This is a genomic window from Streptomyces sp. NPDC006435 (genome assembly GCF_040612315.1).
In the GTDB taxonomy this organism is placed as follows: domain Bacteria; phylum Actinomycetota; class Actinomycetes; order Streptomycetales; family Streptomycetaceae; genus Streptomyces.
In genome coordinates this window covers 1-55,053 of the sequence record NZ_JBEXPY010000050.1, presented here as the reverse complement: position 1 = coordinate 55,053, position 55,053 = coordinate 1, and the positions used below count along the sequence as shown (strand labels likewise).

The 55,053-nt window shown below is 71.9% G+C and carries 48 protein-coding genes; 9 read left to right on the top strand and 39 right to left on the bottom strand.

The features are described from left to right. The 4 genes from ABZZ04_RS33225 to ABZZ04_RS33210 form a co-directional block, all read left to right on the top strand. A partial coding sequence (locus ABZZ04_RS33225; protein ID WP_356935945.1) for an NAD-dependent epimerase/dehydratase family protein occupies positions 1 to 968 on the top strand: 968 nt, incomplete at its 5' end. 8 nt (positions 969 to 976) lie between these two features. Continuing rightward, positions 977 to 2,077 (top strand): dihydrodipicolinate synthase family protein, encoded by a 1,101-nt coding sequence (locus ABZZ04_RS33220; RefSeq protein WP_356935944.1) that lies wholly within the window; start codon positions 977 to 979, stop codon positions 2,075 to 2,077. Then, complete coding sequence (locus ABZZ04_RS33215; protein WP_356935943.1) at positions 2,061 to 3,083, top strand: hydroxyacid dehydrogenase; 1,023 nt, start codon at positions 2,061 to 2,063, stop codon at positions 3,081 to 3,083. The genes ABZZ04_RS33220 and ABZZ04_RS33215 overlap by 17 nt, the downstream gene beginning before the upstream one ends. 36 nt (positions 3,084 to 3,119) lie before the next feature. Next, on the top strand, positions 3,120 to 3,968 hold the full coding sequence (locus ABZZ04_RS33210; RefSeq protein WP_356935942.1) for a fumarylacetoacetate hydrolase family protein: 849 nt from the start codon (positions 3,120 to 3,122) through the stop codon (positions 3,966 to 3,968). 120 nt (positions 3,969 to 4,088) lie between these two features. On the opposite strand, the gene ABZZ04_RS33205 is transcribed toward ABZZ04_RS33210, so the two are convergent. The 5 genes from ABZZ04_RS33205 to ABZZ04_RS33185 form a co-directional block, all read right to left on the bottom strand. Then, positions 4,089 to 5,780 (bottom strand): NAD(P)/FAD-dependent oxidoreductase, encoded by a 1,692-nt coding sequence (locus ABZZ04_RS33205; protein ID WP_356935941.1) that lies wholly within the window; start codon positions 5,778 to 5,780, stop codon positions 4,089 to 4,091. Between the two features lie 59 nt (positions 5,781 to 5,839). Continuing rightward, positions 5,840 to 6,655 carry a carbon-nitrogen hydrolase family protein gene (locus ABZZ04_RS33200; RefSeq protein ID WP_356935940.1) on the bottom strand — a complete coding sequence of 272 codons (816 nt, stop codon included), beginning with the start codon at positions 6,653 to 6,655 and terminating at the stop codon, positions 5,840 to 5,842. A 221-nt stretch (positions 6,656 to 6,876) separates the two neighbouring features. Then, positions 6,877 to 7,332 (bottom strand): Lrp/AsnC family transcriptional regulator, encoded by a 456-nt coding sequence (locus ABZZ04_RS33195; RefSeq protein WP_283850625.1) that lies wholly within the window; start codon positions 7,330 to 7,332, stop codon positions 6,877 to 6,879. A 183-nt stretch (positions 7,333 to 7,515) separates the two neighbouring features. Next, positions 7,516 to 8,973, bottom strand: coding sequence for an aldehyde dehydrogenase family protein (locus ABZZ04_RS33190; RefSeq protein WP_356935939.1), 1,458 nt, complete (start codon positions 8,971 to 8,973; stop codon positions 7,516 to 7,518). Between the two features lie 253 nt (positions 8,974 to 9,226). Next, complete coding sequence (locus ABZZ04_RS33185) at positions 9,227 to 10,693, bottom strand: GuaB1 family IMP dehydrogenase-related protein (protein ID WP_356935938.1); 1,467 nt, start codon at positions 10,691 to 10,693, stop codon at positions 9,227 to 9,229. A gap of 307 nt (positions 10,694 to 11,000) precedes the next feature. Between ABZZ04_RS33185 and ABZZ04_RS33180 the strand changes: the two genes are divergently transcribed. Then, entirely contained in the window at positions 11,001 to 12,023 is a 1,023-nt protein-coding gene (locus ABZZ04_RS33180) for a terpene cyclase (RefSeq protein ID WP_356935937.1), read from the top strand. 82 nt (positions 12,024 to 12,105) lie between these two features. Here the strand turns inward: ABZZ04_RS33180 and ABZZ04_RS33175 are convergent, their stop codons facing one another. From ABZZ04_RS33175 to fmt, 4 genes are all read right to left on the bottom strand, one after another. Continuing rightward, positions 12,106 to 13,122: a sugar-binding domain-containing protein gene (locus ABZZ04_RS33175; protein ID WP_148835559.1), complete on the bottom strand. Its 1,017-nt coding sequence runs from the start codon at positions 13,120 to 13,122 to the stop codon at positions 12,106 to 12,108. 151 nt (positions 13,123 to 13,273) lie between these two features. After that, the gene (rpe, locus tag ABZZ04_RS33170; RefSeq protein ID WP_356935936.1) at positions 13,274 to 13,957 is read right to left on the bottom strand and encodes a ribulose-phosphate 3-epimerase; all 684 of its coding nucleotides are present in this window, start codon (positions 13,955 to 13,957) and stop codon (positions 13,274 to 13,276) included. Positions 13,958 to 14,142: 185 nt separating this feature from the next. Next, complete coding sequence (locus ABZZ04_RS33165; RefSeq protein ID WP_356935935.1) at positions 14,143 to 15,576, bottom strand: transcription antitermination factor NusB; 1,434 nt, start codon at positions 15,574 to 15,576, stop codon at positions 14,143 to 14,145. A gap of 118 nt (positions 15,577 to 15,694) precedes the next feature. Then, the gene (fmt, locus tag ABZZ04_RS33160; RefSeq protein WP_356935934.1) at positions 15,695 to 16,627 is read right to left on the bottom strand and encodes a methionyl-tRNA formyltransferase; all 933 of its coding nucleotides are present in this window, start codon (positions 16,625 to 16,627) and stop codon (positions 15,695 to 15,697) included. A gap of 281 nt (positions 16,628 to 16,908) precedes the next feature. Here fmt and ABZZ04_RS33155 point away from each other — a divergent pair, with 281 nt between their 5' ends. Next, positions 16,909 to 17,445 carry a hypothetical protein gene (locus ABZZ04_RS33155; RefSeq protein WP_356935933.1) on the top strand — a complete coding sequence of 179 codons (537 nt, stop codon included), beginning with the start codon at positions 16,909 to 16,911 and terminating at the stop codon, positions 17,443 to 17,445. A gap of 142 nt (positions 17,446 to 17,587) precedes the next feature. On the opposite strand, the gene ABZZ04_RS33150 is transcribed toward ABZZ04_RS33155, so the two are convergent. The 14 genes from ABZZ04_RS33150 to pyrR form a co-directional block, all read right to left on the bottom strand. Continuing rightward, the gene (locus tag ABZZ04_RS33150) at positions 17,588 to 19,732 is read right to left on the bottom strand and encodes a primosomal protein N' (RefSeq protein WP_356935932.1); all 2,145 of its coding nucleotides are present in this window, start codon (positions 19,730 to 19,732) and stop codon (positions 17,588 to 17,590) included. Positions 19,733 to 19,853: 121 nt separating this feature from the next. Then, positions 19,854 to 21,062, bottom strand: coding sequence for a methionine adenosyltransferase (gene metK / locus ABZZ04_RS33145; RefSeq protein WP_356935931.1), 1,209 nt, complete (start codon positions 21,060 to 21,062; stop codon positions 19,854 to 19,856). 242 nt (positions 21,063 to 21,304) lie between these two features. Further along, positions 21,305 to 22,507, bottom strand: a complete 1,203-nt coding sequence (gene coaBC, locus ABZZ04_RS33140; RefSeq protein ID WP_356935930.1) for a bifunctional phosphopantothenoylcysteine decarboxylase/phosphopantothenate--cysteine ligase CoaBC — start codon at positions 22,505 to 22,507, stop codon at positions 21,305 to 21,307. A 132-nt stretch (positions 22,508 to 22,639) separates the two neighbouring features. Further along, positions 22,640 to 22,912: a DNA-directed RNA polymerase subunit omega gene (gene rpoZ, locus ABZZ04_RS33135; protein WP_003970369.1), complete on the bottom strand. Its 273-nt coding sequence runs from the start codon at positions 22,910 to 22,912 to the stop codon at positions 22,640 to 22,642. Between the two features lie 136 nt (positions 22,913 to 23,048). Further along, positions 23,049 to 23,666 carry a guanylate kinase gene (gene gmk, locus ABZZ04_RS33130; protein ID WP_356935929.1) on the bottom strand — a complete coding sequence of 206 codons (618 nt, stop codon included), beginning with the start codon at positions 23,664 to 23,666 and terminating at the stop codon, positions 23,049 to 23,051. A gap of 38 nt (positions 23,667 to 23,704) precedes the next feature. Next, positions 23,705 to 24,028, bottom strand: coding sequence for an integration host factor (locus ABZZ04_RS33125; RefSeq protein WP_014157387.1), 324 nt, complete (start codon positions 24,026 to 24,028; stop codon positions 23,705 to 23,707). Between the two features lie 244 nt (positions 24,029 to 24,272). Further along, positions 24,273 to 25,112, bottom strand: coding sequence for an orotidine-5'-phosphate decarboxylase (pyrF, locus tag ABZZ04_RS33120; protein ID WP_356935928.1), 840 nt, complete (start codon positions 25,110 to 25,112; stop codon positions 24,273 to 24,275). Beyond that, positions 25,109 to 26,218, bottom strand: coding sequence for a quinone-dependent dihydroorotate dehydrogenase (locus ABZZ04_RS33115; RefSeq protein ID WP_356935927.1), 1,110 nt, complete (start codon positions 26,216 to 26,218; stop codon positions 25,109 to 25,111). The genes pyrF and ABZZ04_RS33115 overlap by 4 nt, the downstream gene beginning before the upstream one ends. A gap of 140 nt (positions 26,219 to 26,358) precedes the next feature. Beyond that, on the bottom strand, positions 26,359 to 29,667 hold the full coding sequence (carB, locus tag ABZZ04_RS33110) for a carbamoyl-phosphate synthase large subunit (RefSeq protein ID WP_356935926.1): 3,309 nt from the start codon (positions 29,665 to 29,667) through the stop codon (positions 26,359 to 26,361). Beyond that, positions 29,660 to 30,802 carry a glutamine-hydrolyzing carbamoyl-phosphate synthase small subunit gene (carA, locus tag ABZZ04_RS33105; RefSeq protein ID WP_356935925.1) on the bottom strand — a complete coding sequence of 381 codons (1,143 nt, stop codon included), beginning with the start codon at positions 30,800 to 30,802 and terminating at the stop codon, positions 29,660 to 29,662. Before carA ends, carB begins: the two co-directional genes overlap by 8 nt. Then, the gene (locus ABZZ04_RS33100; protein ID WP_356935924.1) at positions 30,799 to 31,380 is read right to left on the bottom strand and encodes a hypothetical protein; all 582 of its coding nucleotides are present in this window, start codon (positions 31,378 to 31,380) and stop codon (positions 30,799 to 30,801) included. The genes carA and ABZZ04_RS33100 overlap by 4 nt, the downstream gene beginning before the upstream one ends. Continuing rightward, positions 31,377 to 32,663: a dihydroorotase gene (locus ABZZ04_RS33095; protein ID WP_356935923.1), complete on the bottom strand. Its 1,287-nt coding sequence runs from the start codon at positions 32,661 to 32,663 to the stop codon at positions 31,377 to 31,379. The genes ABZZ04_RS33100 and ABZZ04_RS33095 overlap by 4 nt, the downstream gene beginning before the upstream one ends. Positions 32,664 to 32,665: 2 nt before the next feature. Continuing rightward, positions 32,666 to 33,652, bottom strand: a complete 987-nt coding sequence (locus ABZZ04_RS33090; protein WP_356935922.1) for an aspartate carbamoyltransferase catalytic subunit — start codon at positions 33,650 to 33,652, stop codon at positions 32,666 to 32,668. A 92-nt stretch (positions 33,653 to 33,744) separates the two neighbouring features. Then, positions 33,745 to 34,329, bottom strand: a complete 585-nt coding sequence (gene pyrR, locus ABZZ04_RS33085) for a bifunctional pyr operon transcriptional regulator/uracil phosphoribosyltransferase PyrR (RefSeq protein ID WP_283850644.1) — start codon at positions 34,327 to 34,329, stop codon at positions 33,745 to 33,747. 222 nt (positions 34,330 to 34,551) lie between these two features. Between pyrR and bldD the strand changes: the two genes are divergently transcribed. Continuing rightward, the gene (bldD, locus tag ABZZ04_RS33080; protein ID WP_014044812.1) at positions 34,552 to 35,052 is read left to right on the top strand and encodes a transcriptional regulator BldD; all 501 of its coding nucleotides are present in this window, start codon (positions 34,552 to 34,554) and stop codon (positions 35,050 to 35,052) included. A 204-nt stretch (positions 35,053 to 35,256) separates the two neighbouring features. Here bldD and nusB read toward each other — a convergent pair whose 3' ends face one another. The 13 genes from nusB to ABZZ04_RS33015 form a co-directional block, all read right to left on the bottom strand. Beyond that, a complete protein-coding gene (nusB, locus tag ABZZ04_RS33075) occupies positions 35,257 to 35,688 on the bottom strand; it encodes a transcription antitermination factor NusB (protein WP_148833333.1) in 432 nt (143 codons plus the stop codon). Between the two features lie 2 nt (positions 35,689 to 35,690). Beyond that, positions 35,691 to 36,257: an elongation factor P gene (gene efp / locus ABZZ04_RS33070; protein WP_148833335.1), complete on the bottom strand. Its 567-nt coding sequence runs from the start codon at positions 36,255 to 36,257 to the stop codon at positions 35,691 to 35,693. A gap of 50 nt (positions 36,258 to 36,307) precedes the next feature. After that, complete coding sequence (locus tag ABZZ04_RS33065) at positions 36,308 to 37,414, bottom strand: M24 family metallopeptidase (RefSeq protein WP_356935921.1); 1,107 nt, start codon at positions 37,412 to 37,414, stop codon at positions 36,308 to 36,310. Between the two features lie 72 nt (positions 37,415 to 37,486). After that, positions 37,487 to 38,308 carry a Pro-rich N-terminal domain-containing protein gene (locus ABZZ04_RS33060; protein WP_356935920.1) on the bottom strand — a complete coding sequence of 274 codons (822 nt, stop codon included), beginning with the start codon at positions 38,306 to 38,308 and terminating at the stop codon, positions 37,487 to 37,489. Positions 38,309 to 38,446: 138 nt separating this feature from the next. Beyond that, positions 38,447 to 38,887, bottom strand: a complete 441-nt coding sequence (gene aroQ / locus ABZZ04_RS33055; RefSeq protein WP_148833340.1) for a type II 3-dehydroquinate dehydratase — start codon at positions 38,885 to 38,887, stop codon at positions 38,447 to 38,449. Next, positions 38,884 to 40,530, bottom strand: coding sequence for a 3-dehydroquinate synthase (gene aroB / locus ABZZ04_RS33050; protein WP_356935919.1), 1,647 nt, complete (start codon positions 40,528 to 40,530; stop codon positions 38,884 to 38,886). Before aroB ends, aroQ begins: the two co-directional genes overlap by 4 nt. After that, on the bottom strand, positions 40,527 to 41,711 hold the full coding sequence (gene aroC / locus ABZZ04_RS33045; protein ID WP_356935918.1) for a chorismate synthase: 1,185 nt from the start codon (positions 41,709 to 41,711) through the stop codon (positions 40,527 to 40,529). Before aroC ends, aroB begins: the two co-directional genes overlap by 4 nt. A gap of 146 nt (positions 41,712 to 41,857) precedes the next feature. Then, positions 41,858 to 42,694: a shikimate dehydrogenase gene (locus tag ABZZ04_RS33040; protein WP_356935917.1), complete on the bottom strand. Its 837-nt coding sequence runs from the start codon at positions 42,692 to 42,694 to the stop codon at positions 41,858 to 41,860. Further along, a complete protein-coding gene (gene mltG, locus ABZZ04_RS33035) occupies positions 42,681 to 44,432 on the bottom strand; it encodes an endolytic transglycosylase MltG (RefSeq protein ID WP_356935916.1) in 1,752 nt (583 codons plus the stop codon). The genes ABZZ04_RS33040 and mltG overlap by 14 nt, the downstream gene beginning before the upstream one ends. 96 nt (positions 44,433 to 44,528) lie before the next feature. After that, on the bottom strand, positions 44,529 to 44,993 hold the full coding sequence (gene ruvX / locus ABZZ04_RS33030; protein ID WP_187438458.1) for a Holliday junction resolvase RuvX: 465 nt from the start codon (positions 44,991 to 44,993) through the stop codon (positions 44,529 to 44,531). Positions 44,994 to 45,010: 17 nt separating this feature from the next. Then, positions 45,011 to 47,680 (bottom strand): alanine--tRNA ligase, encoded by a 2,670-nt coding sequence (alaS, locus tag ABZZ04_RS33025; RefSeq protein ID WP_356935915.1) that lies wholly within the window; start codon positions 47,678 to 47,680, stop codon positions 45,011 to 45,013. Further along, positions 47,680 to 48,042: a DUF6167 family protein gene (locus ABZZ04_RS33020; protein ID WP_356935914.1), complete on the bottom strand. Its 363-nt coding sequence runs from the start codon at positions 48,040 to 48,042 to the stop codon at positions 47,680 to 47,682. Before ABZZ04_RS33020 ends, alaS begins: the two co-directional genes overlap by 1 nt. 7 nt (positions 48,043 to 48,049) lie before the next feature. After that, positions 48,050 to 48,487 carry a DUF948 domain-containing protein gene (locus tag ABZZ04_RS33015; protein WP_356935946.1) on the bottom strand — a complete coding sequence of 146 codons (438 nt, stop codon included), beginning with the start codon at positions 48,485 to 48,487 and terminating at the stop codon, positions 48,050 to 48,052. 224 nt (positions 48,488 to 48,711) lie between these two features. Here ABZZ04_RS33015 and ABZZ04_RS33010 point away from each other — a divergent pair, with 224 nt between their 5' ends. After that, on the top strand, positions 48,712 to 50,901 hold the full coding sequence (locus ABZZ04_RS33010) for a tetratricopeptide repeat protein (protein WP_356935913.1): 2,190 nt from the start codon (positions 48,712 to 48,714) through the stop codon (positions 50,899 to 50,901). 15 nt (positions 50,902 to 50,916) lie between these two features. Here ABZZ04_RS33010 and rpsD read toward each other — a convergent pair whose 3' ends face one another. Beyond that, a complete protein-coding gene (gene rpsD / locus ABZZ04_RS33005) occupies positions 50,917 to 51,531 on the bottom strand; it encodes a 30S ribosomal protein S4 (RefSeq protein ID WP_356935912.1) in 615 nt (204 codons plus the stop codon). Positions 51,532 to 51,719: 188 nt separating this feature from the next. Between rpsD and ABZZ04_RS33000 the strand changes: the two genes are divergently transcribed. Next, positions 51,720 to 52,421, top strand: coding sequence for a DUF2470 domain-containing protein (locus ABZZ04_RS33000; RefSeq protein WP_356935911.1), 702 nt, complete (start codon positions 51,720 to 51,722; stop codon positions 52,419 to 52,421). 28 nt (positions 52,422 to 52,449) lie between these two features. Here the strand turns inward: ABZZ04_RS33000 and ABZZ04_RS32995 are convergent, their stop codons facing one another. Then, on the bottom strand, positions 52,450 to 53,832 hold the full coding sequence (locus tag ABZZ04_RS32995; RefSeq protein WP_356935910.1) for a replication-associated recombination protein A: 1,383 nt from the start codon (positions 53,830 to 53,832) through the stop codon (positions 52,450 to 52,452). A gap of 69 nt (positions 53,833 to 53,901) precedes the next feature. Next, positions 53,902 to 54,537, bottom strand: coding sequence for a vitamin K epoxide reductase family protein (locus ABZZ04_RS32990; protein ID WP_356935909.1), 636 nt, complete (start codon positions 54,535 to 54,537; stop codon positions 53,902 to 53,904). Between the last annotated feature and the right edge of the window lie 516 nt (positions 54,538 to 55,053).

Below are 55,053 nucleotides of genomic sequence, written 5' to 3'. Positions count from 1 at the left end.
CCGACCTCGGGCGCCTGGAGGGCGACCTGCTGGTGCTCGGCGCCGGCGGCAAGATGGGCCCCAGCCTGTGCAAGCTGGCCCGCCGGGCGCTGGACGCCGCCGGCCGCACCGACGTGACCGTGTACGCGGTCTCCCGCTGGTCCGACAAGGCCGCGGCCGACGAACTGGAGGCCGCCGGCATCTCCACCGTCGCCTTCGACCTGATGGACCCGGCCGCCGACCTGGCCGCACTGCCGGACGCCGGGAACGTCGTCTTCATGGTCGGCGCCAAATTCGGCTCCGCCGGGGCGCCCTCGCACGCCTGGGCGGTGAACGCCGCCATGCCCGACCGGGTCACACGCCGCTGGCCACGGGCGCGGATCGCCGCGTTCTCCACCGGCAACGTGTACCCACTGGTTCCGGCCGCCTCGGGCGGCTGCACCGAGAGCGACCCCATCGGTCCGGTCGGCGAATACGCCATGTCCTGCCTGGGCCGCGAACGGATCTTCGACCACGCCGCCCTGACCCGCGGCACCAGGGTCGCCAACATCCGCCTCAACTACGCCGTCGACCTCCGCTACGGCGTCCTCGCCGACATCGCCCACCGGGTACACACCGGCGAACCCGTCGACGTGACAACCGGCCACGCCAACGTGGTGTGGCAGGGATACGCCAACGAAGTCGCCCTGCGCTCCCTCCTCCACGCCACCGACAACTCGGCATTCACCCTCAACCTCACCGGCCCCGAAACCGCCTCGGTACGCCGGCTCGCCCAATGGTTCGGCGAGGAGTTCAACCGGGAACCGGTCATCACCGGCGAAGAGGCACCCACCGCACTGCTCTCCGACGCAAGCCTCTGCCACGCACTGTTCGGCTACCCGGACATCCCCCTGCGCACCCTCGTCGAATGGCAGGCCGACTGGCTGCGCCGCGGGCTGCCGCTGTCCGGCAAGCCCACCAAGTTCCAGGTCCGTGACGGAAGGTTCTGATCCACCCCATGTCCACTCCCTCCCTCCTGTCCGGCCCCCCTTCCGGCACTCCCTCCGGCGCCCCTTCCGGTGCTCCCTCCGATGCCCTGGACGTGCTCGCCCGCGGTGCCGTGATCCCCGCGCACCCGCTGGCGCTGCACGACGACGGCTCCTTCGACGAGCGCCGGCAGCGCGCGCTGACCCGCTACTACCTCGCGTCGGGGGCGGGCGGGGTCGCCGTCGCCGTGCACACCACCCAGTTCGAGATCCGCGAGCCGGAGGTCGGACTGTTCCGACCGGTCCTGGAGCTGGCGGCCGAGACGATCGACGCCGAGGCCGGCCGCCCGTTCGTCAAGGTCGCCGGGGCCTGCGGATACACCGCGCAGGCCGTCGCGGAGGCCGAGACCGCGGCCTCGCTCGGCTACGACGCGGTGCTGCTGAGCCCCGCCGTGCCCGGCGCGGACGAGAAGGGGCTGCTGGACCGGGCGCGGGCGGTCGGGGAGGTGCTGCCGGTGATCGGCTTCTACCTCCAGGAGGCCGTCGGCGGGCGCTATCTGTCGCCCGGCTTCTGGTCGGCGTTCACCGACCTGCCGAACACTGCCGCCGTCAAGATCGCCCCGTTCGACCGCTACCGGACCGCCGACGTCGTCCGGGCCGTGGCCGCCGCCGACCGCGCCGCCGAGGTGGCGCTGTACACCGGCAACGACGACGACATCATCGGCGACCTGCTCACCCCGTACGGCACGACGGACGACGGGCCCCGCTGGTTCGCGGGCGGTCTGCTCGGCCAGTGGGCCGTGTGGACGAGCTCCGCGGTGACGCTCCTCGACGACATCCGAAAGGCCCGCGGCGGGGACCACGACGCCATGGTGCGCTGCCTGGGCCGCCGCCCGGAGCTGACCGACGCCAACAGCGCGGTGTTCGACGTGCGCGGCGCGTTCCGCGGCTGCATCGCCGGGGTCCACGAGGTGCTGCGCCGGCAGGGCCTGCTGGCGAACATCCGGTGCCTGGACCCGGCCGAGACGCTCTCCCCGGGACAGGCCGAGGAGATCGGCCGGGTGGCCGCGGCCTACCCCTGGCTGACCGACGACGCCTTCGTCGCGGAGCACCTCGATGCCTGGCTCTCCTGACCCGGCCGACCGGCCCCGGGTGGTCGTCGCCGTGCCGCCCGCGCTGCGCGCCCAGCTGTTCACCGCCGAGGTGTGGCGGGAGCTGGAGCGGGCGGCGGACCTGACGGTCCTGGACGAGCACCGCGACCGGGCGGCGGTGGCGGCGGCGCTGCCCGGCGCCCGTGCGCTGATCACCTCGTGGGGGGCGCCGCGGGTGGACGCCGGGCTCCTCGCGTCGGCCGACCGGCTGGAACTGGTGGCGCACACCGGTTCGGCGGTCGCGCCGTACGTCACCGAGGAGGTGTTCCGGCGGGGCGTCCTGGTCACCCAGGCCGGTGACGAGATGGCCCGCCCGGTCGCCGAGGTCGCGCTCGCGTTCACCCTCGCCCTGCTGCACCGCATCCATCGCTTCGACCACGCCCTGCGCGGCGGGGCGACGTGGGAGGCGGCGGGCCAGGCCCCGCCGCGCCACGAGATCCACGGCAGCGACATCGGGGTGATCGGCGCCTCCCGCACCGGGCGCGCGTACATCGCCCTGGTGCGGGCGATGGGGGCGCGGGTGGGCGTGAGCGACCCGTACCTCTCCGAGGCGGACGCGCGGGAGCTCGGCGTGGAGCGCGTACCGCTCGACGTGCTGCTGTCGCGCAGCCGGATCGTGGCCGTGCACGCCCCGGTCACCGAGGAGACCCACCGGATGATCGGTGCCGCGCAGCTGGCGCTGATGCCGGACGGGGCCGGTCTGGTGAACACCGCGAGGTCGTGGCTGGTCGACGAGGAGGCGCTGCTCACCGAGTTGTCGTCGGGCCGGCTGGACGCGGCGATCGACGTCTTCGACGCGGAGCCGCTGCCGGTGGACCACCCGTTCCGTTCCCTGCCGAACGTGCTGCTCACCCCGCACCAGGCGGCGGGCAGCGTCGAGTGCCGGCAGCGGCTCGGGGCGAGCGCCGTCGACGAGGTGCTGCGCCTGCTCTCCGGGCGGCCGCCGCTGCACGCCGTCACGGCCGACGCCCTCGCCCGTCTGCACTGACCCCCCGACACCCACCACTTTGAGAAGGTTCCTCCCATGCGACTGATGCGCATCGGCGAGCCGGGCCACGAGCGCCCGGTCCTCGTCTGCCCCGAAGGCCGTCACCACGACCTGTCCGGCGTCACCGACGACATCGACGGCGCGTTCCTCGCCGCGCTCGCGGACAACCCGCGGCTGGTCCCCGCCGAGCCCGTACTCCCCGAGATCGACATCACGGGCCTGCGGATCGGCGCCCCGGTGGCCCGGCCCTCCGCGCTGCTGTGCATCGGCCAGAACTACGCGGCCCACGCCGCGGAGTCGGGTGCCGAGCCGCCCGAGCAGCCGATCCTCTTCTACAAGTCGCCGAACACGGTCGTCGGCCCGTACGACGACGTGCTCATCCCGCGCGGTTCGAAGAAGACGGACTGGGAGGTGGAGCTGGCCGTCGTCATCGGCCGCCGCGCCTCCTACCTGGACTCCCCCGCCGACGCCGCCGCGCACATCGCGGGCTACGCCGTCAGCAACGACGTCTCCGAACGTGCCTTCCAGCTGGAGGAGTCGGGCGGTCAGTGGTCCAAGGGCAAGAGCTGTGCCACGTTCAACCCGCTGGGCCCGGTGCTGGTGACGGCCGACGAGGTCGGCGACCCGCAGGACCTGCGGCTGCGCAGCTACGTCAACGGCGAGCCGCGGCAGGACTCCGGCACCGCGGACATGATCTTCAGCGTGGCGCATCTGGTGCACCACCTGTCGCAGTACCTGGTGCTGGAGCCCGGTGACGTCATCAACACCGGTACCCCGCAGGGCGTGGCGCTGTCCGGCCGCTTCCCCTACCTGGGGCCGGGCGACGTCATGGAGGTCGAGATCTCGGGCCTCGGCCGGCAGCGCAGCGTCTGCCGGCCCGCGTAGCACCGGACCGGTCGTGCGAAGGACGGGCGCACGGGGGTTGGGGGCCTCCCGTGCGCCCGCCGGTCTCGGGGTCGCCCGGCGGGCTCCCGCAGCCTGCCGGGCTCTCGGTGCTCCGGGAGCTCAGTCCTCCGGGAGCTCGACCGGGGCGATGTCGTCGAAGACGTCGCCGGGGCCGGGGTTCGTCGGGTCCGTCGCGCCGCCGAACTGGTGCATCACGCCCCACACCGCGTTGAGCGCGGTCTGCACGGCGCCCTCGGCCCATCCGGCCGTCCAGGAGATGTCGTCGCCCGCGAGGAACAGCCCGCGCCGGTCGGCGGGCAGCCGGTCCTGCATGAAGTGGGTGAACAGCCGCCGCTGGTAGCGGTAGTGGCCGGGCAGGTTGGCCTTGAACGCCCCCATGAAGTAGGGCTCGTTCTCCCAGGAGACCGTCACCGGGTTGCCGATGACGTGCTTCCTGATGTCCACGTCCGGGTAGATCTCGCCGAGCGACTTGAGCATGACGTCCATGCGCTCGGCCGGGGAGAGCGGCAGCCACTTCAGGCTGTCGTCGCACCAGGTGTACGAGAGGCAGATGACGGCGGGCCGGTCGGGGCCGTCGTCCAGGAGGTACGTCCCCCGGGTCATCCGGTCGGTGAGCGTCATCGACATGGTGTCCCGGCCGGTCGACTCGTCCTCGTCCAGCCAGAACGGCCGGTCGACCGGGACGAACAGCTTGGACGACTCCATGTAGTGGGTGCGCTCCATCGCCGTCCAGTGGTCGATCGGGAAGAGCGCGTCGTCGCAGTCGACCTTCGAGAGCAGCAGCCAGGACTGCCCGGTGAAGATCGCGGCCGGGTAGGTGCGGATGTCGCCGGTGGCGTCGGTGATGGTGATCCGGTTGCCCGCGGTGCGGTTCATCCGGGTCACGGCCGGGCGCGGCTCGCCGCCGTGCAGTGAGGACAGCGACGTGCCGAGCGGCCAGTGGACGATCTTCTGCGGTTCGCGGTCCCACAGCCGCAGCGGGAGCTGCTGGCTGCCGCCGACGATGCCCCGGTGGTGGTCGTCCGCCTCGGTGTAGACGACGCGCAGGATCTCCAGGATGGAGTTGGGGAAGTCGGTGTCCCAGCCGCCGGTGCCGAAGCCGACCTGGCCGAAGATCTCCCGGTGCCGGAAGGACTTGAAGGCGTCGGAGTCGCAGAGGAAGCCGTAGAAGGTCTGGTTGTCGAGCTTCTCGACGAGCCTCGCCCAGATCTCCCGGATGCGCGGCACGTCGCGCTCGCGCATCGCGCGGTTCATGTCGGAGAAGTCGGCGCCCTCCTCCAGGCAGCGGTTCCAGGCGTCCATCACGTCGCGGTAGACCTGCGGGAGGTCGTCGATGGTCCGCGCGTAGTGGGACTCGCCCTTGAGGTCGACGACGGTCGACGGGGTGGCCGGGGAGAGCGGGTTGGGGAACGGCTTCGTCTCCAGGCCGACCAGGTCGATGTAGTGCTGGAGGGCGGTGGAGGACGGCGGGAAGCGCATCGCGCCCATCTCGGCGGTGAGGTCCGGGTCGCAGCCGTCGAACCCGACGGTGCGCAGCCGGCCGCCGATTTGGTCCGCCTCGTAGACGACGGGCTTGAGCCCCATCTTCATCAGTTCGTACGCGGCGACGATGCCGGAAAGACCGCCGCCGATGACGGCCACCTCGGTCCCGTGCCCAGTCGCCGGTATCTGCCCGAGGCCGGCCGGGTGCGCCAGGAAGTCGTCGTACGCGTAGGGGAAGTCCGGCCCGAACATCGTGATCGGCTCGGCGGCGTCGGTGTGCTGGACGGCGTTGGGCACCGTGGACGTCATGGGGTACGGACTCCTTGCGCGGTGGTGAAAAAGGGTGGAACGGGGGTGCGGGCTCGGGGTCAGGGAGCCGTACGGGCCGGGGTGAGGGAGCCGTACAGACCGGGGCGGCGGTCGCGCAGATACGGGTTGGCGGCGCGCGAGTCGCTCAGGAGGCCGGGGTCCACCTCGCCGACGACCAGTTCCTCGCCGCGTCCGGCGCGGGTGCGGGCGGTGCCGTCGGGCCCGGCCAGGCAGCTCAGTCCGACGAACTCGAACTCGCCCTCCTGCCCCGTCCGGTTGGCGTACGCCACGTACATCTGGTTCTCGAAGGCGCGGACCGGCACGAGGGACTCGGCGACGAACGGGAAGGGGTGCATCAGTGCGGTGGGCACCAGGAGCAGGTCGGTGCCCGCGAGGGCGTGCGCGCGGACGTTCTCCGGGAACTCGACGTCGTAGCAGATCATGATCCCGACGCGTACGCCGTCCAGTTCGGCCTGGACCACGGTCTGCTCGCCCGGGGTGAACCACTTCTGCTCGAAGTCGCCGAACAGGTGCGTCTTGCGGTAGCCGGCCAGTACCGCCCCGTCCGGTCCGACGAGCTGCGCGGCGTTGAAGATCCGCTCGCCCTCGCGTTCCGGGTAGCCGTGGAGGACGGCGAGTCCGTGGCGGGCGGCGATCTCGCCGACGGTCCGGAGGGACGGCCCGTCGGCCGGCTCGGCCAGCCGGTCGACGTCGGCCCCGATCGCGTAGCCGGTCAGGAAGAGCTCGGGGCAGACCAGCAGCCGGGCACCGGCGTCGGCCGCCCGCCGCGCGGCGTCGTCGAGCGCCTCGATGTTCTCGTCCACGTACCCGGGGCGTCCGGAGCTCTGGAGCAGGGCGGTGCGCAACGGCGGCATGGCTGACCTCGGTCGGTACGGGCGGGGCGGGGACGTATCGACGGTACGGTCCGCCGCTCGCGCCGGACAAGACGCGACCGTTGCGCGTGCACCGTCGATCCGTTGCGTGGGCACCGTCTGTTCCGGCGATTCGTTGCGCAGGACGTCTTTGCAGGTCAAGCACGTGATCCAGGTCTCACTGAGACCCCTGGGGCCGTGCCGGCAGGCGGGGCTCCGGGCCGCTACTCGGGCACGCCCGACGAGTACCGCCGCAGCAGCGGCGACAGCACCAGGACGGACTTGGTGCGCTCCACGTAGGGTTCGCCCGCGATCCGCTCCAGCACCTGCTCGAAGTGGCGCATGTCCGCGGCGAAGACCTGCACGATCGCGTCGGCGTCGCCGGTCACCGTGGAGGCCGACGCGATCTCCGGGTACCGGGCGAGGCCCTGCTTGATCGCCTCCGGCGAGGTGTTGCGGCTGCAGTAGATCTCGATGAACCCCTCGGTCTCCCAGCCCAGCGCCGCCGGGTCCACCCGGACCGTGAAGCCGGTGATGGCGCCCTCGGCGCGCAGCCGGTCCACCCGGCGTTTCACGGCGGGCGCGGACAGGCCGATCATGGCTCCGATGTCCGCGTAGGAGCGCCGGGCGTCTTCGGCGAGGGCGTGGACGATGCGTTCGTCGAGGTCGTTCAGGCGCACGGCGGGCGGTTCACTTCTCTGCGATGGCCGGTGTCGGGGCGGCACGGGCCGCCACCGAAGTAGACCACGGCCCCGCGCCGTCCGGCGCGCCCACCACGGCGACGGCCGTGCCGCCCCGTCCCGGACGGCCGGGACGGGGCGGCACGGCCGCGGAGAGGTCGAAACGGTGGAACGGCGGAACGCTCAGAACGGGAACCGCGAGCGGCCGTGCTGCACCGAGATCCACTTCTGGGTGGTGAATGCCTCGACCATCGAGTCGCCGTTGAGCCGGCCGAGACCCGAGTTCTTCTCGCCGCCGAACGGGACGATGGGCTCGTCGTGGACCGTGCCGTCGTTGATGTGGATCATGCCGGTGCGGATGCGCTGTCCGACCCGGACGCCGCGCTCGATGTTGCCGGTGTGCACCGCGCCGCTCAGCCCGTACGGGGTGTCGTTGGCGATCCGGACCGCCTCGTCCTCGCCGTCGAACGGCACGAGGAGCGCGACCGGGCCGAAGATCTCCTGGGACAGGACGGGGGAATCGGCGGCCAGCCCGGTCAGCACGGACGGGCTCACCAGGTTGCCCTCGGTCCGGCCGTGCAGCAGCGCCGTGGCACCGGCCTCCACGGTCTGCTCCACGAGCGAGGAGACGGCCTCGGCCTGCGAGGAGTTGATCAGCGGGCCGATGACGGTCTCGGGGTCGGCCGGGTCGCCCACCTTGAGGGAGGCGACCTTCGCGACGAACTTCTCGGTGAACTCCTTCTCCACCTTCCGGTCGACCAGGATCCGGTTGGCGGCCATGCAGACCTGGCCCTGATGCACGTACCGGCTGAAGACGGCCGCGTCCACGGCGTAGTCCAGGTCGGCGTCGTCGAGGACGATCAGCGCGCTGTTGCCGCCGAGTTCGAGCACGGCGCGCTTGAGGTTCGCCGCGCACACCTTGGCGACGTACCGGCCCACCTTGTCCGAGCCGGTGAAGGAGATGAGCCGGGGCACGGGGTGCTCCAGCAGCGCGTCACCGATCTCGGCGATGTCGGTGACCACGACGTTCAGCAGACCGGCGGGCAGCCCCGCCTCCTCGAACACCTTCGCCACCAGCGTGCCGCCGCAGACCGGGGTGTTCTGGTGCGGCTTGAGCACCACGGCGTTTCCGAGCGCCAGGGCGGGGGCCACGGACTTCAGCGACAGCAGGAACGGGAAGTTGAAGGGGCTGATGACCCCGACGACACCGACGGGCATCCGGTAGACCCGGTTCTCCTTGCCCTCGGTCGGCGAGGGCAGTATCTGTCCCGAGGGCCGCAGCGCGAGCTGGATCGACTCCCGCAGGAACTCCTTGGCCAGGTGCAGCTCGAAGCCCGCCTTCACCCGGGTGCCGCCCAGCTCCGCGACGATCGCGTCGCCGATCTCCGCCTCGCGCTCCTCGACGACGCGCAGCGCCCGCTCCAGCACCAGCCGGCGGGCGTACGGGTTGGTCTCGCCCCAGGCCTGCTGGGCGGCCTCCGCCGCGCGGTACGCCTGGTCCACCTCGCCGGCCGTGGCGACCGTGATCTCGGCGAGCTTCTCCCCGTTGTACGGGTTGAAGTCGATGATGTCCCAGGATCCCTTGCCCGGCCTCCATTCTCCGTCGATGTACTGCTGGGCCAGGTCGGTGAAGAAGGACATGAGATCCCTTACCACAGAGGAACAGGAAGCTGATTGTGGTTCATGTTACTTACATTCCAACGGGGTTGATGCGCACTGCCGTGCCATGAATTGACAGGAACCGGACACCCTCGGTCCCCGGCGTCCGCCCCCGGACGCACAGGTGCCCCTCCGGGCTCGAACGGCCCGGAGGGGCACCTGTTTCACGGACCTCACGGATCTTGCCGGCCCCCGGGAATCCCGAGGATCCCGGGGATCCCGAGGACCTCGGGGGTCAGCTCCAGCTGGCGTGCAGCGGCTTGCCCTCGGCGTATCCGGCGGCGCTCTGCACCCCGACGACCGCCTTCTCGGCAAACTCCGCCAGGGAGGCCGCTCCGGCGTAGGTGCAGGAGGAGCGGACGCCCGCGATGATCGAGTCGATCAGGTCCTCGACGCCGGGCCTGGCCGGGTCGAGGAACATCCGCGAGGTGGAGATGCCCTCCTCGAAGAGCGCCTTGCGGGCCCGGTCGTACGCGGACTCGTCCGAGGTGCGGTTCTTCACGGCGCGCGCGGACGCCATGCCGAAGGACTCCTTGTAGAGGCGGCCGTCGGCGGACTGCTGGAGGTCGCCGGGCGACTCGTACGTACCGGCGAACCAGGAGCCGATCATCACGTTGGAGGCACCGGCGGCGAGCGCCATGGCGACGTCGCGCGGGTGGCGCACCCCGCCGTCCGCCCAGACGTGCTTGCCGTGCCTGCGGGCCTCGGCGGCGCACTCCAGCACCGCGGAGAACTGCGGACGGCCCACTCCGGTCATCATCCGGGTGGTGCACATGGCGCCGGGGCCGACACCGACCTTGATGATGTCCGCGCCGGCCTCGACGAGGTCGCGCACGCCCTCGGCGGCGACGATGTTGCCCGCCACGATCGGCACCTTCGGGTCGAGCGCGCGCACGGCCCGGACCGCGTTGATCATGGATTCCTGGTGGCCGTGGGCGGTGTCCACGACGAGCGTGTCGACCCCCGCGTCGAGGAGCTGCGCGGCCTTGCCCGCGACGTCGCCGTTGATGCCGACGGCGGCGGCGACCCGCAGCCGGCCCCCGGCGTCGGTGGCGGGGGTGTACAGGGTGGCGCGCAGGGCGGCCTTGCGGGTGAGGATGCCGACGAGCCGGCCGTCCGCGTCGACCGCGGGGGCGAGCTTGCGGTTGGCGCCGTCGAGCCGGTTGAACGCGTCGCGCGGATCGATGTCCGCGTCGAGCAGCACCAGGTCCTTGGACATGACCTCGGAGAGCTGGGTGAAGCGGTCGACGCCGTTCAGGTCGTGCTCCGTGACCACGCCGACGGGCCGGTGCTCCCCGTCGACGACGACGCCCGCGCCGTGCGCGCGCTTGGGGAGCAGGGACAGTGCGTCGGCGACCGTCTGGCCCGGGGCCAGCACGATCGGCGTGTCGAGCACCAGGTGGCGCGTTTTCACCCAGGAGATGACGTCGGTGACGACCTCGATCGGGATGTCCTGGGGGATGACGACGAGGCCACCCCGACGGGCGACGGTTTCGGCCATCCGGCGGCCCGCGATGGCAGTCATGTTCGCGACGACGAGCGGAATGGTGGTGCCGGTGCCGTCGGGCGAGGAGAGGTCGACACCCTGGCGGGAACCGACCGCGGAACGGCCCGGAACCATGAAGACATCGTCGTACGTGAGGTCGTACGGGACCGAGGGGGAATCTGTGTAGCGACCGGTGCCGGGCTCAAGAAAACGCATAAGACTCATTTTTTCATACGAAATAGAGCAGGTCGCCCCCAGCAAGACACAACAAATGACCCCCGCGTTCGTATGTTCCTCCGAAAGGAATCGGCGGGGGCCCCGGACAAGCGGAACCCGTCTTGCCGGGTGACCCTACCCGAAGCGCTTTCGAATCATTCGCGATCATCTTCCCTGGACCTGGTGACAAGGGGTCAGGTAGCTTCAAATCCGCAGGTCCCGTGGGTCACGACTACGCCCCGGAGGAACAGTCGGAAGGGTCACAACTTCCGTCACCCGTACGACCGGAGAGGATCACGACCCACCCGTGGAGAGCGAACTGCCGGACATCTACTGCCCGTTCCCCCAACGGACCAACCCGCACGTCGGGCACACCCGGATCCACCTCGCCGAATGGATCCGCGACACCGGTCTGGTGCACCGGGATTCAGCCAGGGAGCGCTTCGAACAGGCGGACTTCGGAGCGTTCGTCGGCATGGTCTACCCGACCGCCGACAGCAAGAACCTCGACCTCGTCGCCGACTGGTTCGTGTGGCTGTTCCTCGTCGACGACCAGCTCGACGACGGCCATCTCGGCCGCAGCCCGGAGCGGGTGCGGGACGTGGTCGACGTGATGCGTTCCGTGATCGAGAGCCCCGGTCCGGTCGTCCTGCCGGACGAGGAGCTGCCCGCGGCCGTGATCGCCCTGGCCGACCTGTGGGAACGCACCACGCCCGGCACGGCCGCGCACTGGCGCACCCGGTTCGCCTGGCACGTGACCACCTACCTCACGACGGCCACCACCTGGGAGGCCGGCAACCGGGCCGCGGGCGTGGTGCCGTCCGAGGAGACGTACATCGCCAAGCGGCGCCATACCGGCGCGATACATGTCTGCATGGACCTGATAGAGATCGTGGCCGGCATCGAGGCCCCCGAGTCGATACACAACGACTCCCGGTTCATCACCGCGCTGGAAGCCTCGTGCAACGTCGTGTGCTGGGCCAACGACGTGTACTCCTACGAGAAGGAGCAGGTGCTCGGGGAGATCCACAACCTGGTCCACCTGGTCCGGCACCACCGCGGCCACGGCAAGCGGCAGGCGCTCGAACACGTCTGCTCGGAGATCGAGACGGAGACCCGGCGCTTCCTCGCCGCGGAGGCCGAGCTGCTGGCGGCCTACCCCCAGCTGTCGTGGATGCTCGCGCCGTACCTGGACGGGATGCGGAGCTGGATGCGCGGCAACCTGGACTGGTCGCGGCAGACCCCCCGCTACAACCCGGCCGACGTGGGTCAGTACGAGGAGCCCGAGGAGTACCTGGAGGCGACGGTCCTGGGCGTGACCCCGGAGTGAGACCGCCGCGGACCTCGCAGGAGGCCCCCCGCCCGGCACCTCGTGCCGGGCGGGGGGCCTCCTGCCGTTTCCCCGGCCCCGGTCAGTCGCCGTCCGGGTCGGCCCGCTCCAGCGCCGGACGCTGCGGCGCCGGCGACTCCGTCAGCAGGTAGTCGGCCGCCGCCGTGTCCGTCACCAGGCTGGTGACCAGCCCGGACCTCAGCACCGCGCCGATTGCCGCGGCCTTGCGCTGGCCGCCCGCGATCGCCACCACCTCGGGGATCCGGCGCAGCCGGTCCGCCTCGACCGTGATGCACCGCTCCCCCAGGTCCCGGCCGACCCGGCGCCCCTCGGTGTCGAAGAGGTGCGCGGACATCTCCGCGGCGACGCCGAGCGACGCGTAGTGCGCCCGCTCCTCGTCCGAGAGCATGTCGTGGACGGTCGAGATGCCCGGCTCCCAGGAACCGATGGAGACCGCGGCGACGGTCACCTTGTCGAAGTAATCGAAGGCACGGGCGATACCGGTCTGGTGCCGCAGCGCGGCGGCCGTGGCCGGGTCGGGCAGCAGCATCGGGGCGTAGATGGGGTGGGCCTCGCCGCCCGACACCTGCGCCGCCCGCCGGACCGCCTCGACCGAGCCGCGCTCGGCCGTCCCCGCGTCGTACACCCCGGTGAGCTGCACGACCGTGCACGGCGGCAGCCGGTCGAGCGCCGCCGCCATGTGGATGGTCGACCGGCCCCAGGCCAGGCCGAGCACATCGCCCTCGTTCACCAGTTCGCCGAGGAGATCGGCCGCGACCTCGCCCAGGTTCTCCGGGTCGGGTGCGTCGTCCTGCTCCTCCGCGGGGGATTCGACGACGACCGCGTGGCGCAGCCCGTAGCGGGCCCGGAGCGCGTCGGAGCGCTCGGCGTCCAGCTCGGCGGGAACGCGGATCTCGATCCGTACGAGGTCGCGCTCAAGAGCCGTCTCCAGGACCCGGGCCACCTTGAAACGGCTGACGCCGAACTCCTCGGCGATCTGGATCTTCGACTTTCCCTCGAGGTAGAAGCGGCGGGCCATGGCCGCCGCCTGCACCAGCTCCGCGGGCCCCATCCGCAGGGCGGACCGGCCCGCCGACATTGCAGACACCGCGATCTCCTCACTGCTGTTCACACTCTCGATACGCCGTTCATCCTGTCAGATCCGGCGCTCCCTGATCGGTCCCGTCGGACCGAGTTCATCTGCCCTTGGCCGGGCCGACCCGCGAACGGAAACCCGAGCGTTCCGGACGTCAGTGACCGCAGACCCGGGCTGCGGAGGCTGCGGCCCCCTCGGCCCTGGCGCGCAGCGCCCGCACCGCTTCGGCCGGGTCCTTCGCCCCGTACACCGCGGAACCCGCGACGAACACGTCCGCTCCGGCCTCGGCGCACCGCTCGATGGTGGACTCGGAGACCCCGCCGTCGACCTGGAGCCACAGTTCGAGGCCGTGCTTGGAGATCAGCTCACGGGTGCGGCGGATCTTCGGCAGCATGATGTCCAGGAACGCCTGGCCGCCGAAGCCCGGCTCCACCGTCATGATCAGCAGCATGTCGAGCTCGGGCAGCAGGTCCTCGTACGGCTCGATCGGCGTCGCGGGCTTGAGCGCCATGGAGGCACGGGCCCCCTTGGCCCGGATCTCCCGCGCCAGCCGCACGGGCGCCGCCGCGGCCTCCACGTGGAAGGTGACGGAGCCCGCACCGGCCTCGACGTACTGCGGCGCCCAGCGGTCCGCGTCCTCGATCATCAGATGACAGTCCAGCGGGGTGTCCGTGGCCCGGCTGAGCGATTCCACGATCGGCACGCCGAGGGTCAGGTTGGGCACGAAGTGGTTGTCCATCACATCGACATGGAGCCAGTCGGCACCTTCGACTGCCTTCGCCTCCTCGGCGAGGCGGGCGAAGTCGGCGGACAGGATGCTGGGGTTGATCTGGGCCATGTGCCAAGCCTGCCATGTTCCGCGCCGCTTCCCCGCCCCGGTGCGAGCCAAAGCCTCACGGGATCATTACAGTTCGCGCGATCCGGGGGCTCCCGGCCGCACGATCCGGACGTTTCGGCCCCGGACGGGCGCCCCGGGGCCGCCGTTGCAGGAACACGCAGCGGGGCCCCGGGCCGACCGGGTTCTCAGGCGGTGCGCCGCAGCAGCGCCAGGTACATCGCGTCCGTGCCGTGCAGGTGCGGCCACAGCTGGACGTCCGGGCCGTCGCCCAGCGCGGGCACCCCCGGCATCAGCGGGCGGGCGTCCACCCACTCCGCCTCCACGGACCGGCCGCCGCGCCCCCTGAGCACGTCCTCGACGACGACCCGGGTCTCCGCGAGGTGCGGCGAACAGGTCGCGTAGCCGACGACGCCGCCGACCCGCACCGCCGCCAACGCCTCGCGCAGCAGCGACCGTTGCAGCGGGGCGAAGTTCTCCAGGTCCTCCCTGCGACGACGCCAGCGCGCCTCCGGGCGGCGGCGCAGCGCGCCGAGGCCGGAGCACGGCACGTCCATCAGCACCCGGTCGAAGCTTCCCGGCCGCCACGGCGGGCGGGTGCCGTCGGCGGTGATCACCTGGTACGGGCCGGGGTTGCCGGACAGGGCGCGCTCGACGAGGCGGGCCCGGTGCGGCTGCTTCTCGGCTGCGAGCAGGGCGGCGCCCCGTCCGGCGGCCAGCGCACCGAGCAGGGCGGCCTTTCCGCCCGGCCCCGCGCAGCCGTCGAGCCAGCGGCTGTCGCTCCCCTCCACGGGGGCGTTGGCCAGGGCCAGGGCGACCAGCTGGCTGCCCTCGTCCTGGACCCCGGCCCGGCCCTCCCGGACCGCGTCCAGGGCGCCGGGCTCGCCGCCCTCCGCCATCCGCACGGCATGCGGCGACCAGCGGCCGGGCAGGCCGTTCCCGTCGCCGAGGGCGGTGAGCAGTTCGTCGGTGGTGGCGCGGCCGGGGCGGGCGACCAGGGTGACCTCGGGCCGTTCGTTGTCCGCCTCCAGGAGGTCCTCGATCCCGGCCCGGCCGCCGCCCAGTGCGTCCCACAGGGCGGAGACGATCCAGCGCGGATGCGAGTGCACGATCGCGAGGTGGTCCTCGGGGTCCTCCTCGTAGGAGGGGGCCACCCGTGCGACCCAGCCGTCGAGGTCGTCGGCGGAGACCTTCCGCAGTACGGCGTTGACGAACTTGGCCCGGCCCTCGCCGAGCACCACCCGGGCCAGTTCCACGCTGGCGGAGACCGCGGCGTGGGTGGGGATGCGGGTGCCGAGCAGTTGGTGCACGCCCATGTCGATCACGTCCAGGACCGGCGGGTCGACCTCGCGCAGCGGCCGGTCGATGCAGGCCGCGACGATCGCGTCGTACGTCCCCTGGCGGCGCAGCGTCCCGTAGACCAGCTCGGTCGCCAGCGCCGCGTCCCGGTGGTCGAAGTCGCCCTTGGCGCGGGCCTTCTTCAGCAGCGGGGGCAGGACGAGGTTGGCGTACGCGTCGCGTTCGTCGACGGCCCTGAGCGCCTCGAAGGCGAGGAACCGGACCGGATCCTTCTTGGGGCGGCGATGCGGCTTGGCGGGACGGCGACGCTGCTGGTCGTTCACGTGAAAGGTGCTCCGCTGACGGTCGAGAGGACGAATCCTCCCAGCGTATCGCCGCCCGGGCGGTGAAGGGCCCCGGCGCCCGCCGGCCGGCCTCCGGCCGACGGGCGCCCGGCGGGTCTCAGACGCCCAGCAGCTCGCCGTGGGCGATGCGCACCCCGCGGGCCCAGTCGGCGGCCCGCATCGGCTTCTTGCCCTGCGGCTGGACCCAGAGCAGCTCGACGGCGTGCGACCCGGTGCCCACGTACACGTTGTTCTTGGCCGCCGACAGCTCGCCGGGGGCCAGGTCGGCACGGTCCTGCACGGGCGCCACCTGGACCAGCTTCAGGCGTTCCCCGCGGAACAGGGTCCAGGCGCCGGGGGCGGGCGTGCAGCCGCGCACCACGCGGTCGACCCGCAGGGCGGGGGCGGACCACTGCACCTGGGCGTCCTCGACGGTGATCTTCGGGGCGAGGGTGATCCCCTCGGCCGGCTGCGGAACGGCGTGCAGGGTGCCGTCCTCGATGCCGTCCATCGTCGCGGCGAGCAGCCCCGCGCCGGCGAACGCGAGCCGGGTGAGCAGGTCGCCGCTGGTGTCGGTGGGGCGCACCTCCTCGGTGAGGACGCCGTACACCGGGCCGGAGTCCAGGCCCTCCTCGATCAGGAAGGTCGACGCGCCGGTGACCTCGTCGCCCGCCATGACCGCGTGCTGCACGGGGGCGGCGCCGCGCCAGGCGGGCAGCAGCGAGAAGTGGAGGTTGACCCAGCCGCGGGCGGGCACGGCGAGCGCCTCCTTGGGGAGCAGCGCCCCGTAGGCGACGACCGGGCAGCAGTCCGGGGCGATCTCCCGCAGCCGGGCCAGGAAGTCCTCGTCGCGCGGCCGGGTGGGCTTGAGCACCTCGATGCCGGCCTCCTCGGCGCGCTCGGCGACGGGGCTGGCGACCAGCCTGCGGCCCCGCCCGGCGGGGGCGTCGGGCCGGGTGACGACGGCGGCCACCTCGTGCCGGCCGGAGGCGATCAGGGCGTCCAGGGCGGGTACGGCTACCTCGGGGGTTCCTGCGAAGACGAGCTTCATGGGTGGCTGACTGCCTCTCGGGCCGGAACGTACGGTGACGAGCGACGCGTGGGACCGACCGGCAGCCCCGTGACGCCGCCCCCTGTTCGCCGGTCGGCCCCACAGTCTATGGGCCGGGCGGTCGGGGGGCGTACGCACGGCCGCGCGCCCCTTTGACGGGCGCACGCGCCCCTGATGCGTGACCAGATCCACAGCTCGTGCGTTGGTCAAGAGAGATTGACCGAAGCGAGCCGCCACGATGCGGCCCGATCCCTTTCAACGCCGGTTCGAGAGGCTTCTTCATGGCCGACCACGCAACCCACGACGCCCAAGCGAGGGCCAGCCTGCATCTGTTGGTGCGGGACATCGAGCGGGTCCGGCGGCAGGTGGACGCGCTGCGCACGCTCACCGCCCAACTGGGCAACGTCTACCGTCCCCGCCGCTCCGGCCCGTCCACGGGCTTCGTCGTCTACGGCCGGGCCCCGGCCCCCACCGTCAGGCTGGCCCAGGAACTGCGCGACAGCGTCGAGACCCTGGTCACCGCGGCGGTGGACTTCGACCGTTCGCTGGGCTTCTCCTGGGACGCGGTGGGCTCCGCGCTCGGAGTCACCAAGCAGGCGGTGCACCGGCGCTACGGCGCCCGCCGCAACGCCCGGCAGACGGGGGCGGGCGAGACCACCGCGGAGACGGCGGTGCCGCGCGCCCTGCCGGGCTCGGCGAACCCGTCCGCGCTGCCCGTCGTGCCCGCCGCGCGCTCCATGCCGCCGCAGCCGGGGGACCGTCCGGTGCTCCGGGACGACCTGCGCCCCGGAGTCTTCCCCGGTCCGCGCAACGGCTGACCGCTCCGCCCCTGCCCCGCCGTGTCCGACGCCCGGCGGGGCAGCCGTACATCCACGCGACTCCCCCACCACCGGATCCACCGGCGGCCGGCCGCATCCGCGGTCGGCCGCCGTACGGGTCCTGCGGCCCGGCATCGCTCCGTCACCCGATGTCCGGCGGGTCCACCCTGATCCGGACCTGCTCGCCGCTCCCCCGGGAGGTGCGCGCCGCCTGCGCGGCCTTCAGCGCGGCGGCCAGCGCCGCCCCGCTCCCCGGCGGCACTCTGAGGAGCGCCCGCTCCCAGGACTCCCCCTGCGGCGCCTCCCCCGGTCTGCGGGGCCGGCCCGGCACGGCGGACAGCACCGGGACCGGGCCGAGCACCTCGGCCTCCGACGGCAGCTCGGCCGCCTCCATGAACGCGGCGAGCGCCTCCGGCGTCCCCGTCACCGCCGCCATCCGGGAGACCGGCGGGAAGCCCAGCTCGGCCCGTTCCGCCAGTTCGCGGCGGGCGTGCCCGACCGGGTCCCAGCGCACCAGTGCCTGCACCGGCCGCAGCGTCGGCTCGGCGACGATCACCACCGTGCCCCGTTCCCGCTGCCCGCGCACCAGTGCCGCCGCGGCCGTCCAGCGGCGCAGCGCCTCCTCGCCCGCCCGCAGGTCGGGCCGCCCGACCATCGCCCAGCCGTCCAGCAGCAGGGCGGCCGCGTAACCGCCCTCGGCCACCGGTTCGGCGCCGGGGGTGCTGACCACCAGCGCCGGTGCCGCCGGTACGGAGTCGAGGACGTGGTCGCGGCCCGAGGTCCGCACCGGCACGTCCGGGAACGCCCGGCCCAGCTCCTCGGCCGTGCGACGGGCGCCGACGACACTGGCCCGCAGCCGGGCCCCGCCGCAGGCGACACAGCGCCAGGCGGTCTCGGCCCGTCCGCACCAGGTGCATTCGAGGTCCCGCTGGTCGACCGCCTGGAGCGGACCGGAGCAGTGCCGGCACCGGGCGGGTTCGCGGCAGCGCTCGCAGGCCAGCCGGGGAACGTAGCCGCGGCGCGGCACCTGGATCAGGACGGGGCCGCTGCGCAGCCCGTCCCGCACCGTCTGCCAGGCCAGGCTGGGCAGTCGCGCGGCCCTGGCGGCGCCGTCCCGGGCCAGCTCCCCGTCGCCCACCGTGCGCACCAGGGGCGCCGCGGACCGCAGCTGCTCCCGGTCCGCGGCCAGCGGCAGCGCCCAGCCGCTCTCCACCAGCTGGGCGGCCTCCACGGTGCAGCTCGTACCGCCGAGCAGGAACGCGCACCGGCTCTGCGTCGCCCGCAGTTCGAGCACCTCGCGGACGTGCGGGAAGGGGGCGTTGTCGTCGCTGTGGCTGGAGTCCCCGTCGTCCCAGACGGCGACCAGGCCGAGGTCGGCGACGGGCGCGAACATCGCGGCCCTCGTCCCGACGACCGCGCGCACCGAGCCGCGCCGGATCGCGAGCCACTGGCGGTAGCGCTTCTCCGGGCCGGACTCGGCGGTCAGCAGCGCGTGCCGGCCCGGACCGAGCAGCGCGGTGAGCGCCGCGTCCACCCGGCCGGCGGTCCGGCCGTCCGGCATGACGACGAGCGCCCCGCGCCCCGATGCGAGGGTCGCGGCCATGGCCCTGGCGATCTCCTCGGGCCAGTGGGGGCCGGGCAGCGCCGTCCACACGGCCCGGGGCGCCCCGCCCCCGGCCAGCGCCCGCAGGAACGCCGGCCCCTGCGGGTACCGCTCCCAGCTGCCCGCCGACGGGGCGGGCGGCGGGGGCAGGGGCTCGGGCGAGGGCGCCGACTCGGCCCTGCCGTTGCGGGGCGGCACGGCCAGCTGGAGCACATCGGCGAGGCTGCCGGCGTAGCGGTCGGCGACGGCCCGCGAGAGCGCGAGCAGTTCCGGCCCCAGCACCGGTTCGGGCGACACGACGTAGGCGAGTGCGGCCAGGGCCCCGGGATAGTCGGACTCGGCGAGCCGCTCGACGAGGAAGCCGTCGATCAGCCCGCCGCCCTCGCGCCGTCCGCCGCGGACGTTGCGCCCGCCGGCCCCGAAGCGCACCCGCACCCGCACCCCGGGCCGGGCCTCGGCGTCGAGCTCCTCGGGCACCGCGTAGTCGAAGTACTGGTCGAGGTGGAGCGCGCCCTTGTTGACCAGGACACGGGCGACGGGCAGTTCCGGTGCGAGGGCGGCGCCGCGCCAGGTGCGCGGCTTGGCCCGCGGCACCTTGGCCCTGCGCACCGTCTCCCGGATCAGCGCAAGCTGCTCCGGGGCCCCGCCGCCGGGGTCCTCGGACCGCTCGTCTTCGCTGCTCACAGCCAAATTCCTACCAGACGGCACCGACAGCGGCCCCGGCCCCCGGCGGCCCCGCACGCGCCGGGGCCCGGACACCACGTGTGGTGTCCGGGCCCCGGCTCACGGCCGACGTGCGATGGGCCTACAGCCCGGCCGCCGCGCGCAGCACGTCCACGCGGTCGGTGCGCTCCCAGGTGAAGTCGGGCAGCTCGCGGCCGAAGTGGCCGTACGCCGCGGTCTGGGAGTAGATCGGGCGCAGCAGGTCGAGGTCGCGGATGATCGCGGCCGGGCGCAGGTCGAAGACCTCGCCGATGGCGTGCTCGATCTTCTCGGTGTCGATCGCGGCGGTGCCGAAGGTCTCGACGAACAGGCCGACCGGCTCGGCCTTGCCGATCGCGTACGCGACCTGGACCTCGCAGCGGGCGGCGAGGCCGGCCGCGACGACGTTCTTGGCGACCCAGCGCATCGCGTACGCGGCCGAGCGGTCCACCTTCGACGGGTCCTTGCCGGAGAAGGCGCCGCCGCCGTGCCGGGCCATGCCGCCGTAGGTGTCGATGATGATCTTCCGGCCGGTAAGACCCGCGTCGCCCATCGGGCCGCCGATCTCGAAACGCCCGGTCGGGTTCACCAGCAGGCGGTAGCCCTCGGTGTCCAGCTTGATGCCGTCCTCGATCAGCTGCGCGAGCACGTGCTCCACGACGAACTCGCGGATGTCGGGCGCGAGCAGCGAGTCGAGGTCGATGTCGCTGGCGTGCTGCGAGGAGACGACGACGGTGTCGAGACGGACGGCCTTGTCGCCGTCGTACTCGATGGTGACCTGGGTCTTGCCGTCGGGGCGCAGGTACGGGATGGTCCCGTTCTTGCGGACCTCGGAGAGCCGGCGCGAGAGCCGGTGCGCGAGGTGGATCGGGAGCGGCATGAGCTCGGGCGTCTCGTCGCAGGCGTAGCCGAACATCAGGCCCTGGTCGCCGGCGCCCTGCTTGTCGAGCTCGTCCTCGTCGCCCTCGACGCGCTTCTCGTAGGCGGTGTCGACGCCCTGCGCGATGTCGGGCGACTGAGCGCCGATGGACACCGAGACGCCGCAGGAGGCGCCGTCGAAGCCCTTCTTGGAGGAGTCGTAGCCGATCTCCAGGACCTTGTTGCGCACAAGGGTCGGGATGTCGGCGTAGGCCTTGGTCGTGACCTCACCCGCGACGTGCACCAGACCGGTGGTGATCAGCGTCTCGACGGCGACGCGGGACCGGGGGTCCTCGCGGAGCAGTGCGTCGAGAATGGTGTCGCTGATCTGGTCGGCGATCTTGTCGGGGTGGCCCTCGGTGACGGACTCCGAGGTGAAGAGACGGCGGGACACATCGCTCCCTGGGGTTGCAGCGGCTGCTGGCTGATCATTTGGCGGACCGCCGGGAGCTGCGCCCGACACGGTCCTGGATCAGTTTATCGGTCGCTTTCGCCCGGCGGACAGTGTGTCTCGCTCCTTGGGAGTTCTGTGACCCGCTCCACGTTCCCCCCGCGGCCGCCGACCGGCCTCCGGAAGCCGGTTTTTCCCCGTGTTTCAGGGGGTTCCGGCCCGGTCGGCGGCATGAAACAAGAATTTCACCCCAGGCGTACCGACACGAGGTCCCAGACCGTGTCGGCGAGTGCTTCCTTGGGTCCGTGAGGCACCTGGGTCTCGCCGCCGTCCGCCGCGAGCACCACCGCCTCGTTCTCCTCCGACCCGAAGGTCCTGCGCTCCCCCACCTCGTTGACGACGAGGAGGTCGCACCCCTTGCGGCGGAGCTTCTCCCGGCCGTTGGCGAGGACGTCGTCGGTCTCGGCGGCGAATCCCACGACGATCTGGCCCGGCCGGGCGCGTTCGCCGGCCACCTCGGCGAGGATGTCGGGGTTGCGGACGAGCGTGATGGGCGCGGGCTCCTGCCCGTCCTTCTTCTTGATCTTCCCCGTGGCGTACTCGGCGGGGCGGAAGTCGGCGACCGCCGCCGCCATCACGACCACGTCGGCGTCCGCGGCGGCCTTCAGCACGGCCTCGCGCAGCTGGACGGCGGTCCCGGCGTGCAGGACGTCGGCCCCGGCCGGGTCGGGCAGACCGGTGTTGGCCTCGACGAGGGTGACCCGGGCGCCGCGGGCGACCGCGGTGCGGGCCAGCGCGTAGCCCTGCTTGCCCGAGGAACGGTTGCCGAGGTAGCGCACCGGGTCGAGCGGCTCGCGGGTGCCGCCGGCGCTGATCACGACGTGGCGCCCGGCCAGGTCGGGCTCGACGGGTCCGCGGGCCAGCACCCGGCGGCAGACCTCGAAGATCTCGCCGGGGTCGGGCAGCCGGCCCTTGCCGGTGTCCACGCCGGTGAGCCGGCCGACGGCGGGCTCGATGACGACGGCACCGCGGCGGCGCAGCGTGGCGACGTTCTCCCGGGTGGCGGGGTGCTCCCACATCTCGGTGTGCATGGCGGGCGCGAAGACGACCGGACAGCGGGCGGTGAGGAGGGTGTTGGTGAGCAGGTCGTCGGCGAGGCCGTGGGCGGCCCTGGCGAGCGTGTCGGCGGTGGCGGGGGCTACGACCACGAGGTCGGCGCCCTGCCCGATCCGGACGTGCGGGACCTCGTGGACGTCGTCCCAGACCTCCGTGGACACCGGGTGGCCGGAGAGCGCCGACCAGGTGGCCGCCCCAACGAAGTTCAGCGCCGACCCGGTCGGGACGACGCGCACGTCGTGCCCGGACTCGGTCAGCCGGCGCAGCAGCTCGCACGCCTTGTACGCGGCGATGCCCCCGCTGACCCCAAGAACGACCTTCGGCTTGTCCACTGCGTCTCCCCGCACTCGGATACGAACACCCCCATGCTGCCTCACCGCGCCCGTCCCGACGCCGTCGCCCCGGACACACCTCGGGCCCGGCTGCCGTGGCAGCCGGGCCCGAGGTGAAGGTGCGATTCCTGCTTACTGCGCGGGGCCCTCGATGGCCTCGGAGGTGAGCAGGCCCGCGTTGATCTCGCGGAGCGCGATCGACAGCGGCTTCTCGTGGACGTGGGTGTCCACGAGCGGGCCGACGTACTCCAGGAGACCCTCGCCGAGCTGCGAGTAGTACGCGTTGATCTGGCGCGCGCGCTTGGCGGCGTAGATCACGAGGCTGTACTTCGAGTCGGTGGCCTCGAGGAGCTCATCAATCGGCGGGTTGATGATGCCCTCGGGCGTGGTGATGGAAGAGGACACTCTCTGCCTTCCGAAGGGGGTAAAGATCAAAGAAAACTTTGACGCTGCGGGGTTCCGTCGTGCTTGCCCGGGTCGGCCGCGGCTGCGTCGTACTGCGATCGGTCGTGCGGCTCAGCCGTACGTGATCAGTCGTGCGTCAGTCGTTGCCGGCGCGGTGGCCGGAAGCCTCCAGCATCAAGGCTAGCAGCTCACGGGCCACGTCCTCGACGGAGGTGTTGACCAGCGTCGTGTCGAACTCGGCCTCGGCGGCCAGCTCGACCCGGGCGGCGGCGAGCCGGCGCTCGATCACCTCGGGCGCCTCGGTCCCCCGGCCGGTGAGCCGGCGGACCAATTCGTCCCAGCTCGGCGGGGCCAGGAAGACCAGCTGGGCCTCCGGCATCGACTGCCGGACCAGCCGGGCGCCCTGGAGGTCGATCTCCAGCAGCACCGGCTCGCCCGCCTCCAGGCGGTCGAGCACGGCGCGGCGGGGCGTTCCGTAGCGGTTGCCCGCGAACTCGGCCCACTCCAGCAGCTCGCCGTTGGCGATCAGCTTGTCGAACTCCCCGTCGTCCACGAAGAAGTAGTGGACGCCGTCGCGCTCGCCGGGGCGCGGCTTCCGGGTCGTCGCCGACACCGAGAGCCAGACCTCGGGGTGGACCTTGCGCATATGGGCGACGACCGTGCTCTTGCCGACCCCGGAGGGGCCGGAGAGCACGGTCAGCCGCGGACGTACGTCCGGGGGTACGGGGGACGTCCCCCGGGATGTTGCAGCCATGCAGCGATTATCCAGGTTCTCGGGGGTGCCCGAGAACGTCAGGCGGCGCTGCCGCCGAACTCACGCTCCAGGGATGCGATCTGGTTGGAGCCGAGACCTCGGACCCGACGGCTCTCGGAGATGCCGAGCCGCTCCATGATCTGCTTGGCGCGGACCTTGCCCACGCCCGGCAGGGACTCCAGGAGGGCGGAGACCTTCATCTTGCCGATGACGTCGTTCTCCTGGCCCTGCTTGATGACCTCGTGGAGGGAGGCGCCGGAGTGCTTGAGTCGATTCTTGACCTCGGCCCGCTCCCGGCGAGCCGCGGCGGCCTTTTCGAGCGCGGCTGCGCGCTGTTCAGGGGTAAGGGGCGGAAGAGCCACGCCTACGTCACCTCGGATGTCGATCTGTCGGATACGGACCGGTGAGGACGCAGATCGCCCCGCACCAGGTGAGCGACGAACACCTTGTGCGCGTCGGCTCTCGACGGAGACTAGCGGCCAGGACCGCCCGAGTCAGCGAGAACCAACGAAAAGTCCTGGTCAGCCTTGGCCGACCAGGACATTTCAGGCATAACGACCGAGTTTTTTGGTCAGGAAACAGTCAACGGGCTGTTACGTGGCCCGTTCACCCATCCGAGACGGCGGCCCGGATCTCGTCCGCGAACCGTTCCGCGGCCGCCCGCAGCCCCGCCGCGTCCGGTCCCCGGCTCAGCACGCCGCGGCTCACGCTGGGCACCACGTTGCCCACCGCGTCGCCGAAGACGCCGGGCAGGTCCGCGGGCGTCGCCCCCTGCGCCCCGATCCCGGGGGCGAGCAGCGGCCCGTTGATCGCCAGGTCCGCTCCCGCGTCCCCGAGCGTCGCACCGACCACCGCGCCCACCGAGCCCAGCGGGCTCGCCCCCGCGTTCTCGGCGGCCATGTGGTCCAGCATCAGCTGGGCCAGCGAGCGGCCGTCGGCGGCGGTGGCGCGCTGCACCTCGGCGCCCTCCGGGTTGGAGGTGAGGGCGAGCACGAAGACGCCCGCGCCGGAGGCGGCCGCCGCGTCGAGCGCCGGTCGCAGCGAGCCGAAGCCGAGGTACGGCGAGACGGTGACCGCGTCCGAGAACAGCGGCGAGTCCGGGTCCAGGTAGGTCGCCGCGTAGGCGCCCATGGTGGAGCCGATGTCGCCGCGCTTGGCGTCCATCAGCACCAGCGCGCCGGCCGCCCGCGCCTCCTCGACGGCCTTCTCCAGCACGGCGATGCCGCGCGAGCCGAAGCGCTCGAAGAACGCGGACTGCGGCTTCAGCACGGCGACCCGGTCGGCCAGCGCCTCGACGACGGTGCGGGTGAAGCGCTCCAGGCCGGCGACGTCGTCGTTCAGGCCCCAGGAGGTGAGGAGCGAGCCGTGCGGGTCGATGCCCACGCAGAGCGGTCCGCGGGTGTCCATGGCGCGGCGCAGACGTGCGCCGAAGGGTTCGGGGCTCATGCGGTGGCCTTCCTGGTCTCCGCGCCGACGGCCTCGGCGAGGGTTGCGTACGGGGAGGCGGCCAGGCGCGCGGCCAGGCCCTTGTGGATCGCCCTGGCGTAGAACGGGCCCTCGTAGATGAAGGCGCTGTAGCCCTGGACGAGGGTGGCGCCCGCGAGGATGCGCTGCCAGGCGTCCTCGGCGTTCTCGATGCCCCCGACGCCGACGAGGGTGATCCGGTCGCCCACGCGCGCGTACAGGCGGCCGATGACCTCCAGGGAGCGCGCCTTGAGGGGCGCTCCGGACAGTCCGCCGGTCTCCCCGGTGAGGGAGGGCGCGGACTTCAGGCCCAGGCCGTCGCGGGCGATGGTGGTGTTGGTGGCGATGATGCCGTCCAGGCCCAGCTCGACCGCGAGGTCGGCGACCGCGTCGATGTCCTCGTCCGCGAGGTCCGGGGCGATCTTGACGAGCAGCGGGACCCGGCGTCCGGTGACGACCCGGTCGGCCGCCTCGCGCACGGCGCCGAGCAGCGGCCGCAGCGCCTCGGTGGCCTGGAGGTTGCGCAGGCCCGGGGTGTTGGGCGAGGAGACGTTCACGACGAGGTAGTCGGCGTGGCCGGCGAGGCGCTCGGCGGACTTCACGTAGTCGCCGACCGCCTCGGCCTCCGGCACGACCTTCGTCTTGCCGATGTTGACGCCGACCGTGGTCCTGAAGACCGGCCTGCGGGCGGCCAGCCGGGCGGCCACGGCGGCCGAGCCCTCGTTGTTGAAGCCCATGCGGTTGATCAGCGCGCGGTCCGCGACGAGGCGGAAGAGGCGCTTCTTGGGGTTGCCGGGCTGCGGCTCGCCGGTGACGGTGCCGATCTCGACGTGGTCGAAGCCGAGCATCGCCATGCCGTCGATCGCGACGGCGTTCTTGTCGAAGCCCGCGGCGAGGCCGAAGGGGCCGTGCATGCGCAGGCCGAGGGCCTCGGTGCGCAGCTCCTCGTACCGGGGAGCGAGCGCGGCGGCGACGAAGGTGCGCAGCACGGGGATGCGGGCGGCCAGACGGATCCACCGGAAGGCCAGGTGGTGGGCCTGTTCCGGGTCCATCCGCTTGAAGACCAGCTGGAAGAAGAACTTGTACATCGGGGTGTCCTCGGTGTCCTCACGGAGAGGGGGACACCGTTTCCGGTGTCCCCCTGTGGAGTGACCAGGGTTTTTCGCTCGGATCATGCCGGGCTCACGTGCCCCGGCACGCCGATCCGGCCTGATCCAGACGAAAGCCCCTAGTCGCGGGCCGCTGTCAGGTGTTCCGCGTGTTCCTGGAGGGAACGGACGCCTACACCTCCGTGGGTGAGGGCGTCGATGCCCTGGACGGCGGCGGCGAGCGCCTGCACCGTCGTCAGGCACGGCACGGAGCGGGCCACGGCCGCGGTGCGGATCTCGTAGCCGTCGAGCCGGCCGCCCGTTCCGTACGGGGTGTTGACGATGAGGTCGACCTCGCCGTCGTGGATCAGCTGGACGATGGTCTTCTCACCCTGCGGGCCGGTGCCCTCGGACTGCTTGCGCACGACGCGAGCGTTGATGCCGTTGCGCTTGAGGACCTCGGCGGTGCCGGAGGTGGCGAGCAGCTCGAAGCCGTGGGCGACGAGTTCGCGCGCCGGGAAGATCATCGAGCGCTTGTCGCGGTTGGCGACCGAGATGAAGGCGCGGCCCTTGGTGGGCAGCGGGCCGTACGCGCCGGCCTGCGACTTGGCGTACGCCGTGCCGAAGACCGAGTCGATGCCCATGACCTCGCCGGTGGAGCGCATCTCCGGGCCGAGGACGGTGTCGACGCCGCGGCCGTGGATGTCGCGGAAGCGCGACCACGGCATGACGGCCTCCTTGACGGAGATCGGCGCGTCGAGCGGCAGGGTGCCGCCGTCGCCGTTCGCCGGGAGCAGGCCCTCCGCGCGCAGCTCGGCGACGGTCGCGCCCAGCGAGATGCGGGCGGCGGCCTTGGCGAGCGGGACCGCGGTCGCCTTCGAGGTGAAGGGGACGGTGCGCGAGGCGCGCGGGTTGGCCTCCAGGACGTACAGGATGTCGCCGGAGAGCGCGAACTGGATGTTGATCAGTCCGCGGACGCCGACGCCCTTGGCGATGCCCTCGGTGGAGGCGCGCAGCCGCTTGATGTCGAAGCCGCCGAGCGTGATCGGGGGCAGCGCGCAGGCGGAGTCGCCGGAGTGGATGCCGGCCTCCTCGATGTGCTCCATGACGCCGCCGAGGTAGAGCTCGGTGCCGTCGTAGAGCGCGTCGACGTCGATCTCGATCGCGTCGTCGAGGAAGCGGTCGACCAGGACCGGCCTGGTGGGGCTGATCTCGGTGGACTCGGCGATGTACGAGGCCAGCCGCGCCTCGTCGTACACGATCTCCATGCCGCGTCCGCCGAGCACGTAGCTGGGGCGCACGAGGACGGGGTAGCCGATCTCGTCGGCGATGGCCTTGGCCTCGTCGAAGGTGGTGGCGGTGCCGTGCTTCGGGGCGGGCAGCCCGGCCTCGGCCAGGACCCGGCCGAAGGCGCCGCGGTCCTCGGCGGCGTGGATGGCCTCCGGGGAGGTGCCGACGACCGGTACGCCGTTGTCCTTGAGCGCCTGCGAGAGGCCCAGCGGGGTCTGGCCGCCGAGCTGCACGACGACTCCGGCGACGGGGCCCGCGAGGGTCTCCGCGTGGACGATCTCCAGCACGTCCTCGAGCGTCAGCGGCTCGAAGTACAGGCGGTCGGAGGTGTCGTAGTCGGTGGAGACGGTCTCCGGGTTGCAGTTGACCATCACGGTCTCGTAGCCCGCGTCGCTGAGCGCGAAGGAGGCGTGGACGCAGGAGTAGTCGAACTCGATGCCCTGGCCGATGCGGTTCGGGCCGGAGCCGAGGATGATCACCGCGGGCCTGGTGCGCGGCGCGACCTCGCTCTCCTCGTCGTAGGAGGAGTAGAAGTACGGCGTCCTCGCGGCGAACTCGGCGGCGCAGGTGTCGACCGTCTTGTAGACCGGGCGGATGCCCAGCGCGTGCCGCACCTCGCGCACGACGTCCTCGCGCAGGCTGCGGATGTCGGCGATCTGGGCGTCGGAGAAGCCGTGCCGCTTGGCCTCGGCGAGCAGCGCGGGGTCCAGCTCGTCCGCGCCCGCCAGCTCGTCGGCGATCTCCTTGATCAGGAAGAGCTGGTCGACGAACCAGGGGTCGATCTTCGTCGCCTCGAAGACCTCCTCCTGGGTGGCGCCGGCCCGGATCGCCTGCATGACGGTGTTGATCCGGCCGTCGGTCGGGCGTACCGCCTCGGCGAGCAGCGCGGTCTTGTCGCCGGGCTCGCCGGTGAAGGAGAACTGCGAGCCCTTCTTCTCCAGCGAGCGCAGTGCCTTCTGGAGCGCCTCGGTGAAGTTCCGGCCGATCGCCATGGCCTCGCCCACCGACTTCATGGTGGTGGTGAGGGTGGAGTCGGCGGAGGGGAACTTCTCGAAGGCGAAGCGCGGGGCCTTGACGACGACGTAGTCGAGGGTCGGCTCGAAGGAGGCCGGGGTCTTCTCGGTGATGTCGTTGGGGATCTCGTCGAGCGTGTAGCCGACGGCCAGCTTGGCGGCGATCTTGGCGATCGGGAAGCCGGTGGCCTTCGACGCGAGCGCCGAGGAGCGGGAGACGCGCGGGTTCATCTCGATGACGATGACGCGGCCGTCTTCGGGGTTCACGGCGAACTGGATGTTGCAGCCGCCGGTGTCGACGCCGACCTCGCGGATGATCGCGATGCCGATGTCGCGCAGCCGCTGGTACTCGCGGTCGGTGAGCGTCATCGCGGGGGCGACGGTGATCGAGTCGCCGGTGTGGACGCCCATCGGGTCGAAGTTCTCGATGGAGCAGACGACCACGACGTTGTCGTTCTTGTCGCGCATCAGCTCCAGCTCGTACTCCTTCCAGCCGAGGATGGACTCCTCCAGGAGCACCTCGGTGGTCGGGGAGAGCGTGAGGCCCTGGCCGGCGATGCGGCGCAGTTCGTCCTCGTCGTGGGCGAAGCCGGAGCCGGCACCGCCCATGGTGAAGGACGGGCGGACGACCACGGGGTAGCCGCCGAGCTCGTCGACGCCCGCCAGGACGTCGTCCATGGAGTGGCAGATGACCGAGCGGGCGGACTCGCCGTGGCCGATCTTGGCGTTGACGGCCTCGACGACGCCCTTGAACAGGTCGCGGTCCTCGCCCTTGTTGATGGCCTCGACGTTGGCGCCGATGAGCTCGACGCCGTACTTCTCCAGGACACCGTTCTCGTGCATGGAGATCGCGGTGTTGAGCGCGGTCTGGCCGCCCAGGGTCGGGAGCAGCGCGTCGGGGCGCTCCTTGGCGATGATCTTCTCGACGAACTCGGGGGTGATCGGCTCGACGTACGTGGCGTCGGCGATCTCCGGGTCGGTCATGATCGTCGCCGGGTTGGAGTTCACCAGGACGACGCGCAGGCCCTCGGCCTTGAGGACGCGGCAGGCCTGGGTGCCGGAGTAGTCGAACTCGGCGGCCTGGCCGATGACGATCGGGCCGGAGCCGATGACCAGGACGGACTGGATATCGGAGCGCTTAGGCACGCTGGCCCTCCATCAGGGTGACGAAACGGTCGAAGAGGTACGCGGCGTCGTGCGGGCCCGCGGCTGCTTCGGGGTGGTACTGGACGCTGAAGGCCGGCTGGTCGAGGAGCTGGAGCCCCTCGACGACCTGGTCGTTCAGGCAGACGTGGGAGACCTCGGCGCGGCCGTACTCCGTGTCGGAGACCTTGTCGAGCGGGGCGTCGACGGCGAAGCCGTGGTTGTGCGCGGTGACCTCGACCTTGCCGGTCGTGCGGTCCTGCACGGGCTGGTTGATGCCGCGGTGGCCGTACTTCAGCTTGTAGGTGCCGAAGCCGAGGGCGCGGCCCAGGATCTGGTTGCCGAAGCAGATGCCGAAGAGCGGGGTCTTCCGCTCCAGGACGCCCTGCATGACGGAGACCGGGTGGTCGGCGGTGGCCGGGTCGCCGGGGCCGTTGGAGAAGAACACGCCGTCGGGCTCGACCGCGTACACCTCCTCCAGGGTGGCGGTGGCGGGCAGCACGTGCACCTCGATGCCGCGCTCGGCCATCCGGTGCGGGGTCATGCCCTTGATGCCGAGGTCGATCGCGGCGACGGTGAACTTCTTCGTGCCGATCGCGGGGACGACGTACGTCTCCTTGGTGGCGACCTCGGCGGAGAGGTCGGCGCCCACCATCTCGGGGGCCTCCTGGACGCGGGCCAGCAGCGTGGCCTCGTCAGCGATCGTGTCGCCGGAGAAGATGCCGACGCGCATGGCGCCGCGCTCGCGCAGGTGGCGGGTGAGCGCGCGGGTGTCGATGCCGCTGATGCCGACGACGCCCTGGCGCTCCAGCTCCTCGTCCAGCGAGCGCCGCGAGCGCCAGTTGGAGGGGACCCGGGCGGGGTCGCGGACGACGTAGCCGGAGACCCAGATGCGGCCGGACTCGGGGTCCTCGTCGTTGACGCCGGTGTTCCCGACGTGCGGGGCGGTCATCACGACGACCTGGCGGTGGTAGGAGGGGTCGGTCAGCGTCTCCTGGTAGCCGGTCATGCCGGTGGAGAACACCGCCTCGCCGAAGGTCTCCCCCACGGCCCCGTAGGCGCGACCGCGGAAGGTGCGGCCGTCCTCCAGGACGAGTACGGCGGGAGCTTTGGCGGCTCCCCGGGTGGAGATCGTCATCGTGCGGTGCCTTCCGTAGTGCGGGTGAGTCGTTCGATGGCCTCGACCCAGGCCGGGTGCTCGGCGGAGCGGTCGGAGCGGAAGCCGGAGTCGATCAGCTTGTCGCCGTGCGCCCAGGTGATGATCAGCAGGCCGCCCTCGGGCAGGACCTTGCCGGCGATGCCCTTGTCGAGCCGGGCCCCGCGCAGTGCGGCGGCCGGGACGAAGAAGTCGGTCGCGCCGGGGCGCCGGACGTCCAGGCCCCGGTCGGTCAGGGCGAGCTCGACGCGGCTGCGGGTGCCCAGGCCGTGGGCGACGATCCGGTCGAGCCACTGCCCGGCGGTGGTCGAGGCGTGGTAGCGGCCGGTCAGGGTGAGCGGCTGTTCGCCGTCCCCGAAGCCCTCCGGCGTGGTGGCGAGCTCCGGCAGTCCGGACTGGAGGCTTCCCCGCCACTTCCATCCCTGGCGCATCAGCCAGTAGACGAAGGCGATGAGGACCAGCAGTCCGACGACCCAGCTGATGCGGGCGGACCAGTCGGTCACTTCGGCCGACTTCTGCTCCGCGGCGAGTCGGAGGTACAGGTGGGTGGGTGATGTCACGCGAGCTTCCCGTCGACGACCGTGGCACGGCCCCGCAGGAAGGTGTGGGTGACTCGACCCGGCAGCTCGCGCCCCTCGTACGGAGTGTTGCGGCTGCGGGAGGCGAAGCCCGCGGGGTCCACGACACCACGGTAAGCCGGATCGACCAGGGTGAGGTTGGCGGGCTCACCGGCCGAGACGGGCCTGCCGTGTCCTTCGAGGCGGCCGATGGCCGCCGGGCGGAACGACATCCGGTCGGCGACGCCCGCCCAGTCGATGAGGCCGGTGTCGACCATCGTCTGCTGGACGACGGAGAGCGCGGTCTCCAGGCCCACCATGCCCATGGCGGCGGCGGCCCACTCGCAGTCCTTGTCCTCGTGCGGGTGCGGGGCGTGGTCGGTGGCGACGCAGTCGATGGTGCCGTCGGCGAGCGCCTCGCGCAGGGCCAGGACGTCGGCCTCGGTGCGCAGCGGCGGGTTCACCTTGTAGACCGGGTTGTAGGACCGTACGAGTTCGTCGGTGAGGAGCAGGTGGTGCGGGGTGACCTCGGCGGTGACGTCCCAGCCCTTGGACTTGGCCCAGCGGACGATCTCGACGGAGCCGGCGGTCGACAGGTGGCAGATGTGCACCCGGGAGCCGACGTGGGCGGCGAGCAGGACGTCGCGGGCGATGATCGACTCCTCGGCGACGGCGGGCCAGCCGCCGAGACCGAGTTCGGCCGAGACGACGCCCTCGTTCATCTGGGCGCCCTCGGTGAGGCGGGGCTCCTGGGCGTGCTGGGCGACGACGCCGTCGAACGCCTTCACGTACTCCAGCGCGCGGCGCATGATCACCGCGTCGTCGACGCACTTGCCGTCGTCGGAGAAGACCTTCACCCCGGCGGCCGAGTCGTGCATGGCGCCGAGCTCGGCGAGCTGCTTGCCCTCCAGTCCGACGGTGACGGCGCCGACCGGCTGCACGTCGCAGTAGCCGGACTCCTTGCCCAGCCGCCACACCTGCTCGACGACGCCGGCGGTGTCGGCGACGGGGAAGGTGTTGGCCATGGCGTGCACGGCGGTGAAGCCGCCGACGGCCGCCGCCTTCGTCCCGGTGAGGACGGTCTCGGAGTCCTCGCGGCCCGGCTCGCGCAGATGGGTGTGGAGGTCGACCAGGCCGGGCAGCAGGATCTGCCCCTCGGCCTCGACGACGGTCGCGCCGGCGGCGTCGAGGCCGGTGCCGACCTCGGCGATGGTCTCGCCGTCGATCAGCACGTCCTGGGGTTCGCCGCCGAGGATCTTCGCGCCGCGGATAAGGATCTTGCTCATGGTTACTTGTTCTCCTCGGTACGGGACGGGGCGGCGGGGGCGGCGGGCTCGGATCCGCCGAGCAGGAGGTACAGGACGGCCATCCGGATCGAGACGCCGTTGGCGACCTGTTCGACGGCCGTGCAGCGGTCGGAGTCGGCGACCTCGGCGGTGATCTCCATGCCCCGGACCATCGGCCCGGGGTGCATGACGACGGCGTGCCCGGGCATCTTCGCCATGCGGTCGCCGTCCAGGCCGTAGCGGCGGGAGTACTCGCGCTCGGTCGGGAAGTACGCGGCGTTCATCCGTTCACGCTGCACACGCAGCATCATCACCGCGTCGGACTTCGGCAGCACCTCGTCGAGACCGTAGCTGACCTCGCAGGGCCACTGCTCGACGCCGACGGGGACGAGGGTCGGCGGGGCCACCAGGGTGACGTGGGCGCCCAGCGTGTTCAGCAGGTGCACGTTGGAGCGGGCCACCCGGCTGTGCAGGATGTCGCCGACGATGGTGATCCGGCGGCCTTCCAGGTCCCGGCCGAGACCGCTGTCGGTCCCGACCAGGCGGCGACGCATCGTGAAGGCGTCCAGGAGGGCCTGGGTGGGGTGCTCGTGGGTGCCGTCGCCGGCGTTGACGACCGCGCCGTCGATCCAGCCGGAGGTGGCGAGGCGGTACGGGGCGCCGGAGGCGCCGTGCCGGATGACGACGGCGTCGGCGCCCATCGCCTCCAGGGTCAGCGCGGTGTCCTTGAGCGACTCGCCCTTGGAGACGGACGAGCCCTTCGCGGAGAAGTTGATGACGTCGGCGGAGAGGCGCTTGGCTGCGGCCTCGAAGGAGATGCGGGTGCGCGTCGAGTCCTCGAAGAAGAGGTTGACGACGGTACGGCCGCGCAGGGTCGGGAGCTTCTTGATCGGCCGGTCGGCGACCCGGGCCATCTCCTCGGCGGTGTCGAGGATCAGGACGGCGTCGTCGCGGGTGAGGTCGGCGGCCGAGATGAGGTGGCGCTTCATCTGGGTGTTCTCCGGAGGGTGGAGGGTGAGGGCGTGCGGGCGTGCGAAAGCCGCCGTACGGGCTCGAAGGGCGTCGTACGGGTGGGGTGCGGCTACTGCTCGCCCGCCGGGGAGGCCTGCTGGACACCGAGCAGCACGGCGTCGCGGCCGTCCTCCTCGGCGAGCTGGACCTTGACCGTCTCCCGCAGCGACGTGGGGAGGTTCTTGCCGACGTAGTCGGCGCGGATCGGGAGTTCGCGGTGGCCGCGGTCGACGAGGACGGCGAGCTGCACGGCACGGGGCCGGCCGATGTCGCCCAGCGCGTCGAGCGCGGCGCGGATCGTGCGTCCCGAGAAGAGGACGTCGTCGACGAGCACGACCAGGCGGCCCTCGATGCCCTCGCCGGGGATCTCGGTGCGGGCCAGGGCGCGCGCCGGGCGCAGCCGCAGGTCGTCGCGGTACATCGTGATGTCGAGGGAGCCGACCGGCATCTTTCCGCCGGTGATCTCCTCCAGCTTCTCGGCCAGCCTGCGGGCGAGGAAGACGCCCCGCGTCGGGATTCCGAGGAGCACCACGTCGTCGGCGCCCTTGGCGCGTTCGACGATCTCGTGGGCGATCCGGGTCAGTACCCGGGCGATGTCGGGGGCCTCCAGAACGGGGCGTGCCGCATTGCCGGGGGCTTCATGCTGTGCGTCCATAAGAAACGGACCTCCTTCTCCGCCTCACGGGACGGACCTTAAAGGACGTCGAAATTGCGTCATCCACGTTACCAGGGCTTGCGCGGAGCCCCGGTGGCACCCCCGGGAGGTGCCGGTACGGACCTTTCGGCTTGACGCAGCCAAGTAACGCTGCGTAACCTCACAGTGAGTTACCAGCCACTGCGGCCGAGCCGCAGAATGTTCCAGCGTCCGGGGAGCTTTATGTCCAGCGAATACGCAAAACAGCTCGGGGCCAAACTCCGTGCCATCCGCACCCAGCAGGGCCTCTCCCTCCATGGCGTGGAGGAGAAGTCCCAGGGCCGCTGGAAGGCCGTCGTGGTCGGCTCGTACGAGCGCGGTGACCGTGCCGTGACCGTGCAGCGCCTCGCCGAGCTCGCGGACTTCTACGGGGTCCCGGTGCAGGAGCTCCTGCCCGGCACGACGCCCGGCGGTGCCGCCGAGCCGCCGCCGAAGCTCGTGCTGGACCTGGAGCGCCTCGCCCACGTCCCGCCGGAGAAGGCCGGTCCGCTGCAGCGCTACGCGGCGACGATCCAGAGCCAGCGCGGCGACTACAACGGCAAGGTGCTCTCGATCCGCCAGGACGACCTGCGCACGCTGGCCGTGATCTACGACCAGTCGCCGTCCGTGCTGACGGAGCAGCTGATCAGCTGGGGCGTGCTGGACGCGGACGCGCGCCGCGCCGTCGCCCACGAAGAGGGCTGACGCCCCACCGAAGAAACGTACCGCCGTGCCGGTGCGGGTTCCCTCTTCCGGGTGCCCGTGCCGACACGGTTTTTTCGTGCCCGGTTCCATGTCTTCGCGCGGTCCCGTGTCCGCGTACGAACGGCCGCCACCGGGCGCGCCGTACGCCGAAGGGCCCACGGTCGAGTGACCGCGGGCCCTTCGCCGGCTGAACGCCGCCGCGGGTCACTGCTCCCGGCGGAGCTTCGGCTTGAGGTCCTTGAACCGGGCGAGCAGCCCGTTCACGAAGGACGGCGACTCGTCGGTGGAGAACTCCTTGGCGAGCTGGACCGCCTCGTCGAGCACCACCGCGTCCGGGGTACCGTCCACCCAGATCAGCTCGTACGCGCCGAGCCGCAGGATGTTCCGGTCGACGACCGGCATGCGGTCGATCTCCCAGTCCACCGCGTAGGTCGCGATGAGGTCGTCGATCCGGTCCGCGTACTGCGCGTACCCCTCGACGAGCTCCATCGTGTACTCGGTGACCGGGGGCTGACGGCTGTCGGTCCGCGAGTGCCGCACCCAGTCCGCGAGGACCGTCTGCACGGACGCGCCGCGCTGGTCGGCCTCGAAGAGGATCTGGAAGGCACGCTTGCGGGCCGTGTTACGGGCAGCCACGGTTAGCTGTTCACCCGGCCGAGGTAGTCGCTGGTGCGGGTGTCGACCTTGATCTTCTCACCGGTGGTGATGAAGAGCGGGACCTGGATCTGGTGGCCGGTCTCCAGGGTGGCGGGCTTGGTGCCACCGGTGGAGCGGTCGCCCTGGACGCCCGGCTCGGTCTCCTGGATGACGAGCTCGACGGCGGCCGGGAGCTCGACGTAGAGCACCTCGCCCTCGTGCTGCGCCACGGAGGCGGTGAAGCCCTCGATCAGGAAGTTGGCGGCGTTGCCGACGGCCTTGCGGTCGACGTGGAGCTGGTCGTAGGTCTCCATGTCCATGAAGACGAAGTAGTCGCCGTCCATGTAGGAGAACTGCATGTCGCGACGGTCGATGGTGGCCGTTTCGACCTTCACGCCGGCGTTGAACGTCTTGTCGACGACCTTGCCGGAGAGCACGTTCTTGAGCTTGGTGCGCACGAAGGCCGGGCCCTTGCCGGGCTTGACGTGCTGGAACTCGACGACGGACCAGAGCTGGCCTCCGTCGAGCTTGAGCACCATGCCGTTCTTGAGGTCGTTCGTGGAAGCCACGGTTGCGGAATCTCCTGGACTGAAGCTGGTGGAACGACCGAGGATGCGCGCTAGAGCGCGAGCAGCTCCTTGGTCGTAATGGTGAGTAGCTCGGGTCCGCCGTCCGCCTCGGGGCGCACGACGAGCGTGTCATCGATCCGGACTCCGCCCCGGCCCGGGAGGTGGACCCCCGGTTCGACGGTGACCGGCACACAAGCGTCCAGTTTACCCATGGCCGCAGGTGCCAGCTGCGGGTCCTCGTCGATTTCCAGTCCCACTCCGTGCCCGGTCCACGGCGCCAGGTCCCCTCCATGGTCCGCGGAGTCCAGCAGGTGCCGGGCCGCACGGTCCACGTCGCGGTAGGCCGCGCCGGGCACGAGGGCCTCGCGTCCGGCCCGCTGAGCGGCGAAGACGAGGTCGTAGAGCTCGATCTGCCAGTCGGCCGGCGCCGTGCCGATGACGAACGTGCGGCCGATCTCGCAGCGGTAGCCGCGGTAGTTCGCGCCGAGGCAGACGGAGAGGAAATCCCCTTCCTCCACCCGCCGGTCCGAGGGCCGGTGGCGCCCCTGGCCGGAATTCGGGCCGGTGGCCACGGAGGTGGGGAAGGCGGGACCGTCGGCGCCGTGGTCCACCAGCCGGCGCTCCAGCTCCAGGGCGAGGTGGCGTTCGGTGCGGCCGACCAGGATGGATTCGAGGAGCTCGCCCAGGGCCTGGTCGGTGATCTCGGCGGCGATCCGCAGGCAGGCGATCTCCTCCTCGTCCTTCACCACCCGCAGGTGCTCGACGGTGGTGCCCAGGTCGGTCAGCCGCAGCCGGGGCGCGGCCGAACCCATGGCCCGGTGGCGGGAGACCGTCAGGTGGTGCTCCTCCACTGCCAGGGAGTCCGCCCCCGAGGAGGCGGCGAGGTCCGCTGCCGCCACCGCCGGATCACCGTCCGGGGACGGCGGCGCGAGGACGCGCAGCCGGTCGTCGGTGCGCCCGTCGGCGGGACCGCCGGGCGGGGCCTCGGGGCGGAACAGGACGTCCCCGCCGGGCCCGAGCAGCAGCACGGCCCCCGGTGGCGCACCGCCCGCGAGGTAGCGGACGTTGGCGGGGCGGGAGACCAGGGCGGCCGCGGACCCGGCGGCGGCGCACCGGTCGCGGAGCATCCCTCGGCGGACGGCGTACACCTCTGACATGTCACGAGCCTACGAGCGGTGGCACCGGCCTGCTCGGTCAGCGCACCCGACCGGGGGCCGTCCGGTGGCGGGCTACCAGGCCGGAGGGCTGGCTATGGACCGGGCGAGCACGTCGTCGAGGACGCGGGCGGTGGTCTCCACGTCGTACGTGGAGTTGTCGATGATCGGCAGCCCGGAACCGTACCACCCGGCCATCCTGCCGTGGATCCGGGCGACCTCCTCGTCCGAGAGGCGGCGGTTCCCGCTGCGGGCGGCGTTGCGCTCCAGGACGATCTCCAGGCCCGGGAGCAGGACGACGGGCAGCAGTCCGGGGCCGACGTGGCGCTTCCAGCCGCCGAGGCCGACGACCGGCCGGTCCGGGAAGACGGCGTCGTCGAGGATGCAGGAGATGCCGTTGGCGAGGAAGTTGCGGGCGGCGAAGCCGCAGGTGCGACGGGCCAGGCGGTACTGCGCCTCGGAGTTGTCGTTCCATCCGGACTGCGGGTCGGCGAAGCCGGAGCAGACCCATTCGCGGACGTCATCGAGGCTGACGTGGGCGGTGGGGACCCGGCGGCGGCTGGCCCAGAGCCTGGCCACGGTGGTCTTCCCGGCGCCCGCGGGGCCGATCAGCAGGACGGCGAGCGTCGTGCCGCCGGTGCCGGGGTCGGCGGGCGGCGCGGGCAGCGGGACGGGACCGGCGGGCGGCAGCTGGACGTGCCCGGTGGTCTCCCTGGCGGGCGGCGCCGGGGCGTGGTTCGGGGCCGGTCCGCTCCAGCCCTGGGGCGCCGGAGGGGCGGTGGGCGGCGGCCCCGGCGGACCGGGGTGGCCGGGGTGCTGGGACTGGTGCGTCCAGCCGACGGGCCCACTGCCGGGGCCCTGCGGCGGCGGCAGCGGAGCCCCCACTGCGTGCTGCATCCGGTGCCACTCCGTCTCGTACAGGCAACTGGCGCTGATGGGACGGCAACCGTACCGTCCCCGGCCGCCACAAGGACAACGGCCGGGGGTGGTCCGCAGTGCCCGATCGGCCGGTATTCCGCCCGGCCCGCCGGTCCGTCAGCCGGTCAGTTCGTCCGCGAGCGCGCGCAGGGCCAGACGATAGGAGCCGATGCCGAATCCGGCCACGGTTCCGGTCGCCACCGGCGCGATCACGGAATGGTGGCGAAATTCCTCCCGTGCGTACGGGTTCGAGATGTGCACCTCGATCAGCGGGGCGGTGCGCTGGGCGGCCGCGTCCCGCATCCCGTACGAGTAATGGGTGAACGCCCCCGGATTGACAATGACCGGAATTGAACCGTCCGCGGCCTCGTGGAGCCAGCGGATCAGCTCGCCCTCGTCGTTGGTCTCGCGGACGTCGACGTCGAAGCCGAGCTCCTTGCCGAGCTCCCGGCAGGTGTCGACGAGCCCGGCGTAGGACGTGGCACCGTACACGTCGGGCTCGCGGGAGCCGAGGCGGCCGAGGTTCGGCCCGTTGAGGACGAGGACCCGACGGGTCACGCCGACACCTCCCCGTAGGCGGCGAGCAGCACGGCCGGGTCCGGGCCCTCCAGCACGGTGGGCTTGCCGAGGCCGTCCAGGACGATGAAGCGCAGCAGGTCGCCGCGGGACTTCTTGTCGACCTTCATGGTCTCCAGCAGCCTGGGCCACTGGTCGCCGCGGTAGGTCAGCGGCAGGCCGACGGACTCCAGCACGGTGCGGTGCCGGTCGGCGGTGGCGTCGTCGAGGCGTCCGGCGAGCCGGCCCAGCTCGGCGGCGAAGACCATGCCGACCGAGACGGCGGCGCCGTGGCGCCACTTGTAGCGCTCGTTCTTCTCGATGGCGTGGGCCAGGGTGTGGCCGTAGTTGAGGATCTCGCGCAGCCCGGACTCCTTGAGGTCGCTGGAGACGACCTCCGCCTTGACCTTGATGGCGCGTTCGATCAGCTCGGCGGTGTGCGGCCCGGTGGGCGTACGGGCGCCTTCCGGGTCCGCCTCGACGAGGTCGAGGATCACCGGGTCGGAGATGAAGCCGGCCTTGATGACCTCGGCCATGCCGCTGACGTAGTCGTGCACCGGCAGCGAGTCCAGTGCCGCGAGGTCGCAGAGGACCCCGGCCGGCGGGTGGAAGGCGCCGACGAGGTTCTTGCCCTCGGCGGTGTTGATGCCGGTCTTGCCGCCGACGGCCGCGTCGACCATGGCGAGCACGGTCGTGGGGACGGCGATCCAGCGCACTCCGCGCAGCCAGGTCGCCGCGACGAATCCGGCCAGGTCGGTGGTGGCGCCGCCGCCGACGCCGACGATCACGTCGGTGCGGGTGAAGCCGGTCTGTCCGAGCGCCTTCCAGCAGTACGCCGCAACCTCGGCGGTCTTGGCCTCCTCGGCGTTGGGCAGCTGGATCGCGATGGCCTCGTAACCTTGCCCGGCGAGGTCCTGGCGGACCGCCTCACCGGTCTCGGCGAGCGCCTCGGGGTGCAGCACCGCGACCCGCTTGACGCGGTCGCCGATGAGTCCGGGCAGCTCGCCGAGGAGCTGCCTGCCGATCAGCACGTCGTACGGGTCGGTGCCCGCGCTGCCGGCGATCGGGATGCGGATGGGGCCCTGCTCGGTCATGGGTGTGCTCTCCCGGCCGGGCGCGACGGGGGCTCCCGTGCGCTCCGGCAGTTCCAGTGCGTCGAGGACCGCCTGGGCGACCTCTTCGGGGGTGCGCTCGTCGGTGGCGACGGTCGCCCGCGCCACCTCGGTGTACAGGTGGCGGCGGGCGTCCATCAGCTCGCGCCACTGCCGGCGCGGGTTGACGGCGAGCAGCGGGCGGGCGGTGCTCAGGCCGACCCGCCTGACGGCCTCCTCCACCTCCATCGAGAGGTAGACGACGGGGTGGCCGGCGAGCAGGGCGCGGGTCGTCGCGTCGAGCACGGCGCCGCCGCCGAGCGAGAGGACGCCGGTGTGCTCGGCGAGGGCGGTGTGCACCGCCCGGCGCTCCAGCTCGCGGAAGTGCTCCTCGCCCTCGTCGTAGAAGATCTCCGGGATCGGCTTGCCGGCCGTGGCCACGACGTCCGCGTCGGTGTCCCGGTAGCCGGTGCCGAGCCGGTCGGCGAGCAGTTCCCCGACCGTGGACTTGCCGACGCCCATCGGGCCGACGAGGACGACCAGCGGGCCGCTCATCGGATCTGGAGGTGGTCGAGGTACGACTGCACGTTGCGCCGGGTCTCGGCGACGCTGTCGCCGCCGAACTTCTCCGCGACGGCGTCGGCCAGGACCAGCGCGACCATCGCCTCGGCGACGATCCCCGCAGCCGGAACGGCACAGACATCGGAGCGCTGGTGGTGCGCCTTGGCGGGCTCGCCGGTGACGACGTCGATGGTGGCGAGCGCGCGCGGCACGGTCGCGATGGGCTTCATCGCGGCGCGGACCCGCAGCAGTTCGCCGGTGGTGAGGCCGCCCTCGGTGCCGCCGGAGCGGCCGGAGGCGCGCCTGATGCCGTCCTCGGTGACCAGGATCTCGTCGTGCGCCTTCGAGCCGGGCACCCGGGCCAGGTCGAAGCCGTCGCCGACCTCGACGCCCTTGATGGCCTGGATGCCCATGAGGGCGGCGGCGAGGCGGGCGTCCAGCCGACGGTCCCAGTGGACGTGCGAGCCGAGGCCCACGGGCACGCCGTACGCCAGCACCTCGACGACGCCGCCGAGGGTGTCGCCGTCCTTGTGGGCCTGGTCGATCTCGGCGACCATCGCCTTGCTCGCGTCGGCGTCCAGGCAGCGCACCGGGTCGGCGTCGAGCCGCTCGACGTCGGCGGGCGTCGGGTGGACGCCGTACGGCGCCTTGGCCGCGGCCAGCTCGACCACGTGGCTGACGATCTCGATGCCGGCGGTCTCCTTGAGGTACGACTGCGCGACGGCGCCGAGCGCGACGCGGGCCGCCGTCTCCCGGGCGCTGGCGCGCTCCAGGATCGGCCGGGCCTCGTCGAAGCCGTACTTCTGCATGCCCGCGAGGTCGGCGTGGCCGGGCCGCGGGCGTGTCAGCGGGGCGTTGCGGGCCAGTTCGGCCAGTTCGGCGGGGTCGACCGGGTCGGCCGCCATCACCTGCTCCCACTTGGGCCATTCGGTGTTGCCCACCATCACGGCGACCGGGGATCCCATGGTGAGGCCGTGGCGCACCCCGCCGAGGAAGGTGACCTCGTCCTTCTCGAACTTCATCCGCGCACCGCGGCCGTAACCGAGCCGTCGTCGGGCGAGTGCGTCCGCCACCATCTCCGTGGTGATCGGGACGCCGGCGGGAAGACCCTCCAGCGTCGCCACGAGTGCGGGGCCGTGGGACTCCCCCGCGGTCAGCCAGCGCAACCTGCTCAACGGTGCTCCTCATGCTCGCGCCTGGAACTGCAACGGCGCGACCGGGTGCGCGGCCCTGGCCCGCCGCCTCGATCCTCCCACGGCCGGGGGCCCGAACCGGCCGCCGGTCCAGCAGACGGACGGATCGTATCGGCGGGCGCGGGGGCTCAGCGGGCGGCGAGCGCGGCTTCCCCGGCCCGTCGCATGGCCGCCAGCGGGGCGGGCGCGCGGCCCGTCATCTGCTCGACCTGGAGGACGGCCTGGTGCACCAGGAGGTCGAGACCTCCGACGACTGGGCCGGATCGGTCGGCCCAGGCCGCGGCGAGCCCGGTGGGCCAGGGCTCGTACAGCACGTCGAAGAGGGTGCCCGGCCGGTCCGGCACGGCGGCGGCCAGGGCGTCGGTGGCACCGGCCGGGGTGGTGGCGATGACCAGGGGGGCCCGCAGCGCCTGCTCGGCGTCCGCCCAGTCAGCGATCCGGACGTCGACGCCGAGGCGTTCGCCCCAGCCGCGCATCTCCCGGCCCCGCTCCTGGCTGCGGACGTACGCCGTGACCGGTCCCGTGCACATCCCGGCCAGTGCGGCGAGCGCCGACGAGGCGGTCGCGCCCGCGCCGAGGACGGCGGCGGAATCGGTCTTCTCCACCCCTCGTTCGCGCAGGGCGGCGACCATGCCCGGGATGTCGGTGTTGTCGCCGGTCAGCCGGCCGTCCTCGGTGAGGACGACGGTGTTGACCGCCTCCACCGAGGCGGCGGTCCCGCTGACGGAGTCCAGCAGCGGGATGACCGCCCGCTTCAACGGCATGGTCAGCGAGAGCCCGGCCCAGGTGGTGTCGAGGGACTCGACGAACCCGGGAAGCGCGGCCTCGTCGATCTCGAACCGTTCGTACGACCAGTCGGTGAGGCCGAGCTCGGCATACGCGGCCCGGTGCAGCACCGGGGAGAGCGAGTGCGCGATGGGCGAGCCGAGGACGGCGGCGCGGTGGCGCCGGTCAGCCGAGGCCATGCTTTTCCTTGAACTTGTCGTTGAGCTTCTCGTGATCGGCGACGGTCTTGGTGAACTGGGTCTTCTTGCCGTCGAGCGAGATGAAGAACATCCACCCGTCACCGGTCGGATTGAGCGTCGCCCGCAGGGCTTCGTCGCCCGGGTTGCTGATCGGCCCCGGCGGAAGGCCCACGTGATAGTAGGTGTTGTACGGGTCCGGGTTGGTCCGGATCTCGTTCGACCCGATCTTGATCTTGCTCTGGTTCTTCAGGTAGTTGAACGCGGAGTCGAATTCGAGCTTCCCGTTCGAGACCGAGTTGTCCGGCTTCAGCCGGTTGTACACGACCTCGGCCATCTTGCGGAAGTCGTCGTGCGTGAGCCCCTCCGCCTGGACCAGGCTGGCGACGGTGAGGACCTGCCAGGGCCCGTCCAGCTTGTGCTTCTTGGCCGTCGCCTCGAGGTCGAGCTTGCCGTACTCCTCGTTGGCGCGGGAGACCATCTTCTTCAGGACGGCCTCCGGCTTGGCCCCCTTGGTGACCGGGTAGGCGGCCGGGAAGAGGAAGCCCTCCAGCGGGTCCTTGATGTTCTTGCCGTCGCTCGCCCAGCCGGGCAGTCCGAGATCGGACGCCTCGGACTTGGCGACTCCCTTGGTCGTCCCCTTCTTGAGGCCCAGCTTCTTGTCGATCATCTCGTAGACGGCGACGTTGCGGGTGCCCTCGGGGATCACCAGGAGGTTCTGGCTGTTTCCGTCGAGCATCATCTTCACGGCCTCGGCCGCGGACATCTCCTTGCGGAGCAGATAGACGCCCGCCTGGATCGACTTGCCCTGGGGGTTCTCGTTCTGCGCGGCGACGAACGCGTCGACGCTCTTGACGACCCCCTTCTCCTTCAGGATGTTGCCGATGTCGGAACCGAAGGCGCCCTTCTCGATCTCGACCTCGACCTCGCCGGTTCCCCTGCCGGCGTAGTCGGGCGCCGCGCCGTACCTGTCCTTCCAGTACGAGTACCCGAAGTAGGTCGCCCCGCCGAGGCCACCGACCAGGACCAGCGAGACCACCAGGCAGGCACAGCCGTTGCGGCTCTTCTTCTTGCCCTTGCCACCCCGGCGTTCGCTCCCGCCCCGGCCGCCGCGGCGGGAGGCACGCGAGTCGTCCTCGTACTCCTCGTCGTCCTCGACGTCCTTGTTCTTGGCGTCGGGTTCGTCGGAGCCCGTGAAGAAGGGGTGGGTCTCCTCCGGCTGGACCTCCGGGTCCCAGTCGGGGTTCTGTGCCGGGGCCTGCTGGGGAGCGGCCTCGCGGCGGCCCGGGGGCTGCGGCGGCGGGTACGCCTCCGACGTGCCGTAGTAGTCGGAGGTCTCGCCGTAACCGCCCTGCCCGCCGCCGTACGGATCGGCCTGCTGCACGTCGTAGGGCATCGCCGCCTGCTGCCCGGTGTCCCAGCCGGTGTTGCCGTACTGGGGCTGCTGGGGCTGCTGCGCGTAGGGGTCCTGCTGGGCCCCGTACGCGGGCTGCTGCGGGTAGTGCTGCTGCTGCGCGTAGGGGTCCTGCTGCTGCGACTGCTGTGCGTACGGGTCCTGCGGCTGCTGTGCGTACGGGGCCTGCTGCTGGTTCGCGTACGGGTCCTGGGGGTAGGACTGCTGCCCGCCGCCGTACTGGCCCTGGCCGTGGGCGGGCTGCTGTCCTCCCCACCCCTGGTCCCCGTACAAGGGGTCCTCGGGATGCCACGGTTCGGAGCCGGAGCCCCGGCCATACTCAGTCATCGATCCCCTAGAGCCGCGAGACGACGTTCCGTCTCTTTGCTGTGCGGCCCTGATGGAAGGCGCCGCCGCATCGCGCGGAACGTTACCGTATCGCGATCAGACAACCACTTCGACGCCTTCGCCCGGAGGCCTGCCCGACGCCCGTTCGGACTCCAGAGCGTTCTGAAGGATCACCACAGCGGCAGCTTGGTCGATGACGGAACGGCCTTTCCTGGACTTCACGCCCGAAGCGCGCAGCCCCTGACTGGCCGTCACTGTGGTCATCCTCTCGTCCACCAGGCGCACCGGAACGGGTGCGACCGAGCGGGCGACCTCCTGTGCGAAGACCCGGATCTTGGCGGCGGCCGGTCCCTCGCCGCCGCCGAGGGACCGCGGCAGGCCGATGATGATCTCGATCGGCTCGTACTCCTCGACGATCTGCCCCAGCCGCCGGTGGGCCGCCGGGACGTCACGTCCCGGAACGGTCTCCACCGGCGTGGCGAGGATCCCGTCGGGGTCGCACGAGGCGACCCCGATCCGGGCGTCCCCGACGTCGATCGCGAGCCGGCGACCGCGGCGCATTTCCGTCACTCCCGTCGTCACGCCGTCTCGGTGACGAGGCGCTCGACGGCGGCCACGGCCGCGCCGATGGCCTCGGGGTTCTGGCCGCCGCCCTGGGCGACGTCCGGCTTGCCGCCGCCACCGCCGCCGAGGGTCTTGGCGGCGGTGCGGACCAGGTCACCGGCCTTGAGTCCGCGCTCGCGGGCGGCCTCGTTGGTGGCGATCACGGTCAGCGGGCGGCCGTTGGCGGTGGTGAACAGGGCCACGACGGCCGGCCGGCCGCCCTGGATGCGGCCGCGGACGTCGAGGACGAGCTTGCGCAGGTCGTCGGCCGAGGTGCCGTCGGCGACCTGTCCGGTGACCAGGGCGACGCCGCGGATGTCCTGGGCGGAGTCGACGAGTCCGGCGGCGGCCTGGAGGACCTTCTCCGCGCGGAACTTCTCGATCTCCTTCTCGGCGTCCTTCAGCTTGCCGAGCATGCCGGCGATCTTCTCCGGCAGCTCCTCGGGACGGCCCTTGACCAGCTCCTGGAGCTGGGCGACGACCGTGTGCTCCCGGGCGAGGAAGTTGTACGCGTCGACGCCGACGAGGGCCTCGATGCGGCGCACGCCGGAACCGATGGACGACTCGCCGAGCAGCTTCACCAGACCCAGCTGGGCGGTGTTGTGGACGTGCGTGCCGCCGCAGAGCTCCTTGGAGAAGTCGCCGATGGTGACGACGCGGACCTGCTCGCCGTACTTCTCGCCGAACTCGGCGATGGCGCCCTGCTTCTTGGCCTCGGCGATCGGCATGACCTCGGCCTGGACGTCGAGCTCGCGGGCGAGGACCTCGTTGATCTTCTGCTCGACGTCGGTGAGGACCGTGCCGGGTACGGCGGCGGGCGAGCCGAAGTCGAAGCGGAAGCGGCCCGGGGAGTTCTCCGAACCGGCCTGGGCGGCCGTCGGGCCCAGCGCGTCGCGCAGCGCCTGGTGCGTGAGGTGCGTGGCGCTGTGGGCACGGGCGATGGCGCGGCGGCGGGTGATGTCGATGGCGGCGTAGGCGGACGACCCGACGGTCACCTCGCCGACCTGCACCGAGCCCTTGTGGACGGAGACGCCGGGGACGGGCTGCTGGACGTCGCGCACCTGGATGACGGCGCCGCTGTCGAGCCGGATCCGGCCCTGGTCGGCGAGCTGGCCGCCGCCCTCGGCGTAGAACGGGGTGCGGTCCAGGACGACCTCGACCTCGTCGCCCTCGGAGGCGGCGGGCGAGGGCACGCCGTCGACGAGCAGGCCGACGACGGTCGACTCGCCCTCGGTGGCGGTGTAGCCGGTGAACTCGGTGACGCCGGAGTTGTCGGCGACCTCGCGGTAGGCGGACAGGTCGGCGTGGCCGGTCTTCTTGGCCTTGGCGTCGGCCTTGGCGCGCTCCCGCTGCTCCTTCATCAGGCGGCGGAAGCCCTCCTCGTCCACCGAGAGGCCCTGTTCGGCGGCCATCTCCAGGGTGAGGTCGATCGGGAAGCCCCAGGTGTCGTGGAGCAGGAACGCCTTGTCGCCGGCGAGGACCTTGCCGCCGGCGGCCTTGGTCTCCGTGACGGCGGTGTCGAGGATGTTGGTGCCGCCCTTGAGGGCCTTGAGGAAGGCGGCCTCCTCGGCGAGGGCGACGCTCTCGATGCGCTTGCGGTCGGTGATCAGCTCCGGGTACTGCTGCCCCATCGTGTCGACCACGACGTCGACCAGGTCCTTGACGACCGGTCCGGTGGCGCCCAGCAGCCGCATGTTGCGGATGGCCCGGCGCATGATGCGGCGCAGCACGTAGCCGCGGCCCTCGTTGCCCGGGGTGACTCCGTCGCCGATGAGCATCACGGAGGTGCGGATGTGGTCGGCGACCACGCGCAGGGAGACGTCGCTGGTGTGGGCCGCGCCGTAGGCGACGCCGGTGAGCTCGGTGGCCTTGTCGATGACGACCTTGAGCGTGTCCGTCTCGTACATGTTCTGCACGTCCTGCAGGATCATGGCGAGGCGTTCCAGACCCAGACCCGTGTCGATGTTCTTCGACGGCAGGTCGCCGAGGATCGGGAAGTCCTCCTTGCCGTCACCGGCGCCGCGCTCGTACTGCATGAAGACCAGGTTCCAGATCTCCACGTACCGCTCGTCGTTGACGGCCGGGCCGCCCTCGACACCGAACTCGGGGCCGCGGTCGTAGTTGATCTCGGAGCAGGGTCCGCAGGGGCCGGGGACGCCCATGGACCAGAAGTTGTCCTTCTTGCCCAGGCGCTGGATGCGCTCGGCCGGTACGCCGACCTTCTCGCGCCAGATCTGCTCGGCCTCGTCGTCGTCGAGGTAGACCGTGATCCACAGCCGCTCGGGGTCGAGTCCGAAGCCGCCGTCCGCCACGGAGCCGGTGAGCAGTTCCCAGGAGAGCGTGATGGCGCCCTCCTTGAAGTAGTCGCCGAAGGAGAAGTTGCCGCACATCTGGAAGAACGTGCCGTGCCGGGTGGTCTTGCCGACCTCCTCGATGTCCGGCGTGCGGACGCACTTCTGCACGCTGGTGACGCGCGGGGCGGGCGGCTTGACCTCACCGAGGAAGTACGGCTTGAAGGGAACCATGCCCGCGGGGACCAGCAGCAGAGTCGGGTCGTCCGCGATGAGCGACGCCGAAGGGACGACGGTGTGACCGCGCTCCTCGAAGAAGCTCAGCCAGCGGCGACGAATTTCAGCCGACTCCATCAGTGGTCCTCATTCCGGTTGTACGAGTTGTAGGGGAGCGTGCGGTATTCGGTTGTTCCGAGGGCCCGGTCCGGTCCGACGGGTTCGGGCGCCTCGACGGCGAAGTGCCGCCGGACGGGGAGGTCCGGATCGACCGGCGCCTCCAGACCCAGCGCCTCGCCCAGTTCGGCCTCGCGCCGGGCCATGGACTCACGGACGTCCAGAGCGAAGTCCTTGAGCTTGTGCCCGGTCTCGATCGCCTTGTCGGCGGCCTGCGCCGCGAGACTCTCGGGGGTCAGCTGCTTGAGCTTCCGGTTGACCTTGGTGGTGGCCCAGACACCGGCGGCGGCGCCGGCGGTGAACCAGAACGTACGGCGGAACATCGCTGCGTCAGCCCTTCGATCCGCGGGGGTTTCTGCCGCCGCGCTTCCTGCCGCGCGCGGACGGCACGGTGCGGCCGACGATCACCGTCCGACGGGCCGTCTCCGGCTCGGGAGCGGATTTGCGGCCGATGGCCTGCCGGACCCCGTAGCCGAACGCGGCGACCTTGACGAGCGGTCCGCCGAAGGTCGAGGCGACGGTGCTGGAGAGCGCGGAGGCGTTCGAGGTGACTTCCTGGACGTCCGTCGCGATCGCGTCGACCTTGTCGAGCTGGGTCTGCGCGGAACGCACGGTGGCGGAGGCGTCGGCCAGCAGCGGAACCGCCTGCTCCGTCACGTCCGCCACGAGTTTGGTGGTCGCCCTGAGCGTCTGGGCCAGCCTCACCAGTACGACGGCGAGGAACGAAACCAGGATCGCCCAGAAGACGGCCACCAGGATCCCGGCCACCTCTCCACCGGACACAGTGCACCGCTCTCTAGCTTGTCGCTGTTTTTGTACTGTCTCTGCCTGACTCTGCTCGGTCCGGCGACGGCTGTCACGGCAGCCGGTCGTCGTTCCTTGAGCCTATCGCGCCGGTGGTCGCACCCCGTACCGCATTACCGGCCCGGCGGAGGGGAGTTGCCCCGAGGAGATTGTACGGAGAGCTGCCATGCCAGTACTCTGCGTGTTTCATGCGACGCCCCCAGCGCCCCCTCCCCTCCCCCCGCGATCCGAGCGCCTCCGCCGTGCCCGGAAACCTCCCGGCGGAGCTGAGCAGTTTCGTGGGTCGGGAGAGCGAGCTCACCGACCTCGTCCGGCTGCTCGACGAGTCGCGGCTCGTCACCGTGGTCGGGGTGGGCGGCGTGGGCAAGACCCGCTGCGTCACCAGGGTCGCCGCGCTTCTGGAGAAACGGTACTGCGACGGGGTCCGGGTGGCGGAGCTCTCCGCGGTCCACGATCCCGAGCTGCTGGAACACGCCCTGGCGGACGCCCTGGGGCTCACCGACCACACCGGCAGACCGCCCCGCACGGCCCTCCTCGACCATCTGGCCCCGCGCCGGATGCTCCTGGTGATCGACGGCTTCGAGCACCTGGTGGACGACTGTGCCGGGCTGGTGCGGGAGCTGCTGCGCCGGGCCCCCTGGCTGCGGGTGCTGGCCGCCGGGCGGCTGCCGCTGGAGCTGGACGGGGAGCTCGTCCTCCCGCTCCCGCCGATGACGGACGAGGACGCGATACGGCTCTTCGCCGAGCGGGCCGCAGCGGTGCGGCCGGGATTCCGGCTGACCGACCGCAATCGCGCGGTCACCCGGGAGCTGTGCCGCCGCCTGGACGGGATCCCGCTCGCGCTGGAACTGGCCGCCGGACGGCTGCGCGCCCTGTCCACCGAGCAGGTGCTCCAGCGCCTGGACGACCGCTTCCGGCTGCTGACCGGCTCCAGCCGCAGCGCGCCGGCGCGCCACCAGACCCTCCGCACGGCCATCGGCTGGAGCCACGAGCTCTGCGCCCCGGAGCAGCGGCTGCTCTGGGCCCGACTCTCGGTATTCGCAGGTCAGTTCGACCTGGAGTCCGTCGAATACATCTGCGGCGGTGCGGACCTGCCGGCCGAGTCGGTGCTCGACGTGCTGTCCGCGCTGCTGGCGCAGTCCGTCGTGCTGCGCGAGGACACCGAGCAGGGCACCCGTTACCGGATGTTGGACACGATGCGGGAGTACGGCGCCGAGTGGCTGGCGGCCACCGGCGACGCGGACCGGCTGCGCCGTCGCCACCGGGACTGGTACGTGGGGCTCGCGACCTGGTGCGAGCTGGACTGGTTCGGCCCGCGGCAGGCCGAGGTGGCCGCCCGCGCCGAGAGCGAGCTGCCGAATCTGCGGCAGGCGATGGAGTACTCGCTGGACAGTTCGGGCGAGGCCCATCTCGCGCAGTACCTGGCCGGCACCCTCTGGTTCCTCTGGGTGGGCTGCGGCCGGCTCGCGGAGGGCCGGCACTGGCTGGACCACGTGCTGGAGGAGGGCGCCGCGTACGACTCCTCGCGGCTGAAGGCGCTGTGGGTGCTCGGGCAGGTGGCCGTGCTCCAGGGCGACCCGGTCGGCGCGGTCTCCGCGCTCCAGGAGTGCCGGGACGAGGCGGAGCGGGCCGGTGACCCCACGGCGCTCGCGTACGCGGTGCACCGGATGGGCGGTCTGGCGCTGGTCACCGACGACCTGGCCAGGGCGCGGCGGCTGCTGGACGACGCGCTCGGCCGCTACCGGGAGCTCGGCGAGCTGAACAGCAACGTGCTGATGGCCCGGATCGAGCTGGCGACGGTGATCGGTTTCCAGGGGGACCCGGACACGGCGGCCGAGATCTGTCAGGAGGTACGGGAGGTCTGCGAGGACCACGGGGAGCAGTGGGCCCTGTCGTACGCGCTGTACGCGCTGGCCTCCGCGGCGCTGCAACGAGGCCGGCCGGACCGGGCCCGGGAACTGCTCGGGAAGTGCCTGGCGATCGGCCGCGCCTTCCACGACCTGCTCGGTTCGGTGCTCGCCCTGGAGCTGCTGGCGCTGGTGACGGCGGTCCAGGGCGATGCCGCGGAGGCCGCGGTGCTCCAGGGGGCCGCCGACCGGATCTGGCCGTCGGTGGGGCTGCCGCTGTTCGGTTCGGCGCACTACGGGCAGCCCCGGTTCCGTTGCGAGCAGCTGGCCCGCCGGGAGCTGGGCGACGGTCCCTACGAGGCGGCCCTGCGCGCGGGCGGGCTGCTGGATCTGGACGCGGTGGTGGCCAGGGCGCTGGCAGACGGCCCCGCGGACCGGGCGCAGCGTTCCGTGCCGCGGTCCGGTGCCGGGAAAAGGCGGCGGCCCACCGCCTCCCGTACATCCGGGAGGGGTGGGCCGGAACGCTCGTGAAGCGACTGCGCCCGATCAGCGGGCGTAGTACTCGACGACGAGCTGCTCGTCGCAGATCACGGGGATTTCCTTGCGGTTCGGGTCCCGGTCAAGGCGGAAGGCCAGGGCCTTCAGGTTCACCTGCAGGTAGCGCGGGGTCTCGCCGTCGGGGGCGTTGCCACCCTCGCGGGCCACCTGGAAGGGGACCTTGGAGCGGCTGCGCTCGCGGACCATGACGATGTCGTCGGGGCGCACGCGGAAGGACGGCTTGTCGACCTTGCCACCGTTGACCTCGATGTGGCCGTGAACGACCATCTGACGGGCCTGGTAGATGGTCTTGGCGATGCCCGAGCGCAGAACCAGGGCGTCGAGACGGCGCTCCAGCTCCACGACGAGCGCCTCGCCCGTCTTGCCCTCGGCCTTCTTGGCGCGGTCGTAGGCACGGGCCATCTGCTTCTCGCTGATGTCGTACTGCGCGCGCAGACGCTGCTTCTCCAGCAGACGGACCTTGTAGTCCGAGTTCTGCTTGCGGCCACGGCCGTGCTCGCCCGGCGGGTAGGGGCGGGCCTCGAAGTACTTGACGGCCTTCGGCGTCAGCGCGATGCCGAGCGCGCGGCTCTTCTTGACCTTGGGACGCGACTGGTTAGGCACGTTCTCCAGACCTCCGTTGTAGGTTAGGTTAGGCTCACCTTAGTTGAGGAGATCGCATGTCTCGCCCGGGGAACACCAGTCACATCACGGACAGCACTGACAGCGTCGACACCCCTCGGGGTGCCGATACGACGGAGGACCGATCAGATCGTGGTCAGCCGCGTCCCAGCGGGCTTGAAACCACTCGGATGCCGTCAGCAGCCGAGCGCACACGAACTCTCGTACAGAGTACCTGCTCCGCCGTACTGCTCGTCCCCGGGCTGCGCCATGTGCCCTCGGACCACCTGATGCCCCTGGCCAGGAACGTGGGCCCGGACGGGGACCTGTTCCTCGAACTGCCCGCCGACTCCCCCGTCGTACGGGCCGCGACGCACGCCGAGGACGACGAGCTGTCCGCCGTGCTGGAGATCACGGACGTCGCCCCGGTCTCCGTGCCGCACCGCGTCCGCGGCCGCGCGTGGGTCTCCGGCCGGCTGACCTCCGTGCCCGGTATCTCGGGCCCCGGCCGCACGACGCTCCGGCTGGAGACGGGCGAGGCGTACGTCGACGACCTGTGGGGCGCGCAGGAGGTCGAGCCCGACGAGCTGCGGGACGCGGCCCCCGACCCGCTCCGCGTGCACGAGGCGGAGCTGCTCCAGCACCTGCACTCGGCGCACGGCGAACAGCTGCGGACCCTGTGCGGACTGCTGGGCGGGCGGACGGCCCGCCGCTGTGCGGCGCACCTGCCCTCGGTCGTCCCGCTGGCGCTGGACCGGTACGGGTTGCGGGTGCGGCTGTGCGAGGGGGCGGGGCAGTGCTACGACGCGCGCTTCGAGTTCCCCGCACCGGTGCGGGACGTCATCGAGCTGAGCGACGCCATGCACACACTCTTCGAGGCGGCGGCGCGCTGAGCCGGACGGGGGACGCGGCCGGATCGCCTCAGCCCTCGGACGGTCCGGGCTCCCCGCCGGGGGCCGTGCGGCCGAGCCGCTCGCGCACCCGGTCCACCACGTCCGCGTAGCGCGCCTCCGCGCCGTAGCGCGTGGGCCGGTAGTAACGCTTGTCGCGGACCGCTTCCGGCGCGTACTGCTGGGCGGCGATGCCTCCGGGGACGTCGTGCGGATACACATAGCCCTGGGCGTGCCCCAGCTTGGCGGCGCCCTTGTAGTGGCCGTCGCGCAGATGGGCGGGGACGGGCCCGGCGAGCCCCTTGCGCACGTCCTCCTGGGCCGCGAAGATCGCCAGCGTCGCCGCGTTGGACTTGGGGGCGAGGGCCAGGGCGATCGTGGCGTGGCTCAGGGTGAGCGCCGCCTCCGGGAAGCCGATCATGGCGACCGCCTGGGCGGCGGCCACGGCCGTGGGCAGTGCCGTGGGGTCGGCCAGGCCGATGTCCTCGCTGGCCGAGATCATCAGCCTGCGGGCGATGAACCGGGGGTCCTCCCCCGCCTCGATCATCCGGGCCAGGTAGTGCAGCGCGGCGTCCACGTCGGAGCCCCGGATCGATTTGATGAGGGCGCTCGCGACGTCGTAGTGCTGGTCGCCGTCACGGTCGTACTTGACGGCCGCGCGGTCGACGGTCTCCTCCAGGGTCTGGAGGCTGATCTCCTCCTCCTGCTTGGCCAGCGCCGCACCGGCCGCGGCCTCCAGCGCGGTCAGCGCCCGGCGGGCGTCCCCGCCGGCGATGCGCAGCAGATGCGTCTCGGCGTCCTGGGGCAGCGTCACCGCGCCGCCGAGCCCGCGCTCGTCGGCCAGTGCGCGCCGCAGCAGACCGCGCAAGTCGTCGTCGGTGAGCGGTTCCAGGGTGAGCAGCAGCGAGCGGGACAGCAGCGGCGAGATGATCGAGAAGTACGGATTCTCCGTGGTCGCCGCGATCAGCGTCACCCAGCGGTTCTCCACTGCCGGGAGCAGCGAGTCCTGCTGCGCCTTGGAGAAGCGGTGGATCTCGTCGAGGAAGAGAACGGTCTCCTTGCCGTAGCCGCCGGTCGCACGCCGGGCGCCCTCGATGACGGCGCGCACTTCCTTGACGCCCGCGGTGATCGCGGAGAGTTCGACGAAGCGCTTGTTGGTGGCCTTGCTGACCACGTACGCCAGGGTCGTCTTCCCGATGCCGGGCGGGCCCCAGAGGATCACCGACGAGGGGCCCGCCGGGCCTCCGCTGCCCTCGCCGACCAGGCGGCGCAGTGGGGAGCCCGGCTTGAGCAGGTGCTGCTGGCCGACGACCTCGTCGAGGGTGCGAGGACGCATCCGGACAGCCAGGGGGCTGCCGGCCGGGTCCTTCTCCTGACGGTCTTCGGCTGCTGCGGTAAAGAGGTCGGGCTCCACGTCCCGAAGCCTATGCCACGGCACCGACAACCCCGCCGGGCCGGTCGTCCGGCGGGGTTCGCACTGCGGTCAGCTGGTCCAGAAGTCCCACCAGCGGGTCAGGATCAGCATGCCGATGATGCCGACCCACAGGACCGGCGGCACCCAGTGGAACTCCGTCAGCCCGGTGCGCAGCCAGTTCGGCGCGGGAATGATCCGGTGCTTGATGTTGTGCGTGGTGACGTAGCAGAACATGAAGATCGTGGCGACCCAGGCCAGGCAGCACCACAGGCAGAGCGAGTTGATGTTGTAGAGCGACTGGTACTGGAGCCAGGTGCAGAAGCCCACGCCGAACAGCGTGCCGGCGTTCATCCCGAGCCAGTACCAGCTGCGGAAGCGGGCGCCCGCGAGCAGCGCCAGCCCGATGCCGATGATCACCGGGTAGGTGGCCATGCCGAGCATCGGGTTCGGGAAGCCGAAGGCGGCCGCCTGATCGCTCTTCATGATGTTGCCGCAGGCGACGACCGGGTTGAGGCTGCAGCCCGGCGTGAAGTTGGGGTCCTCCAGCAGCTTGAACTTGTCGATCGTGATGACCCAGGCCGCGAGGAGTCCGGCAGCGCCCGTGATCACCAGCAGCAGTGCGAGCGCCCGACTGCCGCCGATGGTCCTCGTCCCGCCGTCCTCGTCCTGGTCGGAAGAGGGATGGTCAACCGCTGCAGTCGTCATATCGCCGTTCCATCAGTGAGTGGCCTGCTGGGCACGGTCATTGTGCCGCACCGGAGTGCCGCATCTCTGTTCGATGAACATAAAGATGCGCCCACGGTTCGTTTCCGGCCGGGGCGGCGCGCAAGGGTCTTCGCGCACTCCCGGTACGCGCCCGTGCGCGCGGTGGGAGCGCCGGACCTGCGGGCATATGGCGCCCGGCCGCCTCCGGCCGACGGCCCGGACCTGGGAGTCCACCGGGTCCGGCACCAACCCGACTCGCACCGGCCGCCGTTGAGGTTTCCGATCAGGAGTCATTCTTCGGAATGAATCCACGCACGCCGTTTTGACGAAGCGGCGGGCGGAAAGGGTGTCCTGCCCCGGGCCGTACGACGCCCTGGTGCCCACGAAGAACCGGCCGGTCGGGGCACGTGCCCCGACCGGCCGGGGCTGGTGGTGGCGGCGGGGGGGGCCGCGCCGGGCGGCCGCGGCGCCGGCCCGGGCAGAGCCGCCGGGGGGCCCCCCGGGGGGACGCGGCCA

Coding starts and splice junctions, on each gene's coding strand:
- ABZZ04_RS33210 (WP_356935942.1), top strand. CDS start 3,120: ATGCGACTGATGCGCATCGGCGAGCCGGGCCACGAGCGCCCGGTCCTC.
- aroB (WP_356935919.1), bottom strand. CDS start 40,530: ATGAGCGGCCCGCTGGTCGTCCTCGTCGGCCCGATGGGCGTCGGCAAG.
- rpe (WP_356935936.1), bottom strand. CDS start 13,957: ATGGCCCAGATCAACCCCAGCATCCTGTCCGCCGACTTCGCCCGCCTC.
- ABZZ04_RS33010 (WP_356935913.1), top strand. CDS start 48,712: ATGCGACGCCCCCAGCGCCCCCTCCCCTCCCCCCGCGATCCGAGCGCC.
- ABZZ04_RS32990 (WP_356935909.1), bottom strand. CDS start 54,537: ATGACGACTGCAGCGGTTGACCATCCCTCTTCCGACCAGGACGAGGAC.
- ABZZ04_RS33090 (WP_356935922.1), bottom strand. CDS start 33,652: ATGAAGCGCCACCTCATCTCGGCCGCCGACCTCACCCGCGACGACGCC.
- ABZZ04_RS33185 (WP_356935938.1), bottom strand. CDS start 10,693: ATGCGTTTTCTTGAGCCCGGCACCGGTCGCTACACAGATTCCCCCTCG.
- ABZZ04_RS33065 (WP_356935921.1), bottom strand. CDS start 37,414: ATGTCAGAGGTGTACGCCGTCCGCCGAGGGATGCTCCGCGACCGGTGC.
- pyrR (WP_283850644.1), bottom strand. CDS start 34,329: ATGGACGCACAGCATGAAGCCCCCGGCAATGCGGCACGCCCCGTTCTG.
- pyrF (WP_356935928.1), bottom strand. CDS start 25,112: ATGAGCCCCGAACCCTTCGGCGCACGTCTGCGCCGCGCCATGGACACC.
- gmk (WP_356935929.1), bottom strand. CDS start 23,666: ATGGCTGCAACATCCCGGGGGACGTCCCCCGTACCCCCGGACGTACGT.
- ABZZ04_RS33060 (WP_356935920.1), bottom strand. CDS start 38,308: ATGCAGCACGCAGTGGGGGCTCCGCTGCCGCCGCCGCAGGGCCCCGGC.
- ABZZ04_RS33115 (WP_356935927.1), bottom strand. CDS start 26,218: ATGTACAAGTTCTTCTTCCAGCTGGTCTTCAAGCGGATGGACCCGGAA.
- ABZZ04_RS33095 (WP_356935923.1), bottom strand. CDS start 32,663: ATGAGCAAGATCCTTATCCGCGGCGCGAAGATCCTCGGCGGCGAACCC.
- ABZZ04_RS33220 (WP_356935944.1), top strand. CDS start 977: ATGTCCACTCCCTCCCTCCTGTCCGGCCCCCCTTCCGGCACTCCCTCC.
- ABZZ04_RS33000 (WP_356935911.1), top strand. CDS start 51,720: ATGCCGTCAGCAGCCGAGCGCACACGAACTCTCGTACAGAGTACCTGC.
- alaS (WP_356935915.1), bottom strand. CDS start 47,680: ATGGAGTCGGCTGAAATTCGTCGCCGCTGGCTGAGCTTCTTCGAGGAG.
- bldD (WP_014044812.1), top strand. CDS start 34,552: ATGTCCAGCGAATACGCAAAACAGCTCGGGGCCAAACTCCGTGCCATC.
- ABZZ04_RS33175 (WP_148835559.1), bottom strand. CDS start 13,122: ATGTCGGCGGGCCGGTCCGCCCTGCGGATGGGGCCCGCGGAGCTGGTG.
- carA (WP_356935925.1), bottom strand. CDS start 30,802: ATGACGATCTCCACCCGGGGAGCCGCCAAAGCTCCCGCCGTACTCGTC.
- ruvX (WP_187438458.1), bottom strand. CDS start 44,993: ATGCGCCGCGGTCGCCGGCTCGCGATCGACGTCGGGGACGCCCGGATC.
- fmt (WP_356935934.1), bottom strand. CDS start 16,627: ATGAAGCTCGTCTTCGCAGGAACCCCCGAGGTAGCCGTACCCGCCCTG.
- ABZZ04_RS33200 (WP_356935940.1), bottom strand. CDS start 6,655: ATGCCGCCGTTGCGCACCGCCCTGCTCCAGAGCTCCGGACGCCCCGGG.
- ABZZ04_RS33040 (WP_356935917.1), bottom strand. CDS start 42,694: ATGGCCTCGGCTGACCGGCGCCACCGCGCCGCCGTCCTCGGCTCGCCC.
- ABZZ04_RS33215 (WP_356935943.1), top strand. CDS start 2,061: ATGCCTGGCTCTCCTGACCCGGCCGACCGGCCCCGGGTGGTCGTCGCC.
- ABZZ04_RS33020 (WP_356935914.1), bottom strand. CDS start 48,042: ATGTTCCGCCGTACGTTCTGGTTCACCGCCGGCGCCGCCGCCGGTGTC.
- ABZZ04_RS33190 (WP_356935939.1), bottom strand. CDS start 8,973: ATGTCCTTCTTCACCGACCTGGCCCAGCAGTACATCGACGGAGAATGG.
- ABZZ04_RS33205 (WP_356935941.1), bottom strand. CDS start 5,780: ATGACGTCCACGGTGCCCAACGCCGTCCAGCACACCGACGCCGCCGAG.
- ABZZ04_RS33155 (WP_356935933.1), top strand. CDS start 16,909: ATGGCCGACCACGCAACCCACGACGCCCAAGCGAGGGCCAGCCTGCAT.
- mltG (WP_356935916.1), bottom strand. CDS start 44,432: ATGACTGAGTATGGCCGGGGCTCCGGCTCCGAACCGTGGCATCCCGAG.